This is a genomic window from Pelagirhabdus alkalitolerans, assembly GCF_900096905.1.
GTDB lineage: Bacteria > Bacillota > Bacilli > Bacillales > Amphibacillaceae > Pelagirhabdus > Pelagirhabdus alkalitolerans.
Map to the genome: position 1 here is coordinate 1 of NZ_FMYI01000002.1, position 57,671 is coordinate 57,671.

Genomic DNA, 57,671 nt, shown 5'->3' on the forward strand with positions numbered 1-57,671 from the left:
GCTATGTTGAAGGCATTAACAACCAAACCAAGGTTATTAAGCGTAATGCCTTTGGTTTTGGCCGGTTTGATCGGTTTCGATTAAAAGTTTTATTGTATCATCAATATAAAGATGTGAAGATCCGAATTGCATAAAAAAATAAGGAGTGAGCGTTAGCTCACCCCAACATTTGACTTAGAACCTGAATTCTTTGACCAAGCTATCCTAGCATTATATAATGGTCATATGGGTTCTAGCATCATGTTAGAGAGGAGAATGACCATGAATCCAGCACAATTTGAACAAATGCCATCGTTTATAAAAAAAGAAATGGACGCGATCTCAGAAAAGATTCGACCTATTATGAAAAAGGTATCAACCTATTATATGTTTGGGTTTCCACTCATGATTGTAGGGATCATCAATTTAATTTCTCATTATGTTAGTAATGATTTTAATACAGGTGATTTAGTCGGCCCCGTTGTGTATGCACTCATTGCAGCCCTTGGCATTGCTTTGTTTCAAGAATCTCGCTTATTGCGTAAGCAAATTCATCAAGTTGGAAAGACGTATATGGAAGAACGTATTAAAAAGAGCGATGTTATGAACGAAGCAGAAAAAAATCGTTATATTGCAACGATTAGAAAAATGGTAAAACTTGATTTTCAACCGTTTATTCGTTTTTTAACAGAAGAAAATCAACGTTCTCACGATTATTTTAAATAGACGAAGAGAACAGATCGATTGATGGTCTGTTCTTTCTATTTGTCGTCAACTAACTGTTCAGTATCATTTGAATCAAGGCCACGGCGCAAACGTTCAGTTTCAAGTAGAGAAATAAAGTGATCATCTAGTTCGTGTTTAATCGCTTGGTCGATCGCTTCAGTTAACAAAGTATCGGACAAATGATGCATTTAATCACTTCCTTTTTAAGATAGTGGTTAATCACGATTATGTGTTGTGAAATGATGATAAATCCTTTATTATAGTGCATAGTTATAAAAATGAATCGTGAACATAGAGGTGACCTTATGGAGTTAGTATCACAAGCATTACAAAACCCTTTGAATAATTTATTAGGTATATTTTTACTACTGACATTAATTATTGTAATCACAATAACTGTGTCATTGTTGGCATTAAAATTAATACCGAATCAACTGTCTTGGCGATTAAAAAGTGCCATTACTGGATCTTTAACCTTTATTATTGCAATACTGTGGGTTGTATTTGTCGTGTTAGGACAATTTAATTAACAATTCCTTACTATAATCCCCGGTATTTGGATTTTTAAACTGCTTTTTTAAAATTAATAAAAATGTAAGCGCACACAAAAAGAGGAGGAAGATAGATATGCAACTGGAAGACATTGCCCCAAAGTTAAATCAGATTAAAGAAAATATTCAGAAGGTGATTGTCGGTAAGTCTGAAGAGATCGATTATCTTTTAGTCGCGCTTTTAGCATCAAGACATGTTCTTTTAGAAGATGTACCAGGTACCGGTAAAACGTTATTGGCTAAGTCGCTGGCTGCTTCAATTAATTGTGAGTTTAATCGTGTTCAATTCACACCGGATTTGTTGCCGAGTGATGTAACAGGTGTAAATATTTATAGACAGCAAACAGGACAGTTTGAGTTTAATAGAGGGCCTATTTTCACTCATGTTTTATTAGCAGATGAAATCAATCGAGCTACTCCTAGAACGCAAGCAAGTTTGCTTGAAAGCATGGAAGAAAAACAGGTAACGGTAGATGGAAATACAATTTCCTTAGAACAACCATTTTTAGTTATTGCCACACAAAACCCAATTGAAAGTCAAGGGACGTTTCCGCTTCCCGAAGCACAATTAGACCGGTTCTTCATTAAAATTCATTTAGGTTACCCTAATCGAGAAGAAGGTATTGAGATTCTAAAACGATTTAAAGAAGCGCAACCTCTTGACAAGTTGGAATCTGTGATCAATCGAGATGAATTAATTGAAGCACAAAACCTTTTCACACAAGTTGAAGTGAGTGAAGCCATCTATACATATATGATCGAGCTGACAGAGAAGACGAGAGAACATGAAGAAATCGTGATGGGATTAAGTCCTCGTGGTACACAAGCTCTGCTCCGTTCTGTTCAAGCCTTAGCATCAATTAAGGGGAGAAGTTATGTCATTCCTGACGATGTAAAAGAGATGTTTTCTCCTATTGTGGCTCATCGTCTTGTTTTTTCACCGATGGTTAATCGTTCAAAAGAATCACAACAAGATGTCTTAAAATCTTTGATTGAGAGTGTTACTGTTCCAACTGAATCCAATCGGGTGAGCGATTCATGAATATCGCTTGGTTTATAGTTATTTTGATCCTGTTTATTTATGCAGAGAGCATGATCTATAGTAAATGGGGATTAAATCGATTAATATATTCGAGACGATTTAATACCAAACGAACATTTCCCAATCAAAAAGTAGAAATGATTGATGAGATTACAAACCATAAGCTATTACCCATTCCGTGGGTGCGCCTGGAATCTAAAATTGATCCATCATTGCAAATAGAGGGAGATTATAAACAAGAATCAGAGTCTTTTCACCGCACATTGTTCAGTCTATTACCTTATCAAAAAATTACGCGTCGCCATCAATTAACGTGCACCAAACGCGGTGTGTATCATTTAGATACAGTCGCACTAACGCTAGGAGATATGTTTGGTGTTGTCGATAAATATAGATCGGTTGAAACAAATGCGACGTTAAAAGTGTACCCACAATTATTATCTTATCAAGATCTAACACTACCTGCGCAACAATTTATTGGTGAGCAATCGGTCAAGCGTTGGATTATTGATGATCCTTTTTTGAAAGTCGGAACAAGAGATTATCAAACGACAGATCCTGCTGATCGAATTAACTGGAAAGCGTCTGCTCGAGCACCTAAAATTCAAGTGAATCAACATGACCATACAGCTGATCGGGACATTGTGTTATTGATGAATGCGGATCAAACAGAAGATATTTGGCTTCCGATTGATGATGTCGATGTTTTTGAAAGGTTAATTCAAACAACGGCAACGATTGCTCATTACTTATCGTCTAATGGAGAAGGATTTGGATTTGGGACCAATGCTATCAAACGAAAAGAATCCCATCTCAATCAAAAATCATTTGTCACGTTACCTGCAGATAACGGGGATGCTCACTTTTATCAATTCCTAGATACGACAGCTGAACTGATTGCAAAAAGAAGTCGAAATTTTCATTATTTGCTTGACCATTATTTAGAAGAAGTCCTAGACACAACCGACTTTTTAATCATTACGCCGATCCAAACCCCCGCTATGGATGAACGCATTGATCAGTTAAGAAGTAAAGGACACCGCGTTGATCTATTATTTGTTTACGGGGATCGAAAGGAGCATGCATCATGATGATAAAATCAATGGCTTTTTCGATTTTAGAAAGTTTGATGTTGCTTCCAGTCGTAATCTGGATTTACACCCTTTTACCTACAGATCAATTCTTAGCTGAGTCGCTGCTTATAACTTTCGGTAGTTATGTATTAGGTGTGTTTCTAGGTTGGTTTATACAAAAATGGTTCTTGCGAATATTGTTCACACTTATCGTTATGTTTGGTCTATCTATTTACATGTTTGATTCGTTTGGGATTGAATCCATGATAATAGGCATCGTTATGTTTTCATTTATAATTCGTGCTACTGTCTACGCGAACGAGAACGCTAGATACACATTACCTGTTATGCTAATTTGGGCTATAGGCCTTCCAAGTTATTTTTTAAGCTATTTTTTCTATATGGACAGTGCTTATCAATCTGTGCAAAACGTTTTAAATGTTAGTGCGATCGTACTCGTTTTTTTCTTGCTATTTCTAACGAATGCAGATCATTTAAAGCAAGCAACGTTAGCGAAAGAACAATCACAAACGGTTGATCAATCCATAAAACGTCACAATAAATTTTACATTATCTTGACCTTTATTGTTGTTTTGTTGATCACACGTTTTAATTTCGTTTCAGCAATTATAGTGGGAGCTCTAAGAGGCGTTTTTAATCTGTTGAGCTTGATTTCACCAACAGGTGATGATGAAGGTGTTGGTGAAATGCCCGCACAACCAGAACTAGAATTGGGTGAAGCACAGGAACCTTCAATGTTTGCATCGTTTATCGATAGCTTATTGCGTATAGTAGTGGGGATTGCGATTGTACTTTTCGTCCTATTCCTTGTTTATCTGTTTATTAAAAAGGCACCAAGACTATCGAGACGACTTTTTAATTTCGTGAACTATTGGATAAAGCGTCTATTACGTATAAAAGACGGTGAAAGCTTCCAAGAGACAGAAGGTTATCGAGATGAAATTGAATCGGTCTTTAATTTAGAAGAGTCGATTAAATCCACTAAAGAAAAACTCAAAAAGCGCTTCAGCCGACAAGTGAAGTGGCATGATTTATCAAATCGCCAAAAGGTACGTCGATTATTTATCGAGTATAAAGGAAAAGCAGGAAAACAAGGACAGACGTATCATAATCATGAGACAGCTAATGAATATCTCTTGAGGACTAAGGGCCTTGTTTTAACGGGGGATTTCACCTCAGAACTTCTCAGGCTGTATAATCAAGCTCGCTATTCAAGTCATGATGTAGAATCTGTTGAAGCGATTTACAACCAATTAAAGCAACTTGATTGACGAAGAGGCGAGAAAAACTTTATAATTATTTTGAATTCAAAATAATTGAAAGGTTGATTTTATGAAACATATATTTAAAGAAGGTTTGCCCAATCATCCGACACTTCTTTTGTTACATGGAACAGGAGGATCGGAAAATGATCTACTTCCGATTGCTGAGATGATCGATCCTGATGCAAATGTATTAAGCGTACGCGGTAACATTAATGAAAATGGCTTATCTCGATTCTTTAAACGATTAAGAGAAGGTGTCTTTGATGAAGAAGACTTGGTTAAACAAACAGACAGCCTGAATGATTTTCTAGATCAAGCGAGTCAAGACTATCAATTTGACCGTGAGCAAGTTGTCGCCATCGGTTATTCGAATGGTGCTAATATAGCGGGAAGTTTATTGTTTCATTATGAGAAACCACTAAAAGGGGCAATCCTTCATCATCCCATGGTACCAAGACGAGGTTTAACGTTACCTGATCAAAATCAATTGCCTGTTTTTATTGGTGCAGGTACGAATGATCCATTATGTCCAGTAGATGAAACAAAAGAGCTTGATGAGTTACTCTCAAATGCAAATGCAAAAGTGAAGGTCGAATGGGTGGACCAAGGACACCAACTATCTCGTCAAGAAGTACAATCAGCAAAACAGTGGTATGAAGAAAATTTACTGAACTAAGTAGTCAATGACTACTTAGTTTTTTTATATTTTTTTACAAATAGGTCTTTACACCAATGATTTTTCATAGTAGTATACAAACTGTATTAAAAGTACTAATACAGTTAATACGGAAAGGTCGTAAACTATGTTTGAATTAGACTCGCGTAGCAGAGATCCAATTTATCAACAGTTAATTGATCAATTTAAGACATTGATTATTAAGGGTGTTATCGCTCCACACGAAAAACTCCCATCTGTTAGAAATCTTGCACAAGAAATGAGTATTAATCCTAATACGATACAAAAAGCATATAGAGAGTTGGAAAGACAAGGGTTTATTTATTCAATTAAAGCAAAGGGAAGTTTTGCTTCTGAAGCAACTGATCATGAAAAATCTGCCTTGTATTCGGAAATAGAACAGAAACTAATGGAATTAATAGAGGAAGCGATCTATTTAGGCGTTTCAAGACAAAAATTACACGATCTTATTGATGCTTCTGGTCAGGAGGAGAAGGAATGATAGAAATAAATCAGTTAAACAAAAAATACGAACGCACGGAGGTTCTTAATGATATTGATTTATCTGTATCAGAAGGTGCTATTTATGGATTGTTAGGCTCAAACGGAGCAGGTAAAACAACGCTTTTAAAAATAATTTCTGGATTACTAAAGCAAAATAATGGATCGGTTAAGATTGATAACTCTGATGTATTTGAACAACCAAATATAAAAGAGGAGTTACAATTCATACCGGATACCCCGTTCTTTTTTCCGCATTATACGATTCAACAAATGGGTGACTTTTATCAATCTTGTTATTCTAATTGGAATCAGGATCGGTTTTACCAACTTGAAAAAATTTTTAAAATTGATCGAAAGGAAAAGATACATACACTCTCTAAAGGGATGCAAAGACAGGTATCTTTTTGGTTAGCATTAAGTGCTATGCCAAGTTATCTAATTTTAGATGAACCATTTGATGGCCTAGATGCTGTGATCCGAAAAAAGATTAAACAATTGCTTATTGCTGATGTGGCGGAAAGAAACATGACGATTATGATATCTTCTCATAATTTAAAAGAAGTTGAAGATATTTGTGATCAAATCGGTATTATTCATCAAGGTGAGTTAATTATTGAAAAAAGTTTAGATGATTTAAAATCCGATGTACACAAAATACAAGTGGCATTCTCAAAAGAAATTGACAGTTCATTTTTAGATGAATTCACGTGTCTTCATAAAGAAAAAAGAGGTAGTATCCATCTTTATATTATTAAGGGTCAGACATTTGAGATCGATCAGTATATTAACAAGTATCAACCAATTGTCTATGATCGGTTACCGTTAACACTTGAAGAAGTGTTTGTGTATGAAATGGAGGGTGTGGGTTATGCAATCGAAAACATATTGGTTTAATTTTGAGGTATTTAAGCAACTATTCCGTCAAGTTGGGTGGATTGGACTTGCTTATACAATCGCTTTGCTTTTAAGCATGGTATTTAATATCATCATGTATCTAGATGTTGAAGAAGCTGAACATGCTTACATTCACATTGGATCATTGTTTGGTTTTAGTGGTGCTGTTCAAATCTTCTTGATTATGACAATTCCTATTTTAATGGCTATATTTACATCCAGAGCGATACATGATAAAAAAGCGAATGATTTTATTCATAGTTTACCGATGACACGTTATCAACTGTATGCGCACCGCATTAGTTTTGGTTTATTTTCCTTGATCGTGCCACTGATATTGAATGGCGTGATTGTGTTAATCATTTATTTGACGAATGATATTAGCCATTTATTTGAACTATCTGATATTTTATATTGGTTTATCGTAACGTTTGTATTACTAATCTTTAATTTCGCCATTGGTCAATTTGTAGGCATGTTAACCGGAACATCGATTGTTCAAGGAATATTCAGCTATATTTTCATCTTTTTCCCGGTTGGATTTGCGATGCTAATTGTTTTTAATTTAGATTACGCATTGATTGGTCTTTCAGAGTGGCATCTGTTTGATGAGTATGTTTTTAATTTGTCACCAATGACAGATATGGCATCAGTCATTGAACAACATGATTCATATACCTTGAAATTAGTCATTTACTTCATTATTGCCTGTGTATTTATTGTTTTGTCAGGTTTATTGTATCGTGTTCGACCGACAGAATCTGCAAATCAGACGATTGCGTTTCGAGGACTGAAACCCGTTTTTATTTATAGTTTCACTTTTTGTTTTACCTTAATGGGTGGTTTCTACTTTGCTGTTGTTCAAAATCAAAACAATTGGGTTTTTATAGGTTATGTTATTTTTTCTATTATTGGTTATTTGATTGCTCAAGTTGTCGTGCATAAGACTTGGAGAGTATTTGGATATTGGAAACAATATGTGAAATTCATAATTGGATTTTCGATTTTAGTCTTAATAATTGTATTAGACTTAACGGGTTATCAAAATCGAATCCCTGAAATCGAAGAGATTGATCAAGCATTTACGGTTCAAGGATATATGAACCATGAGTTGATGTATGAAGAAATGGAAGGATTTACTCAAGAGGAAGAATTAAAACGAGTAACGGAGTTACATGAGAATCTGATTGATCAATCAGATCGAAGTGATTTTCATCCAAGGATGAACCAAACGATCATCATTCATTATCAACTTCAAAGTGGCCGTGAAATATATCGTGAATATGCTTTGTCAACTGATCTGTCAGCTATAAGTCATTTTAATGAATTAGCTGAAACAAATACGTATCAGAAATATACGAATCGTGTTTATATGTATGATACAGAAGATATGTTATCACTAAATATGTCTAAATATCAATCTGATCAACAAGTTGTTGTATCTAATGTTAATCAAATTAATCAATTTGTTGAACGATATCGAGAAGATAATCTTGATATTGGTGAAGATTCACATTTGATACTAACACAAATTGAAATTGAAGTTGTAGACGGGGATAATATTTCACTAAAATTAACCGACCAACATGAGCGCACACTAGAATGGTTAGAAGAGGAAGAGCTACTTGATTATATTCGTATAACCACTGAAGATGTTGAACAAATTGTGGTGGTTGAGCAGGATATGTATCATCATGGATTTGAAGTTAATTATCAATCTGAAGATGATCAATATATCGTGGATGAGACAGATGATATAGAAATGATTTTAGACTCGATACCTTTAGAAAGGTCTGATCAAAACTATTTTTATCTTATCTACACAGGTGATCAAACACCAATTGTCTTTAATATCCATAAATCAGATTTACCTAATGATATCCAAGTGCACTTTAATTAAGGGAAGGGAAAAATTATGCAAGTAATAAATTCGTGTTCAGTTGACTTTAATGAGCTATTTGAATTGCATTACACTGAAATGTTTTGGGTTGCTAAGGGTATTGTTCGCCGTTATGATTTAGCTGAAGATGTTGTCCAGGATGCTTACATTAAAGCTTATAAAAATAGTCAAAGTTTAATCGATTTGAAAAAGAAACGCGCATGGCTCAGACAAATTGTCGTCAGAACAGCGATTGATTATTATCGTAAAGAGAAAAAGCAATTGAATGTTATTTTGGATGATCAAGAAACGATTGAAAGAAAACAATGTGATCACCAAGCTTTTGATACTTATAGTTGGAAAATTGAAAAAGACCTCATTGTTCAAGTCATTGAGCATCTTCCAAAAAAATCTAAAGAAATTCTTACTTTAAAATGGTTTTTTGATTATTCTGATCAGAGAATAAGTCATGAATTGAATGTTAATGTAGGAGCTGTTAAAACTAGGCTGCACAGAGCTCGTAAACAATTTAAAGCAGTATATGATCAATATAATTAACAATTATTCCTACTGATAGGCTTTCTGTTAAAAGGACAAGCTATCGGTAGGAGGTGATGAATATGAATAAAGGCAATAAAATGGTTATTCCTTTACTTACATCAATCGGTGTAGGTGCATTTACGTATTATAGTATGCGCCGAAATGGTCAAACAAATCCATTTCAACAGATGACACAAATGTTTAAAAATCCAATGAATATGAATTAATTATAAGAGTGAAGGGGGCTTGAGTTAGCCTGCTTCACTTATTATTGTTTGAAAATTAAATCATTTAAGGTCGCTATTCTAGAGACTTCCTAAAAGGTTTGATATAATGAAAAATGGATCATATTTTAATGAGGAGGTAATACATATGAGTAACGTATTGACTGGCTATATTGGAACGTACACAAAAGCAGAAAGTGAAGGTGTTTACCAATTTTCGCTGGATGTGAACGAACCATTTATTACTGAAGTCAATCCAGTTGCTAAGTTGGACAATCCAACTTATGTAACGGTTTCACAAGACAATAACAATTTATATGCAACATTCAAAGAGGGTGAAGAAGGCGGTGTTGTTGCATTTAAAATCGATCAAAAAACAAAACAATTAACGGAGCTAAATCGTTTAAGTCAAGTAGGTGCACCACCTTGCCATGTGAGTGTGAACCGTGATCGTACGATGGTCGTGACAGCGAACTATCATACGAAACAAATTATCTCTTATGCACTTAATGAGGATGGTTCGTTAAAAGAAGTGGCATCCATTAATGAACATGAAGGCAGTGGTCCTCATGAAAGACAAGAAAAACCACACCTTCATTATGCAGGTTTCACACCAGATGAAAAATATGTGGTGGCGATTGATTTAGGAAGTGATGAAATTTGGACATATGACGTGCTAGAAGGTGGGAAACTAGAGAAAAGAAATGTATTCCATGCACCTGCAGGAAGCGGCCCTAGACACATTGTATTTGCTCCTAATGGTCAATACGCTTATACAATGACTGAACTGACTTCAGAAGTTTTAACATTGTCTTATGACGAAAAAACAGGTGAATTTAAACAAATTCAAGCAATTAAAGCAATTCCACCACAACATAAAACAGTGAATGATGGAAGTGCGATTCATATGACGAGTGATGGTCGATTTGTCTATGTAGCCAATAGAGGTCACAATTCCATTGCTTTATTTGAGGTGGATGAGGACACGCATGAATTGAAGTTGATTGAATGGAAATCAACAGAAGGGGACTGGCCACGTGATTTTGTCTTATCGCCATGTGAGAAGTTTGTTGTGGCTAGTAATCAAAAATCAGGCACGTTAACATTGTTTACGCGTGATGAAAAAACAGGTCAACTCGAGCTTGTACAAGCCGGTATGATTGCACCAGAATCTGTTTGTGTAAAGTTTCTAAACGCATAAAATAGTAAAAGCAGCTCACTGATTCGATTCAGTGAGCTGCTTTTTAAATTGTATGAAAAGGAATTAATAAACGACGTGGTCTTTTTCGAATGCTGTGATTTTATCATCATGTGTGAGTGTTACAGCAATCTCATCCCATCCATTTATGAGCATTTCGCGTGGATACTCAGCGATATCAAATGTTGTTTGAAAACCAGCATTATCATAAACTTCTTTTGCTTCTAAATCAACAGTTAAATAATAATCGTCTTTTTCAGCATTTTTGATTAATTGCTGAGTTTCTTCTTCTTTTAGCACAACAGGTAGAATCCCGTTTTTTGTACAGTTATTAAAAAAGATATCAGCAAAGCTAGAGGCAATAATAATTCGAAAACCAAAGTCTTCTAATGCCCACGGTGCGTGTTCTCGGGATGAACCACATCCAAAGTTCTCACCACCAACTAATATGCTTGCGTCTTGATATTTTGGCTGGTTGAGTGAAAAGTCTTCACGTGGTCGATCCTTTTCATCGAAACGCCAATTATAAAACAAGTATTGACCGAAGCCTTTTCTTGATATGCGTTTTAGAAATTGTTTAGGAATAATTTGATCGGTATCGACATGTGCCCGGTTAAGTGGATATACTAAACCGGTGTGTTGTGTAATAGGCTCCATAGAATTGACCTCCTTTAGGATTATACGAACGTTCTAATATCAACAAAATGACCTGCAATCGCAGCAGCAGTTGCCATTTCAGGGCTTACTAGGTGTGTACGAGCGTCAGCCCCTTGTCTACCTTCGAAGTTACGGTTAGAGGTTGATGCACAACGTTCACCTGGTGGTACGGCATCGCCATTCATCGCTAGACACATACTACATCCTGGCTCACGCCACTCAAATCCGGCTTCAAGAAATTCTTTATCAAGTCCAAGCTCTTCAGCCTTTGCTTTGACGGTTTGCGATCCTGGTACAACAATGGCATTGACTTTGTCACTCACTTTTCGTCCTTTAATGACACTCGCTGCTTGTTTTAAATCTTCGAGTCTTGAGTTCGTACATGATCCAATGAAGACATGTTCAATTGGAACAGAGTTAATCGGAATATCGGGTTCTAAGCCCATGTATTCAAGTGAATGCTTGATTTCTTGCTGAGCATTTGGATCGTCTTTGGAATTTGGGTTTGGAATATAACCATTAACTGGTATACATTGACTAGGGTTGGTTCCCCAAGTGACTTGCGGTTCAACTTCTGATGCATTTAGTGTAACGGTGTGATCATATGTTGCATCTGGGTCTGTCGCAAGTGATAGCCAGTCTTGTTTTGCCTGTTCAAATTCTTCACCACTTGGCACGTGTAGTCGCCCTTCTAGAAAATCAATTGTTGTCTGATCAGGACTGACTAAGCCAGCTCTTGCGCCCGCTTCGATTGACATATTACAAATGGTCATACGACCTTCCATCGATAGTTTTCGGATCGCTTCACCGGTGTATTCGATAACGTAACCTGTACCAAAATCAACGCCATATTTACTAATAAGTGCTAGCACGATATCTTTAGCCGTTACCCCTGTGCCTAATTCTCCATCAATTTTAACATTTAAGGTTTTAGGTTTTGCTTGCCAAATCGTTTGAGTGGATAGAACGTGCTCAACTTCACTCGTTCCAATACCAAAAGCAAGGGCACCAAAGGCACCATGTGTTGATGTATGACTATCACCGCATACAATCGTTTTACCGGGTTGTGTTAATCCAAGTTCTGGTCCAATTACATGGACAATCCCTTGATGTTTATGCCCCATACCCGCTAGAGGAACATCGAATTCCTCACAGTTTTTTCGTAACGTATCCATTTGTAGTTTTGAAATCTCATCTTTAATGACATTTGTATGGACAGTCGGGACGTTATGGTCCATTGTGGCAAAGGTTCGTTTCGGTTGACGCACTTTTCTACCTTTCATTCTTAGTCCTTCGAAAGCTTGTGGTGAAGTCACTTCATGAATTAAATGAAGGTCAATATAAAGCAGTGAGGGACGATTTGGGATCTCGTGCACTACATTTTTATCCCAAATTTTTTCAATAATCGTTTTTGGTTTTGTCATAGCGGACTCACTCCTTTAGTCGTCATCATTGTGTTAATTTTGAAAGAATGGCTTCTGTCATTTCATGTGTTGATACTTTTGTGCCGTTTGTGACATTTAAATCAGCTGTATGAAGACCTTCTAATATTGAAGCTTCAACTGCATTTTCAATCGCATCGGCTTCGTCCTGCATATTAAATGAATGTCTTAGCATCATAGCTGCCGACATAATCATCGCAATTGGATTTGCTATGCCTAAACCTGCAATATCAGGAGCAGATCCGTGTGCGGGCTCAAATAAGCCGACGCCATTTTCTGCTAAACTAGCAGAAGGGAGCATTCCCAATGAACCTGTAAGTACGGACGCTTCATCACTTAAAATGTCACCAAACATATTCTCAGTGACAATACAGTCAAACTGACGAGGATTTGTAATTAGTTTCATCGCTGCAGCATCAACTAATACGTGTTCGACTTCAACATCTGGATAATCTGCCTTTAATGATTCAACAATCTCTCGCCACAGCTTGCTTGACTCTAAAACGTTTGCCTTATCTACTGATGTTAACTTTTTCTTTCTAAGTTGTGCGGTTTCAAATCCTTTTCTTACAATACGCTCAATTTCTTCACGCGTGTAAGTTAATGAATCAATGACGGAACCATCTGGTTTACGTTCGCTCGGCTCTCCAAAATATAAGCCACCCGTCAATTCTCGAACGATTACGAGGTCACTACCTTGGATAACTTCTTCTTTTAAAGGTGAAGCATTGAGTAAAGGTTTAAAACCTTTTACTGGCCTTAAGTTGGCGTATAAATCGAGTGCTTTTCGGATTTGTAGTAAGCCTTTTTCGGGTCTTTTATCACTTGGATTTTGATCCCACTTAGGTCCACCAACAGCGCCTAATAAGACAGCATCAGCTTTTTTTGCTGCTTCAATTGTTTCTTCCGGAAGGGGCAGATTGACTTGGTCGATCGCCGCACCTCCAATAAGTTGTTCATTATAATGAAATTGATGATGAAATGCCTTCCCAATAGCATCTAATACTTGAATGGCACTGTCCATTATTTCAGGGCCAATGCCATCACCAGGAAGGACAACGATCGATTTTTCCAAGATCATTTTCCCCCTTTTAGTTGAGTTTTTTCTTAATAAAGACGCGGTTAACAGCGTTTATAAAGGCTGCACTTGCTGCTTCTAACACATCTTGAGCAGTGCTACGGCCATTAACATGTTCACCATCAACAAGCATACTAATATGAACCTCAGCTAATGCGTCTTTACCTTTACCAATCGAACTTAAATTAAAGTCAGTTAATTCAATATTTTCAGAAATTAAAGATTCAATTGTATTATATAAAGCCTCGACACTACCCGATCCTGTTTTGTTCCCTTTAACTGTTTCATTATCAGGTGTGATTAATTCAACAGTGGCAGAAGGGGAAGTATCTGTTTGATAGTGTACTTGGAATGTTTTAAGTTGATATTGTTTTCTGTGGCTAATATCGGTTTGGATATCGGTTAAGATGACAAATAAATCGTCATCTGTTACTTCTTTTTTACGATCTGTCAGTTGTTTAAAGGCAAGAAACGCTTCACTTAATTTCTCTTCTGATAAATCAAACCCTAGTTGTGCAATTTTATCTTGGAACGCGTGTCGCCCAGAGTGTTTGCCTAAAACAAGATTATTGGATTGAACACCAACCATTTCAGGTGTGATGATTTCGTATGTTTGAGCATTTTTTAGAACCCCATCTTGATGGATACCAGATTCATGACTAAATGCATTACGTCCAACAACAGCTTTGTTACCAGGTACAGCCATGCCTGTTAATTGGCTAATGATATCGCTCGTCCGCTTAATTTCATTTAATGTCATTTCAGTGTAATAGGGATAGAAATCTTTACGAATTTCAAACGCTACAGCAAGTTCTTCTAAAGCAACATTTCCTGCACGTTCACCGATCCCATTAATCGTTCCTTCTACTTGAGTCGCACCATTTTGAACACCTGCAACGGAGTTGGCCATTGCCATTCCTAAGTCATCGTGACAGTGGGTGGATAGGTCTACTTGATCAATGTTTTTTACATTTTCTTTCATGTAACGAAACATTTCGCCGTACTCTTTCGGTGTCGTGTATCCGACGGTGTCTGGAAGATTCACAACTGTTGCACCAGCTTCAATGACTTTTTCAATGACTGTTGCCATAAACTCAAGATCAGAACGGGATGCGTCTTCTGCTGAAAATTCAACATCTTCACATTTTGATTTTGCATAGCTCACCATTTCAACGGCCGTTTTTGTGACTTCTTCTGGTGTTTTCTTTAGTTTATCTTGCATATGAATAGGTGATGTTGCAATAAAAACATGTATCCGTTTTTTATTTGCGTTTTTAATCGCATCATATGCGCGGTCAATATCATGTTTGTTCGCTCTTGCGAGTGCGGCAACGGTGGAGTTTTTCACAGTATCGGCTATTTTCTTCACGGCATCAAAATCACCTTGTGAAGAAGCGGGGAATCCCGCTTCCATCACATCAACCCCTAATCGTTCAAGTTGTTTGGCAATTTCTAATTTTTCGAGTTGATTAAGATTGACGCCTGGTGACTGTTCACCATCTCGAAGTGTTGTATCAAAAATCTTAATTTGAGTCATCAGAGACCACTTCCTTGTTAGCTTTTTGTTTATGTTTAACAAAAGGCATTAAGTCGCGTAGCTCTTTACCCACCTTTTCAATTAAATGATCGTTTTCTTTAGCATTAATGGCATTAAATTGTGGACGATTCGCTTGATTTTCAAGGATCCAATCTTTCGCAAATTTACCTGTTTGAATATCGGTTAGGACATCTTTCATGCGTGCTTTTGTTTCTTCATTGACAACACGTGGACCGCTGACAAAGTCACCCCATTGAGCTGTATCAGAAATAGAGTATCTCATGCCCTCAAGGCCACCTTCATACATAAGGTCAACAATTAATTTCAGTTCGTGTAGACACTCAAAGTAGGCAACTTCAGGTTGATAGCCTGCTTCTGTCAATGTTTCAAAACCAGCTTTCACAAGGCTTGTTGCACCACCACATAGAACAGCTTGTTCACCGAATAGGTCTGTTTCTGTTTCCTCTTGGAAACTTGTTTCTAAGATTCCAGCACGACCTGCACCAATTCCTTTTGCATAGGCAAGTGCCACATCTTTTGCTTTACCTGTGTAATCTTGATAAATACCATATAGAGCTGGAACACCAGCACCTTCTTCAAATGTACGTCTAACGAGGTGACCAGGGCCTTTAGGTGCCACTAGGAAAACATCAACATCTTCAGGTGGTTGGATTTGGCTGAAATGAATGTTAAAACCATGTGCAAATACGAGTGCATTACCTGATTCAAGGTTATCTTTAATATGTTCTTCATAAATAGTGGGTTGATATTCATCAGGAAGTAAAATCATGATTACATCAGCTGCTTTTGACGCTTCGCTAACTGTTTTCACTTCTACACCATCTTCAACAGCTTTATCCCACGATTTACCTTTTCTCAAACCAACAACAACATCAAAACCACTTTCTTTTAAGTTAAGTGCATGGGCATGTCCTTGTGAACCATATCCAATAATCGCAACTTTCTTTTCTTTTAATACATCCTCATTAATTTGTTTGTTATATACGACTTCTGCCATTTTAATCTTCCTTTCGATTTTAAATTATATAGTAAAATGAATTTTACTTACGTTTTTTTAGTACTTCTTAGTGTAATAATGAAAAAGGTGATTGATCTTGACCACTTTGAGGTTGTTGACCTCTTAAGAAGGCCGTCAAGCCAGTACGAGCAATATCTTTAATGCCATATGGGCGTAATAAATCAATCAACGCTTCAACTTTTTCTGATTTTCCAGTGACTTGAATTGAGATTGTATCTTTGCTGACATCGATCACAGATGCTCTAAATGGTTCAATAATACCTTGAATCTCTGAACGAAGCTGAGAATTGCTTGTAATCTTGATCAAGGCAAGTTCTCTTGCTACAATCGCCTTATCTGTAATGTCAGATACTTTAATCACATCAATTTGTTTATTTAATTGCTTAGTCACTTGTTCTAATTTTTGATAGTCTTCAACATCAACAACAAAGGTTATTTTTGACTCACCCTCTTGTTCGGTGCGTCCAACACTAATGCTTTCAATGTTGAATTGTCTTTTTTGTAAGAGGCCTGTAATTCTGTTTAATACACCACTTCGGTTTCTCACTTTAGCTGTAATTATACGTTTCATGGTTTCACTCCTATCATTTCATGAATCCCTTTGCCCGGCGCGATCATCGGATAAACATTTTCTTGTTGAAGAACGCGTGCATCAATTAAAACCGGACCATCATGGGCTAGAAGTTCGGGTAGTTGCTGGTCGAAATCTTCAGGATTTTCAATTTTAACCCCTTTAATTTCATAAGACTCAGCTAATTTAACGAAATCAGGTTGAATACTGAAAATAGATTCTGAGTAGCGTTCTGAATAAAATTTCTCTTGCCACTGGCGAACCATACCAAGCGCTTCATTGTTCACGATGATGACTTTAACCGGTAATCTGCGCTCTTGTAAGATGGATAGTTCTTGTAGTGTCATCTGGAATCCACCATCTCCAACAATTGCAACAACAAGTTCATCCGGTGCCGCCAATTGAGCGCCAATGGAAGAAGGGAAGCCAAAGCCCATTGTGCCAAGTCCACCTGAAGTCACCCAGCGGTTAGGACGATTGAATTTATAATATTGTGCTGACCACATTTGATGTTGACCAACATCAGTCGTCACAATTGCTTCACCGTTTGTTTCCTTAAAGACTTTGTCAATAACAGACTGACCAATCATAAATTCATCTGGCTCGTTGTACCAAAGTGGGTACTCTTTCTTGTTAGCAAATAGTGTCTGACGCCACTCACTAAAATCGGGTGTCTCTGTGATGAATTTCTTCATTAAACCTAGTGCATGTTTTGCATCGCCAACAACTGGAATGTGCGTATTCACATTTTTACCGATTTCTGCAGGATCGATGTCAATATGGGCAACAATAGCAGATGGTGCGAAATGGTCTAAGTTTCCAGTCAAGCGATCATCAAAACGTGCACCAATGTTAATTAACATATCTGTTTCGTACATGGCTTGGTTCGCTGTATAAGTGCCGTGCATACCACCCATTCCAAGGAACAATTCATGTTCGCCAGGGAATGTTCCTAGGCCAAGCAATGTGTTAACTACAGGAATTTGATGTGTTTCAGCAAATTCAATTAATTCTTCACTTGCTTCTGCGAATTGAACCCCGGCACCAGCTAATATGACTGGTTTATTTGCGCTTAATAATGCTTCTTTAAGCTTTTTAACTTGAACTGGATTCGGTTTGATTGTTGGTTGATAGCCGGGTAGGTCAAACTCTGAATCGTAAGAATCAGCACAAGGATTTGCTGCAATATCTTTCGGGATATCAATTAATACAGGGCCTTTCCGTCCAGTTGTTGCAATATGAAAAGCCTCTTTAATGACTCTTGGTAGATCACTGATATCTCTAACTTGATAATTATGCTTTGTAATTGGTGTTGTAATACCCATCACATCTGCTTCTTGAAACGCATCTGTTCCGATTACCCCTTGATTAACTTGGCCTGTAAATATGACAAGAGGTAATGAATCAATCATGGCATCTGCAATACCCGTTACAAGGTTTGTTGCACCAGGACCTGATGTTGCAATAACAACGCCGGGTTTTCCAGAAACACGTGCATAACCTTCAGCTGCGTGAATGGAACCTTGTTCGTGTCTTGCTAATACTTGATTGAAATGCTGTTTCTTTTTAAATAAGGCATCAAATATGGGAAGAACAGCACCTCCAGGATAGCCGAAAAGCGTGTCGACATTAGCATCAATTAGTGATTCAATTAATAGTTCTGCTCCTGTTTTGGGTGCGTGGGTAACGGTTTTGTGTTCATGTCTTGTTTTTGCCAATTTAATCCCTCCTAAATTTTTAAAACGATGTGAAGTGTCTTAATCATATGTGATGCCTTCTATTAAATATAACTTGAACAAATCGACTGAATGGATTGTTTCAAGTCTTTTTAGATGATTAAAAAAGACCTTCTCTCTCTACGTAATCTGCACTTTAGCAGAATTACAAGGGAGAAAAGGTCTTTACTTTTCACGGTACCACCCTGATTCATTGTATTTTCACAAATACAATCTCATGAGCTAGTCTACACTAGCTCTCTTTTAATAACGAGTCCATTGCACAAGACCCGGTTGAATCTAAAGAGGAATTTGATTCCTGTTCAACTCAACACTCCAAGACGACGTCAGAATAAGGTGTATTTCCGGGCTTCCAGCAACCCCGGCTCTCTGTAAATACGCATCACTTATACTTTTTATCTCATCATCGATTTAATTTATTGTGTTTTAGTAGAATGATAATTCTGAAAATTGACCAGCTAAAAGTGCTAATCAATATTTAATATGTTGGTTGACGATAATAATACAATCATTTTCAGAAATGGTCAACAGGTTTAGTGAAAATTTTCTGATTTTTTGTATTTCTTTTAAAAATCAAATGATTAAGAAAAGAAATAGGTATCATGTTATGATCTTTAGTAGATGAATCTACATCAAATGTTTATTAAAGAAAGGTGGCTGAAAGTGAAGACACTAGCGATTTTGCCTTGTGGTAAACGTAAAATTTGGGACAAATATCCGTATCATGGCTCAGCGAAAGTGAAAGATGTTTACATTGGCAACCTGCATCGATTGACGAGGGGCTATGCAGAACAATTTGCCACAGACTGGGTTATTTTATCAGCAAAACACGGATTTCGTTCTCGAAATGAGATCATAAAAGAAAATTACGATCTCACATTTGGAATGAAAAATGATGGGATCATATCAAATGAAGCTTTAAAAAAACAGATTAAAGAAAAGCAACTCGATCAATATGACAAGTGGATTGTGCTCACAGGTCAAAAACATTTGAATGTACTCAGACAAATCGTCGACCTAAAAAAGCTAAACACACCGTTGCTTGGGACGCGAGGAATAGGGGATATGCAAAAACGATTAAAATGCGCTATAGATAACAAACGGCCGTTGCCTAATCAATATTTAGAGAAATAAGTTGGTTTTTATTTGTGTTTGAACAGCTTCTTTAAAGTGTTTTGGGTTTTCGTAAGTGTTAAAGGTGAGGACACCACTTGCTGTGTAAAGGTAAAACAAATAAAGAGAAGATGATAGATGTCTATAGCTAATGTCATAAATTTGAGTCAATGGGTAATGTTTATCTCGAACAATCAATTCATTTGGTTTCAATATAATAGAATAGTATGTGGTGTTTTGTTTAATCTGACCATGTTGAATCACACGTTCAGTTTGGCTATAATTTAATTGCATAATCGTATCTGAAGACATAGATTTCATCCTTTCTACAATTTATTATGGATGAAACACATTTAATCTTCAATAGATAACGAAAGGAGAATGAAGATGAAGGCTTACGTGCATAAAGGCGAGTCATACATGTTCGATCAAATCGAGCAGCCTCGTGTTCGAGAAAATCAAGTGTTAGTGAAAATGAAAAGTGTTGGTTTAAACCGACGTGATCTAATGATAAAAAATAAAAGAGGCAAGCATCCAGAACCACTTGTTTTAGGATCAGATGGATCTGGTATTGTCGAAGCTGTTGGTGATGACGTCACTCGATTTAAAAAAGGTGACGCCGTGATGGTGAATCCTGGTATGGGATGGCTTGAGAATAGTATCACTTCACCAGACACTCTACAAATTGTTGGTCTTCCGGATCATGGAACATTTAGCGAGTATTACTGTGTAGACAGTGATTATTTAGAGCTAAAGCCCGATCATTTAAGTTTTGAGGAAGCATCTGTATTTAGTTTGGCTGGTTTAACAGCATATCGGGCGATGTTTACAAAAGGTGAATTAAAAAAAGATGAGACCGTGTTTATACCAGGTGCAGGAAGCGGCGTTGCTACGTATTTAATTCAATTTGCTAAAGCACTTGGTGCACGAGTCATTGTCACCTCAAGGTCAGAAGATAAATGTTCAAAAGCTGAAAAAATTGGTGCTGATTTATGTATTGATACAAACACTGATTGGAAGGAAGTTTTAAAGAATGAAACCGTTGATTTAGTTATTGATAGTGTAGGGGAAGCAACATTTAATCGGTCATTAGCTGTTTTAAAAAAAGGAGGGCGCCTTGTTACATTTGGTGCCACAACTGACGATGTCGTCTCATTTAATGTGAGAACCTTCTTTTATCAACAACAACAAATTCTCGGTTCGACTTTAGGTAGTGTTGAAGAGCTAAAAGAAATGATCGAATTTGTTAACGTGCATCAAATTCATCCGGTTATTGATCAAGTTTTCTCATTTGATGAGATGGACCAAGCTTTTAATTACTTAGACCAAGGTAAGCAATTCGGAAAAATTGCTGTCAAATTTTAAAATAGCTTAAAGGGTGAGCGACTTTTTCGGGTGGCTCACCCTTTTGGTTTAAATAAGATAGCTCCAATCATACCGAAAATAATGGCAGCAGATATACCCGCACTTGTTACCTCAAACATACCAGTCACGACACCAATAAGGCCGTTTTTTTCAACCTCAGTCCAGGCCCCGTGCACAAGCGCATTACCGAAACTTGTGATGGGAACAGTTGCACCGGCTCCTGCAAAATCAATTAATGGCTCATAAAGGCCAACGCCATCTAACACAGCACCGAGTACAACGAGTATGCTTAATGTTGCACCAGGGGTTTGTTTAAAGATATCCATAATGAGTTGTCCAATGACACAAATGAGACCACCCACGATAAAAGCCCATAAAAATACCATCACAAACTCGCTCCTTTTATTGAAACTGCATGTGCAATCGCTGGGATTGTCTGCTTTTGTAAAGCAGAAAGTGGAGAGAGAAGTGCACCTGTACCGATCATTAAGCATTGAGAAATTTCATTTGATCGGATCATATCGAGTAAATGACTGTATAAATAGAGACTCGAACAACCACTTCCACTTCCTCCTGCGAATACGTTTTGATCGTCGTTATATATTGAAAGTCCACAATCAATAAAGGTTGATCGATCAATAGCAAAACCGTTATCTTCTAACATATCAAATAATATAGCTTGACCGATTTGACCAAGGTCGCCGGTTACTATGACATCATAATCGGTTAAACTTAAACCGAAGTCTTTAAGATGGGTGGTAATCGTATCATATGCAGCTGGTGCCATTGCAGCACCCATATTAAAAGGATCTGTCTGCTTGTAATCAGCAATCTTGCCGATCGTCGCCCGATTTATGATTGCATCTCCTTTTTGATGTGAGATTAAACCAAAACCAGCACCCGTTACCGTCCATTGACTAGTAGGCGGTTTTTGAGCACCGTATTCATTGGGATAGCGAAATTGTTTTTCAACAGCAGCATAGTGACTAGACCCACCTGTGATAATACTTTCTGCTAGTTGAGCATTGATAAGAGCTGCACTAAGTGCAAGTGAACCTACAGTTGTAGCACAGGCGTTAAACAGACCAATAAACGGAATCGAGTGTTTAGTTGCTGCAAAATTCGTAGGTGTCATTTGATTAATTAAGTCTCCACTAATAAATAAGTCAATTGCATCTTTTGTTTGTTTTTCCTTTCGTAATAGGATGTTAACGGCATCTTCAATCATACGTTGATGTCCTTTTTCATAACTGGATTGCTCCATATAAAGATCTCGATATAATAAATCAATTTTGTGTGCGATTTTACTTTTTGCTTCAAAAGGGCCAGCGGTTGTAGCGGATGAGCGGATTGATGGTGTGTTCTCAAATTGCCAGCTTTGACGACTTACTTTCATCCGATCACCCCTAGTTCAAGTAGTAGTGTTTTTATGATTGTAATTAAAAAGGCAGAAAATACACCGAAAAGAATAACAGATCCTGCTAATTTAAACATATTCCCACCAACGCCTTGTACGAATCCTTCGCTTTTATGTTCAATGGCAGCTGATATAACCGCGTTTCCAAATCCGGTTACAGGGACTGCCGTTCCTGCTCCAGCAAATTGAGCAATTTTGTCATAATGACCGAATCCTGTCACGATCATTGTAAGAAAAATCAAAGTACTAACTGTTGGATCACCGGCAGTTTGTTCAGTAAAGTCAAAAAAGTACATGTAAAAAAAACTAATACCTTGACCGAATAGACAAATGCTTCCTCCAACAAAAAATGCACGTAAGCAGTTAAAGAGAAGGGGACGTTTCGGAGAGTGATTATAAACTTTATCGTTGTATGATTTAGACATCGTTCGAACTCCATTCTTAAGAATTAAATTGTTCACTCAATTGTTTGAATAATTGATCGAATGTTTGTTTATCCGTAATATCTTCTTCTAATTTGGCTTTAAGTCGATCAATCTCTAAAAACATTTTGTAATCAGATGATACAGAGGGCTGGATGTCTGGAAATTGTGTTTTAAGATAAGAGGTAATATCAGCTTCAATCGCTTGTTCAGTAAATTGGTAAAAGGGAGATACTTGAATAGCGATTAATTGTTCATTATTATTTGTAATACTCGTTAATTTTTCAACTTCGCTAAACTCCTTGGTGAGTAAATCATTTAATTCCATCTGAAGTGGATGTGAATAGTTAATTTGCTTAACAGACTGAATATTTTCGTTATTCGCCTCAGCTTGCTCTTGTGATTGACATCCTGCCGTCATCATGACACCCATCATCATTATAAAAAGACATCGATATATTTTATGTTTTTGCAATAGTCTCACCTCTTTTTAGGTAGTATTTCTAGAAAATGTGAGACTATACAAAAAAACGATCAAACATGGATAACTAATGTTTGATCGTTTTAATGATTAATCGACTTCTAAAGTAATAGTAGATAAGTTTTGATTATCGTCTTCGAACCATTCAGTTAATAACGGTATAGTTGGGTTTTCAACATCCGGAATTGTTAATTCAATTTGATTATTTTCGACCCAATGAACTTCTTGAATAGGCCATCTAAAGGATGAGAAGTTGAATTGTTGATCGTCTAATGGCTCAACAGTTAATAATGCCCAATCTGATAAATCAAAGACCATAAGTTTATTCGGATTCCAAGGCGATTCAGCTAGTGTTCTTTCAAAAACCATTAATACCTTAGCTCCATCAGAAGAGGTTTCCCAAATGGACATTGCAGCATTGTCAGCTAATAATAATGATTCTTCCGTCTCGGTATTTAATAAAAGATAAGAACAAGTGCCATTTTCACAAGCAAATTTAAGAATAAAGGCTGAATCAAATGATTCACCACCAACATCAATTAACTCCATTTGTTCAATGGCTTCGTCTCTTTTGTCATGAGTGGCTAAGTAATTTGATAAGATCGGAATTTGATCGATATGAACTGTTATGTGACGGTCGACTAGTGTGAACTCAATAAATTGCTGAATTTCTTCTTCTGAATCGGACTCGACAGTTTCTTCAATTAATTCGATTGATTCTTCTTCTGCTTCGTCTTCCATCTCTTCTTGGACAATTATGGGTGGTTCATCATTACAACCCATCAAAATTAGACTCATTATTGCAAACGGTATAAATAGAACAGAAAGTTTCATATGATCTCCTTATTCACCTAAATTTAATGTTGATCGTAATCCAATATTCGTAACTGGTCATTTTCATATCCAACTGTAAACGTGTAATCAACTACTTCTGTTTGATTTGTTTCATTTGTTTTATTTAATTCAATTGAAGCGTTAATTGTTACGGTATGGCTAGATGTCTCGTCTTCAGTGAGCTCGATAATATCAAAGGTTAAAATGTCTAAATAGCGTGATCTAAAACTTGGATAATCTGTATTGTTTTGTTTATCACTACCTAACAGTGCATATGCATTTAAATAATCATTCATCGTAATGCTTTCCGCAAAATACTCGATTAAATATTGAGCATCTTCTACTAAGGCTTCTTGATTTGTTGTTGTGGGTCTGATCTCAGAAGGAAAGGTCAGTTCATCATTGGATGTAGTAGATGACCAATTTTTCACATCTTCAATAATAGCAGGAATTGGGATACTAAAGCCAATATCACTTTCTTCTATTCCAGCAGAATTCACACCAATGACACGTCCTGTTCGACGATCAATTAAAGGCCCGCCACTGTTACCGTGTGTAATATTGGCTGAAATTTGATAAACATTTTCATAATTAAATTCATCAATTTCAAAAGAGCGATCAATACCGGAAATAATTCCCAATGTTACTGTGTTTTGAAAACCTAAAGGACTTCCAACTGCAATTATTTCTTCACCTGGTACGAGGTGTTCATTTTCTTCTAATTGAATCGGTTGATGATTCATAAGTTGTGGAACACGTATGACAGCAATATCTTTTTCCTCTCCAACTTTAACAATAGCCGCTGGATAGGTTTCAGTATTGGTTAACGTGACATTAATTGATTCAGCATCTTCAATGACATGAGCATTTGTAATAATATCACCACGTGAATTGTATATGAATCCTGATCCTACACGATCGGTATAGGGGGTTGATACATTTAATTGAACAACACTTTTTTGAACCTCATGAATAATATGTTGTAAATCATCGGTTGATGAGCGCTCTTCTTCAATCTCTAAAATTTGATATTCAGCATTTAACGTTTGATTAAACAATCCGTTATACAGGCTAAAATTGAGACTTATTCCTATTAATAAAACCACGAGTGTGAAAAGAGTTATAGAGATAGATTTTTTATTTTTCATAGAGACCCCCTTCTGTATTTAATCGAGTAGCCATGTAATGGATTCAATTTGATAGTCAGTTGTCTGATTAGCAAGTTCTTCATCAAAATGTGTGTGATCAAAATGTCCGATCTCATTAGGATAAAGTGTTTCAGGGTACACATAAAGTTCAAAAGTATCAACTGATGATTCATCATCATCTAACAGTGAATAGTTAATTTTGACCGCATGAATAGGAATGGTAGCAGAACTTTCAACTTCTCCAGCAATTTCAACTCGACTGTTTTCAATATTGATCTCTAGGTCATTAATTTGTACCGCATGATTTTCATTAATATCCATTTCATCTTCGTACTCGGAGTATGCTTGTTTCATACGATCGTCTTGTGCATCTTCAAAAAGGGTCTGTTCTCTGTCCACAGTTGCTAATAAACTTTCTAATTTATCGTCATTTGGTAAGTAATACAATCCACTTTGAATCGTATCTCTTGCTTCACTAAATTGATTTTGTTGTAGATACTCGTTAGCGTTGTCAATCGTATATGCAGATATTTGATCACGAATTTCTTGTGCCAAATCATACGCTTCGGGATCATCAATTGCTTCTGTTTCCCATAATATAACAGGTAATTCATCCATAGATGGGTCATTTTCTAGTTGATCCTTAACATGACTGATTTGTCTATCAATGATCATCGATTGAATATCTTCTAAAAATAAATCATAGGCTTCACCAGAAAAGCGTTCAAGTTCTCGTTTAGCTTGTTGAAGAAACTGCAACTGAGCCTGCTGTGCATTAATATTATCCATTTCATTTAAGACATCAGTTGTAAATTGTGTGAATTCGTATAAATCTTCTGCTTGTGGAAAATCATCATAACGAGATAGTGCGTGTTCTAAAGCCTGATCAGCTTCTTGATACTCCTTATTAAGGATGTGTTCTTCTGCATGTTGATAATAGGTGAGGGCTTCAGTTTGTTGGTGATGATTAAAAAATACAATGATAATACTTGTAATAATCATGATACCACTGAGTAAAAGAGGTATCATAAATGATCGTATGGACCATTTCTTGGTGTGAAGTCGATCTTCTAGTTGGTCTGGAAGCTTTTCCCCGCAATGAATGCAAAACGTTTCATCGGGGTACACTTCAGATCCGCAATGTGGACAGTAGCCCATTACAATCACCTTCTTTTAATAGATAAATTTCCACTCGTTAAACGGGTAGATTACCATTTGAGCTTTTCCTAAAATGTCTGATTCGTGAATAAAACCTAATGAAGTATAGCTATCGCGACTATCACGACTTAACTTCCGGTTGTCACCGAGCACATAGTAATGTTCACTCGGTACGTGCGTTTGTTCAATGTCATGTGTCCAAAAGCGCTGATCATCAGTCATGAAATTTTGTTGGTATGGAAGACCATCAATGAATAGTTGTTGATCTTGAATTCTTATTGTTTCATTCGGTAATGCAATAACACGTTTAATGTAGATTTGATCACTCAAATCAATAACAACCACATCTCCACGATTTGGTTTGTCTTTAGAGAATGATAATTGATTCATAAGGATCCATTGATCATCTTCTATTGTAGGAGCCATGCTGTGCCCTACAACTTGTGCGGGTTCGAAAATGAATAACCGAATACTGACTAAAACGAATAAGATCGTAAGTAAAAGGATTGTCTTAGAAATCTTTGCTTTTCGTAATGATTTTAACATGCGAAATCCCTTCCTAAATAACACGACAAAAAAGACGCGTTAAGTGTATTTTACCATATTTTTCACAATTAAAGTGTAAAAAAGATTTTATTATGATTGGTTATTGTTAATTTCAACATAAGTCGCGAGACGATCAAGGCCTGTTTTTAGTGTTTCCATACTATATGCATACGAAAGTCTTAATAGGCCTTCACCTGCTTGACCAAACGCATCTCCCGGCACAAGCGCGAGTTGAGCAGATTCCACAAGATCAAGCGCTAAGTCAAATGTAGATTTTTCAGTTGAAAGAGCGAACATGACATAAAAAGCACCATCAGGATAGACAGTTTTTATACCCATTTGATGCAGGCGTTCCAATACGTAATCACGTCTCTTACGGTAGCTTTCTTTCATAACATCCGGCTGATTTTTTGCTTTTGTTACAGCAGAAAGGGCAGCGTATTGACTAATTGAACTTGCACAAGACACATTATACTGCAAGACTTTCGTAAAATGCGTGGCTAAATGCTCAGGAGCGAGTAGGAAACCAATTCGCCAACCTGTCATAGCGTGTGATTTTGACAAACCATTAATGACAATAACTCGATCTTTAATGGAATCAATTTGAGCAATTGAAAAATGTTCATCTTCATATGTTAAGGCAGAATATATTTCATCCGTTATTAAATAAATATCATATTTCTGAATCAGATTAGCAATTTCTCTTAATTCATCTTCAGATAGAGAAACACCAGTAGGATTTGAGGGATAAGGTAAAATGACACATTTTGTCTTATCATTAATATGAGATTCAATTAGTGAAGCAGTCAATTTATAGTTTGTGTTCGTCGTATCAACATGAATTGGTGTTGCACCAGCTAATTCAATCAATGGTTGATAGCCTGGGTATACAGGATCGGGTAAAATCACTTCATCACCGCTTGATAGAATTGTTCGACAAGCGATGTCAATTGCTTGAGAAGCACCGACTGTAATTAAAATGTGTTCTTTGTCATAATTGATTTTGTATTTTTCGTTCATATAGTCAGAAACAGCTTGTCTAAGCTCAGGTAATCCTGCATTACTTGTGTACGTTGTTTTGTTTTGTTCAATCGCTTGTATTGCATCCTGTTTAACGATACTAGGGGTAGTGAAATCAGGTTGACCAATTGTTAATGAAAGAATACCGTCTTTTTCGTTAACAAGATTAAAGAATTTTCGTATACCTGATAGTTTTATATTGTTTACTGTTGAATTTATAAGTTCGTCCATAATCTATTGAAACCTCCGCGTATAAATTTTTTTGAGTTGGGCACCTTGTATTTAGGAGGTGCGATCCATGTTTGATAAGCTCTACCAGCAATTATTGATTTTAGGAATAGATCCGTTTCTTTTAGACTTAATTTACTTAAGTTGCTTATGGCTTGTTATTTTTATAGTCATTTATGTTGTTCAAATGTGGTTAATAAAAAAACGCTTATTCCTGCTATTGTCTTTGTCACTTTGTATTCCGATTGCTTATATAGTGATGGTTATTTTATTCGAGCGAGACATTGTAAAAGATGTTTTGTTTTATAGCATTAGTTTGTCTTTTTTTGTACTAATGATTTCCATTCTTTATCGCAAAGTATTCTTACGCATTCAAGCAAAACAAAAGGCATAGATCATCTATGCCTTTTATGATTATAATATGAATAATTCCATTTACCAAGAGATGATGGTGTATAATTTGAATGCGTATGTGGTTTATGTTTTTTGTTGTTGTAGGGGATGCCTAAATACTGACAAATAACACGTTTGGCTTGGTTAAGTGACATTTTTGTCTTAGGATTTCTAAACGTTTGATCAAGCTCCCCTAAGTGTTGAACCGTTTTGAAATCTTGTTTACTAGGTGGGACGTGAAAATAGTAATCAGCGACTTGTACAAGCACTGTTGAGTGTTGTTTGCTGAATTTCGGTTTTTGTGAGTAATGCAACCCAATTTTTTTAGCTTGTTGTTCTGTAAGTAATTTATCAATTGCTTGTTTCTTCATATTATATAGTTCTTTCGGATTTAGAGCCGTCTTGGCATGCCGGTTTATGATAAATATAGCCCTTGCAATTTCGCTTACTTGATACTCCACGAAATAAAACCCTCCTCATAAGCGCATGTCTATGTTTACACGTTTATTTTAGCATGAATCTTTATTTAAAACTATTTAATTTGTATTTTTCCCCGTCAAAACTCAAACTAATTTTTTACTCGTATTAAATAATTTCGTTTATTTACTAAAATATGATAAAATAATAGTTGGTAAATGAACGTGAATATCTTCCTTCAATTGATTTTTAAGGGGAGTGTCAAATGGAACATATTAAAGATTTACCTTTGTTGCAAATGACAGCAGAGTCATTAATGGTGTCGTCTGAAAAGGTAGCGCACGTACAATTGAATAACCCACTAGAGCATGCATTGCTTATTCTAGTAACATCAGGATATTCTGCTATACCTGTATTAGATACCCGTTATAAGTTTAAAGGTATTATCGGGAAGAACGCTATTTTAAATGAGATTTTAGGCTTAGAACGTTTCGAAATGGAACGGTTATCTGAAGTGACAGTTGAAGATGTTCTGATGAGGGATATACCTAGTGTCAACAAATCGGATCATTTTTTAACGTGTTTAAAAAATGTACTAGACCATCCGTTTTTATGTGTAGTAGACCAAGAAGGTAATTTTGATGGTATTGTAACAAGACGAGAAATACTAAAACAGTTGAATAAATACATTCACGTTAATAAAGAGTTATTTACCGAACTGAGTGAAGGTGAAAAGTAATACTTGTCAATTTTAAGATTGATTTGATAAAGTATAAAACAGTACAAATGAAGGGGGACTATTAAAATGGAAATGATGGATGCAAAAGAAATTATTTCGTTTATTTCAAACAGTGAAAAATCAACACCTGTAAAAGTGCATATTAAAGGCCGTCTCTTAAATGAGATTGATTTTGGTGGAGATGTACAATCATTTGTTGAAGAAACAACAGGTGTTTTATTTGGGGAATGGAAAGTTATAGAAGAGGTGTTATCTACATACAGTCATCAAATCGATGATTATGTGATAGAAAATGATCGTCGTCATTCAGCGATTCCGTTACTTGACTTAAAAGATGTGAATGCACGTATTGAACCTGGTGCTGTCATTCGTGACCAAGTCAGCATTGGTGATCAAGCCGTGATCATGATGGGTGCCATGATTAATATTGGTTCTGTTATTGGTGAAGGTACAATGATCGATATGAATGCAACACTAGGAGGCCGTGCCACTGTAGGGAAGAACTGTCACGTTGGTGCAGGTGCTGTTCTAGCAGGCGTTATTGAACCACCTTCAGCTAAACCAGTCGTTGTTGAAGACGGAGTTGTCATTGGTGCGAATGCAGTTGTTTTAGAAGGCGTGACAATTGGTGCAGGTGCTGTTGTGGCAGCTGGTGCGATTGTGACACAAGATGTGCCAGCAAACACTGTTGTAGCAGGTACACCAGCGCGTGTGTTAAAAGAAATTGATGACCAAACGAAAACCAAAACAGAAGTCATGCAAGCATTACGTAAATTAGATAATTAATAAAGAAAACAGGGGAGAGTGTCTCTCCTGTTTTTTTAAATTAATTGACTATAGATTAATTTAAAGTGAGTGTGATAAAGATGGATCAAGATCAACTAGTAACAATAAGAAGAGATCTACATAAGATACCAGAGATTGGTTTTAAAGAAACGAAGACTCAAGCCTATTTGTTATCAAAGATTGCTGAAATGGATCAAACGCATTTAACTGTTTATAAGTGGGAGACAGGCCTTTTAGTCAAGGTGAATGGAAAAGAGCCAAAGGGTACGATTGGTTATCGTGCAGATATAGATGGTTTGCCGATTACTGAAGATACAGACTTTCCATTTCAATCTGAACATGAGGGTTATATGCATGCATGTGGCCATGACTTTCACATGACGATTGCTTTAGGTGCATTAAATCGTCTGAGTAAAGAACCAGTCAATGATCATGTCTTATTTATCTTTCAACCAGCTGAAGAAGGGCCTGGTGGTGCCCAACCTCTTTTAGAATCTACGATTTTTAAAGAACTTAAACCTGATTGTATCTTTGCCCTTCATGTGGCACCTGAGATGCCAGTGGGGCACGTATCAAGTAAACCGGGGATGTTGTTTGCCAATACGAGCGAGTTGTTCATTGATTTTAAAGGAAAAGGGGGACATGCTGCGTATCCTCATTTAACACATGACATGGTTCTAGCTGCTAGTGGATTTGTGACACAACTCCAGCATATTGTCAGTCGTCAATTGGATCCGATTGAACAAGCCGTTGTCACGATCGGTAAGATCAATGGAGGAACTGTTCAAAATATTATTAGTGAAACAGCTAGAATTGAAGGAACGATTCGAACGGGTGATGCGAATTCGATTGCAACGATAAAACAGGCAATTGAACGATTTGCAAAAGGGTTTGAACAAAGCCATCATTGTAAGATTGATATTGATTACGGTTCAAATTATTATCAAGTCTTTAATGATGCCTCTTTTATTGAACAATTTAAATCAATTGTCGATCAATCAACGTTAAATTGGCATGATGCAAGTGAAGCAATGACTGGAGAAGATTTTGGCTATTTCCTTAAAGAAATACCAGGTTTTATGTTTTGGCTAGGTGTCGATTCAGAATATGGTCTACATCAAAGTCGGCTCAATCCTGATGAAGAAGCATTATCTGTAGGAGTAGATATTGTAGAAAGAACAATAAGACATATAGAAATAAACTAATATGATGATTGATCTATGTATAAGTATAAAAGCATGTGACATAAAAAATTAAGCGGCTTAAGCCGCTTAATTTTTTATCATCTTTACTATCAACTTAGTGGAACAAAGTACAAACTTGAATGGCGAAACCTATTATTAAGATTCTTCTTTTTTCAAATGCGTCACTTGTTGAGGGAATGGGATTTCAATACCATTTTCATCAAATGCTAACTTAATCGCTCTTCTCATGTCACGCTCTGCGCCCCATTGTTCCATGTTTTGAGTTTGTCCAATAACACGGAGGACAACATCAGAATCCCCAAGTGCTTGTACCCCTAACACATCTGGTCCTTCTGTAAATCGTTCGTCTTGGCTAAATTGTTCACAAACAGATTGAACCACACGCATTGCTGTATCAATATCATCATCATAGCTAATGCCGATATCGACTAAGGCACGCATTGTACCTCTTGAGTGGTTACTGACTCCCTCCATATAACGGTTAGGAACAAAGTTTAATGTTCCATCGAAGCTTCTGATTTTTGTTGTTCTTAAACCAACTTCTTCAACAATACCGTTATAACCAGCTGTCGTAACATATTCGCCAACTTCAATTTGTTTCTCAAGTAAAATGAAGAAACCTGTTACGATATCACTTACTAATCCTTGAGCACCAAAACCGATTGCAAGTCCTAATACACCTGCAGATGCAATGAGCGGCCCGATCGATAAGTTGAATACTCCAAACACCATCGTAATGAAGACGAAAATCAACACGTAAGAGAAGAGATTAAGGAGTAGTTTCTCAAGTGTTAAGACCCTCGCTTCTGAAATGTTTTGTTTTTGAGTTGATTTGTGTAACAAACTTGAAATGAGTTTTTTACCAATTGAATTTGCAATTCCATATGCAATGATGAGCAGTACGAGTTGTAACCCCACACCAAGTGCAAATTCAATGATTGAATTAAAATCGAGTTCCATAGTATGTATACCTCTCTTTCTATTATGTGTGTACGATAGATTATATACCCATAGAGGCTATTTGTTAAACGTTTAATCAATTTTTGTCTTCACAACAAAGAAAATTTAAGAAAATAAAAGAAAATGATGCAAAAGGGTAGTAATTTATTTCGGAACTCGATATATTATTAAGAGATAAGCATAATTCAGAAAGGGGAGGCACATGAACACATTTAAAAAACTAAAAGAATTCTATTGGCCTCATAAACGTTATTTTTTTACAGCGATACTTTTCACGTTAATTGTCACCGCAATTACAGTGATCTATCCAATGGTGTTACAAATCACAATTGATGAAGTGATTATGAATGAAAACTTTGAGCTTATACCTGTATTATCAATCGGATTTATTTTGATTATGGCAGTGAAAGGGATCGCGAATTTTTCTCAGCAGTATTTGGGAGATAAATTCGGGGTTACTGCAGTTTATAATTTACGTGATGCATTGTATAAAAAATTACAACGTTTATCATTTAGCTACTATGATAATGCACGAACTGGTGACTTAATGTCACGTTTAACAATGGATGTAGAAGGGTTCAAGTTCTTTTTAGCTGCAGGATTTAAAGAACTGATCCGCGTTGTCTTTTTAATGTTATGTAGTTTAGCTGTTATGTTTTATTATTCTGTGCCATTAGCGATTGTAACGATGGCGATTATGCCTTTATTAATCGTCGTTGTTAAACGGTTTGATAAAGAAGTTCACCCTGCCTTTCGATCAATACGTAAATCGTTAGGTAGCTTGAATACACGAATTCAAGAAAATGTAAGTGGTATGAACACTGTTAAATCATTATCTAAAGAAGATTTTGAAATTGAACGTTTCACTACAGACAATACGCAATATCGAGATGTCAATATTAACACATCAAAAATTTGGTCAAAGTATTTTCCATTCATGGAGTTTATTGGAAACATTGCGATGATCGCTTTGCTTATTTTTGGTGGATGGTTAGTCATTAACGAGCATATGCGTTTAGGTGAGCTCGTCGCCTTCTTTAGTTTAATCAACTATATAGTGGGTCCACTTATGCATTTAGGTTTTATTGTCAATCAATTTTCACAGGCTAAAGCGGCAGGTGAGCGACTACTTGATATATTAGAAGCTGAAGAAGACATCGTTGAGTCTAATGATGCCATTTCAGCAGATGATATTAAAGGGCATGTTGAGTTTGATCATGTCACACTAAAATATACAGATGATGATGATCCGGCATTAAAAGATATTAGCTTTGATGCTAAAGCAGGATCAGTGATTGGTTTAATTGGTGCGACAGGTGCCGGTAAGTCGAGCATCACACAATTAATGACACGTTTTTATGAGCCGGCTTCTGGAGAGGTCTATATAGATGGTAGAAAAACATCAGACTATAACTTAAAAGAAATACGAAAACAGATTGGATTCGTTTTACAAGAATCATTTTTATTTTCAACGACAATTAAAGAAAATATTGCTTATGGGAATCCAGATGCGTCAATGGCTGATATTATTGATGCGAGTAAGCGTGCTCAAGCACATGACTTTATTATGGAAATGCCTGATGGTTACGATACGATGCTTGGTGAACGTGGCATGGGGCTCTCAGGCGGCCAAAGACAACGTGTAGCAATTGCTAGAGCATTGTTGATTGATCCAAGTATACTTATCTTGGATGATGCAACATCAGCTGTTGATATGGAAACTGAATTTAAAATTCAACGTGCCCTAAAAGAAGTTATGGAAGATCGAACAACATTTATTATCGCACACCGTATTTCATCACTTAAACATGCAGATGAAATTTTAGTGTTAGAAGATGGTGCGATTGTTGAAAGAGGGACACACGATCAATTACTCGAAAACAATGGTCCTTATCAACGTATTTATGATATTCAATACCAAGATAAAAAAGCGATTATGGGTACGTATTAGGAAAGGAGGCGCTTCATTTGACAAAACAAACAGAAGAAAAATACGTCAGTCCTCATGTGAAACGTTTTTATTATCCGCAAGAGACGGCTGTAGAGAAGCCTTTTAACTGGAGGCAGATGGCGCGGTTATTAAATTATTTAAAGCCGTATGCGAAAACCATTTTACCAAAAGCATTGTTTGCAATGTTCATTAATATGATTGTACGTTTGTTTGTACCGATCATGATCGGCCAATATGTAATTGAACAGGCGATAGCCCAGAGCGATGTGACGCTCTTGACTCAATTTATTATTTTAATTGGTGTTTTGTACTTAGCAAACTATATTGCCAATCGGTATCGTATAAAACTCGTTAACATATTAGGTCAGCGGATTATTTATGATTTAAGAATGCAATTATTTTCACATGTCCAGCGTTTGAGTCACAGTTTTTTTGACAAACGTTCAGCGGGCTCGATTCTTGTGCGAATATTAAATGATGTTAATTCGCTACAAGAACTTTTCACAAATGGGATTATAAACTTACTAATGGATGTTGCGATGTTGACAGGGATTGTCGTTATATTATTAATTTTGAGTCCTCAGTTAGCACTTGCGATCTTAGTTATTTTACCGATCATGTTTTATATTTCGACAAAACTACGAAGAAGAATTCGGAGATCTTGGCAACAAGTGCGCATTCAAAAATCAAAGTTGAATTCACACTTGAATGAGAGTATTCAAGGGATTCGGATTACGCAATCATTTTCTCAGGAGAAAGAGAATACGGAATACTTTAATGGTGTGAACACAGACAACTATGAAAAAGAACGTATAGCAATGAAAAAAAGTGCCTTTTTCGGTCCGTTTGTTGAGATGAGTAATGCCATTGGAACCGTTATCCTTATATCATTTGGTTCAACACTTATTATAAATGAACAAGTTGGAATTGGTACGTTTGTGACATTTGCCTTTTATTTAGGAATGTTTTGGGAACCCATCTCTCGACTTGGTCAAATTTATAATCAATTACTAGTTGCAATGGCATCTTCTGAGCGAATCTTCGAATTTTTAGATGAACAACCGAATGTTTATGAGAAACCAGATGCAAAGTCATTTGAAGATATGCAAGGGGACATTAAATTTGATCACGTGAAATTTTCATATGACGATGATCGAGTGGCCTTACATGAAATTGATATCAACATTCATGCGGGCCAGACTGTTGCACTTGTTGGTCATACGGGGTCAGGTAAATCAACCATTGCTAACTTAATTAGCCGCTTTTATGATCCGACCAATGGATCTGTTCGAATTGATGGCCATGACTTACGTGACATGCGATTAGATAGCTTACGTCAAAATATTAGTGTTGTCTTGCAAGATACCTTTATCTTTTCTGGCTCGATTATGGAAAATATCAGATTCGGCCGTCCAGATGCAACGGATGAAGAAGTAAAAGATGCTGCTAAAGTCGTTGGGGCACATGAGTTCATTTTACGGCTAGGAGAAGGTTATCAAACAGAAGTTGAAGAAAGAGGGAATATTTTATCTGCAGGCGAACGACAATTACTATCTTTTGCTAGAGCATTACTTGCCAACCCAAGAATTCTTATTTTAGATGAGGCGACTGCAAGTATTGATACAGAAGCTGAGATGAAAATTCAAGAAGCGTTACGTAAATTATTAAAAGGTCGAACGGCTATTATGATTGCTCACCGACTGTCTACAATACGTGAAGCGGATAATATTATCGTTCTTGAACATGGCCGCATATTGGAGCAAGGAAATCATGATGAATTAATCGAACAAGAAGGGGAATACTACCATTTAGTTCGGTCACAATTTGAAATGTTAGAAGCGCTTTAATCAGTGGTCTCTTTAGACAAAGAACCCTAACTTTTTTATTAATTAAAAGGTTAGGGTTTGCTTTTTAATACATATGATTATTTTTTAGTAGGAACCTTTTTGAAAATATGCTAGACTAAGCAATGTAGGATTTGTAGGGAGGAATCGGTGTGAAAAGAGAGTTTGCTGTTATTGGCTTAGGCCGATTTGGAGGTAGTGTTTGTCGTGAATTAAGTTCTGAAGGTATGGATGTTTTAGCGATTGATACAATCGAAAGTAAAATTAATGAATATCGACATATAGCATCACATGCTGTCATAGCCGATGCAACGGATGAGAAAGTTTTAAAAGAATTAGGCATTCGTAATATTGATCATGTCATTGTAGCTATTGGTGAAGATATTCAAGCTAGTATTTTAACAACTTTAATGCTAAAAGAGTTGGGAATTAAAAAGATTACAGTGAAAGCCCAAAATGATTATCATGAGAAAGTTCTAAATAAAATAGGTGCTGATCAGGTGATTCACCCTGAGCGTGATATGGGTAGAAAAATAGCGCACAGTATCATTTCAAATAACATTTTGGATCACTTAGAATTATCGGATGACCATAGTATTGTTGAAATCAAAGCAGGAACTAAGCTCGTTGGTAAGTCACTTACAGAACTTGATATTCGTGCTCGATTTGGTTGTAATGTTGTAGCTATAAAATCGGGAGAGGCCAACGAAATTAATGTGTCTCCACTTGCAACAGAAGTGATAGAAGATGAAGATGTTTTAGTTATCATTGGCGCGGATAAAGATATTTCAAGGTTTGAAAAACAACTCGTTATTGATGATTAGAGTTTCTATATTAAAAGTGTTTGGTGTCACTCCGTCAAAATATAGTTTAGATGTAAATAGAAAGAGCCGAGCGATTGATCGCTCGGCTCTTTCTGTTACTGTTTGTCTTATACTTCCATAATGATCGGTAAAACCATTGGACGACGTTTTGTTTTTTCAAATAAGAAAGGTGCAATTGTGTCAGTGATTTCATTTTTGATCTCTGACCACTGCGTTGTTTTACGTTCCATCACTTTATTTAAGTGTTTAGAAACTAACTTTTGCGCTTCATTTATCAAGTCTTCTGATTCACGCATGTAAACGAAACCTCTAGAAATAATGTCTGGACCGGATGCGATTCTGAATTCTTTCATGTCGATACTGACAACAACAACAACAAGACCTTCTTCTGAAAGAATACGACGATCTCTAAGGACAATATTACCAATATCGCCTATACCGCTACCATCAACATAGACAGAGCCAGATGGGATTTTACCAGCAACAGAAGCGTGTTCTTTACCTAAAGCTAATACATCCCCGTTATCCATAATAAAGGAGTGACCCTTTTCAACATCACATGCTTCAGCTAATTTTATGTGTTCATTAAGCATACGGTATTCACCGTGAATTGGCATGAAATATTTAGGATTCAATAATCTTAACATTAATTTCTGTTCTTCTTGTCCACCATGTCCCGACGTATGAATATCGTTTAGAGGTCCATGAATCACTTCAGCACCAGCACGATACAACATGTTAATCATTCTGCTAACACTGACGGTATTGCCTGGAATTGGCGATGATGAAAAGACAACAGTGTCATTTGGAATGATAGAAATTTGACGGTGCGTACCATTGGCGATTCGTGATAGTGCAGCCATCGGTTCACCTTGTGATCCTGTACATAAGATCGTGACTTCATTAGCTGGTAAACGATTAATTTGGTGATGGTCTATAAATGTATCATCAGGTGCTTTAATATAGCCTAATTCTCTACCAATTGCTATTGAGCCTTCCATACTTCGCCCGAATACAGCAACTTTACGATTATGTTTTACAGCCCCTTCAACCATTTGTTGAAGGCGATAAATGTTCGATGCAAATGTTGCGAATATAACGCGACCATCTACACGACTGTAAATATCATTAATACTATCTCCAACGACACGCTCAGACATCGTAAAGCCAGGAACTTCACTGTTTGTACTGTCTGATAATAGACAAAGAACGCCTTCTTTACCGATTTCAGCCATTTTTGCAATGTTAGCTGGTTCGCCTACAGGCGTAAAATCGAATTTGAAATCGCCAGTGTGCACGATGTTACCGGGAGGTGTTTTAACCACAATCCCGTAAGAATCTGGAATACTATGAGTGGTTCTGAAAAACGTGACTGACGTCTTTCTGAACTTAATTAAATCATCTTCGTTAAATGTGTGTAGCTTAGCTTGGCGCAGTAAGCCATGTTCTTCTAGTTTGTTTTTAATTAACCCGAGCGCGAGTTTACCTGCATATATAGGTATGTTGATTTCTCTTAATAAATAAGGAATACCACCAATGTGATCTTCGTGACCATGTGTGATAAAAAGTCCTTTTATTTTATCTTGGTTTTGGACGAGGTATGTGTAATCCGGAATAACATAATCAATTCCTAACAATTCATCTTCAGGGAATTTGATACCGGCATCAACTAAAATAATTTCATCTTGGAATTGGATGCCATACGTGTTTTTTCCGATTTCACCTAGTCCACCAAGTGCGAATACAGCTGTCTGATCATTTTTAACAAATTTCATAACTATGCATTCTCCACTTTGAAATCTTCAGATGCTTGTTCATATGCAAGGTGATTACCTTCAAGTGGTTGGATGTATTCAATATTAATATCGCGATCATCCAAATCTTTACGTACTTGGCGCTCGTTTTCTGCTTCGTAATACAGTTTATCCGTATTTTCTCTTACGGGTACTTCTTTTCCTTTTTGTTGGTATAAAACTTTAAAAATCATTCAATCTCTCCTTAAATATGAGCTTATACTCATGCGTAATTTCTCAGTCATTGTGTTACTTCTCATTAGTAAACCAGATCATTCATTAGGCGTTCGGCACACGTTGCTTATTAAATAGACGTTTCCATTTTTTGCGAAGCTTTTCTCTTAGTCGTTTTAACATAAGTAAACAGCTCCTTTATAAACATAATCGTTCATCCGGTCAAACCTGTTACTTATAGTATAGTATGGAATTCGTTGTTTGGAAATAGTAACCGATAAAATAAATCCGTGTTATCATACATTTAATTTTAGTGTAGCCTTTAGAGCGTGTGCTTATTCACCTTATTCGAGGTCACAAGCTTTTGCATTCTCAGGTGCTTTAAATGGATCAGCTTCATTTATGTGATCGTAAAACATAACACCATTTAAGTGATCGAATTCATGTTGAAAGACGATCGCAGCATAATCTTTCAGGCGGAATTTAACCTCGTCTCCTTCAAGGTTAGTTGCCTTTAATGTGATGCGACGGTACCTTGGAACAATACCAGGTACGTCTCGGTCGACAGATAGACAGCCTTCACCTGATGGAAGGTAAGTCATCTCAACTGAGTGACTTGCAATTTTAGGGTTGAAGAATCCACCGCTATACAATCGACCTTTAGGGTCTTCAAAATGCACAGCAAACATTCTTTTTTCAACACCAAGCTGAGGTGCTGCAATTCCAACACCTGGTCTTAAATCATACTCTTCTGCCATATCGATATCTTGGCTGTTCTTAACGAACTCTAACATATCATGTAATAATTTTTTATCTTCATCTGTTGCCGGAAGTTTTACTTCTTTTGCAACTTTAGTTAAAGAAGGATGACCTTCTCTAACAACATCTTTCATCGTTAGCAATCCAAAGACACACTCCTTCTATTATGAAATGATCATCGCCGTATAAATAGATAAACAATTATCTATTCTCCATCACTATTTATGAGTGTAACACAAATTTTTAAAAAGGGCTATTCATAGAAATAGGAACAATACGCAAGAAACTTTTTTATTTTTTCTATATAAGTTTTGATAGTAATTATGTTATACTGTTTAAAAATATGCCCAAAATGCATCATAGATAAAAGAGAGAATGGAGGATCTTGTTTTGCGTTTAAAATTAATCGGTTTATTAGTGTTAAGTACTCTAGTAATGGTGGCTTGTTCTGGTGATTCACCTGAAGAGTCAATGTATGAACACATGGAAGAATCCGTGCAACTTGAAAGTGATTTTGTTGATCAACAACAACCGTTAAGTGAATTGGAACAAGAAGAACAAGAAATATATAATGAAATAAGTGAGTTAGACATGGACGAATTTGAAGAAATTGAAGCACTCGCACAAGAGGCTATTGAATCTATTGATACACGTCGTGATTTAACTGAAACAGAGAGAGAAAGTATTGAAGCTTCAAAAGAAGAGTTTGATCAAATCGAGCAATATATTGAAGATTTAGATGAAGACTTGCAACCATTAGCTGAAGATATGTTGGATCGAATGGAAGAACGTTATCAAGCATTTCTTGATTTACATGAAGCGTATCAAACGTCATTAGATTTAGATGAAGAATTATATGAGTTACTGTTAGATGAAGATTTAGAAGAAGATCAATTGTCTGACCAAGTTGACGAGGTTAATCAGCAGTATGAAGAAGTAATTGAAGCAAATGATGTATTCAACCAAGCTACAGATGACTTTAATCAGTCTAAGCGTGAATTTTATGAGCAATCAGATTTAAATGTCACATATGAATAATAAAATTGTAGAGATGATTAAGTTCATCTCTATTTTTTTGCTTAATATTGAGAAAGAGCGTAAGAAGAGATGAATTCGTTGTCATAAACGCGTTTAAACGAACCGCGATAATGATACAGTTCACAACAGAAAGTGAAACAGTTCACATTATAACAGTTTTAAAACTTTTTGGTAAATAAATTCGCATCTTATTCAAACAAAGTAATTGACCGGCATTTAATAATAAGATAAACTGAGAACAGAAAATAAATTGTACTAGTTTTTAACGTTATTCCATGTATAACAGATATTTTTTTGCCCAAATCATGGTTAGAAAAAGTTATCAAAGGGTAATGTACCAATAAGTGCAATTTATGTTTCATATCTGTCTAAAGATTTGAGGCAAAATACTTAAAAAATAAGCGAGAAAGAAAGGAAGAGGTGAGTTTTTTGAAACGTACAACAGACAAAGTTGCAGAACAATTTGAAACGTTTCAAATTCTGGATGAAGAAGGTAAAATCGTAAATGAAGAAGCGATGCCAGAACTTTCAGATGATGAATTAAAAGAATTAATGACAAGAATGGTGTATACGAGAATTTTGGATCAACGATCAATTGCTCTTAATCGCCAAGGGCGTTTAGGGTTCTACGCACCAACAGCAGGTCAGGAAGCATCTCAACTAGGAAGTCAGTATGCATTAGAGCAAGACGACTTTATCCTACCTGGGTATCGTGACGTTCCACAGCTAATTTGGCAAGGTCTTCCATTATATAAAGCGTTTTTATTCTCAAGAGGACATTTCAAAGGAAATCAAATGCCTGAAGATGTAAATGCATTTAGCCCGCAGATTATTATTGGTGCACAATATGTTCAAACAGCTGGTGTTGCATTAGGACTTCAAAAACGTAATAAAGATGCAGTTGCGATTACGTACACAGGTGATGGTGGTACATCTCAAGGTGATTTCTATGAAGGGATGAACTTTGCTGGTGCATTTAATTCACCTGCGATTTTTGTTGTGCAAAATAACCAATTTGCTATTTCAACACCTGTTGAAAAACAAACAGCTGCCGATACTTTAGCGCAAAAAGCGGTAGCGGCTGGTATTGAAGGTATTCAAGTAGATGGTATGGATGTTCTAGCTGTCTATGCAGCGACTAAGGATGCAAGAGATCGTGCTGTAAACGGCGAAGGTCCTACATTAATTGAAGCTCTTACGTACCGCTATGGACCACATACAATGGCTGGTGACGATCCAACACGTTACCGTACAGAGGAAATGGATAACGAGTGGGAGAAACGTGACCCATTAGTGCGTTTCCGTAAGTTCTTAGAAGACAAAGGTCTATGGTCTGAAGATGAAGAAAACGAAATCATTGAAAAAGCAAAAGAAGAAATTAAAGCAGCTGTAAAAGAAGCTGATAATACACCTAAACAAAAAGTGACTGACTTAATTGGAAATATGTACGAAACACTTCCACAACATTTAGAAGAGCAAATGGAAGAATATAAAGCAAAGGAGTCGAAGTAAATCATGGCTCAAATGACAATGATTCAAGCAATCACTGATGGATTGCGCACAGAGTTAAAAAATGATGAAAATGTATTAGTTTTTGGTGAAGATGTTGGTCAAAACGGCGGTGTTTTCCGTGCGACTGAAGGTCTTCAAGATGAATTTGGTGAAGATCGTGTATTTGACACGCCGCTAGCTGAATCAGGTATTGGTGGTCTATCAATTGGTTTAAGTACTCAAGGTTTCCGTCCAGTTCCCGAAATTCAATTCTTCGGCTTCGTTTATGAAGTAATGGATTCAATTTCTGGTCAAATGGCTCGTATGCGTTATCGTTCAGGTAATACAGTAAATATGCCAATTACGATCCGTTCTCCATTTGGTGGGGGTGTGCATACACCAGAATTGCATGCTGACTCACTTGAAGGTCTTATGGCACAACAACCGGGTCTTAAAGTTGTGATCCCATCGAACCCATATGATGCAAAAGGTTTAATTATTTCTTCAATCCGAGATAACGATCCGGTGATTTTCTTAGAGCACATGAAACTTTATCGTTCATTCCGTGATGAAGTACCTGAAGAAGCTTATGAAGTTGAATTGGGTAAAGCTAAAGTAACAAGAGAAGGTACTGATGTGACCTTGGTTGCGTATGGTGCGATGGTTCAAGCATCAGTTAAAGCAGCAGAAGCTTTAGAAGAACAAGGAATTAGTGCAGAAGTAATTGACCTTAGAACGATTGCGCCAATGGATGTTGAAACAGTTGTTGAGTCTGTTAAGAAAACAAATCGTGCTGTTGTCGTTCAAGAAGCGCAGCGTCAAGCAGGTATTGCATCTCAAGTTGTAGCTGAAATCCAAGAAAGAGCGATTTTACACTTAGAAGCACCTGTATTACGTGTAGCAGCACCAGATACAGTATATGCATTTACACAAGCAGAAGAGATTTGGTTACCAAATCATAACGATATTGTTGAGAAAGTAAACGACGTTATTAACTATTAAGGTTAGTGCAAGTTAAAAACAGGGAGGTAAATGAACATGGCATTTGAATTTAAATTGCCTGATATTGGTGAAGGCATCCATGAAGGTGAAATCGCTAAATGGTTCGTAAAAGCAGGCGATGAAATAAAAGAAGACGACGTGCTTTGTGAAGTGCAAAATGATAAAGCAGTTGTTGAGATTCCGTCTCCAGTAGAAGGTACGATTAAAGAAGTACACTTTGATGAGGGATCAGTAGCAACAGTTGGTGAAACAATCGTAACAATTGATGCTGAAGGCTATGAAGGAGAAGAAGATTCAGGCGACACTGGTTCAGAAAAAGCATCTGAATCGAAAGAATCGACTTCGTCTGAAGAGTCAAGTCAAGGCGTGTTTTCTTTCAAACTACCTGACATTGGTGAAGGTATCCATGAAGGTGAAATCGCTAAATGGTTCGTAAAAGCAGGCGATGAAATAAAAGAAGACGACGTGCTTTGTGAAGTGCAAAATGATAAAGCAGTTGTTGAGATTCCGTCTCCAGTAGAAGGTACGATTAAAGAAGTACACTTTGATGAGGGATCGGTTGCAACAGTTGGTGAGACGATTGTATCGATTTTTGCTGAAGGTTATGAATCTGAAGAGAGTGACGAAAAAGCTACTAAAGAAGAGTCAAAACCAAGTGAATCTCAATCAACTAAGAAAGAATCAACAGCTTCGGATAAACGTGTTATTGCGATGCCTTCTGTACGTAAGTTCGCACGTGACAATGATGTTGCAATTGAAGAAGTAAACGGTTCAGGTAAAAATGGACGTATTTTGAAAGAAGACGTTCAAGCATTTATGGATGGTGATCAATCACCAGCTTCTGAATCTGCTGAGCAACAAGAAGCGAAAACAGAAGAAAAATCAGCAGCCAAAGAAGAAAAATCAGCTGCTAAGACAACACAAGTTTCTGCTGGTGAGTTACCAGAAACACGCGAGAAAATGTCTAGTATCCGTAAATCAATTGCGAATGCAATGGTTAACTCTAAACAAAAAGCACCACACGTTACATTACATGACGAAATTGATGTAACTGAGTTGGTAGCACATCGTAAGAAATTCAAACCAGTTGCTCAAGAAAAAGACATTAAATTAACGTATCTTCCATACGTTGTAAAAGCACTTGTTTCAGCTTTAAAACAATATCCTGTAATTAATGCGTCAATTGATGATGCATCAGATGAAATTGTTTATAAGCATTACTATAACGTTGGTATTGCTGCTGACACAGATAAAGGTCTATTAGTACCTGTTGTCCGTGATGCAGACAAAAAATCAATCTTTGATATTTCAAAAGAAATTAACGAATTAGCATCAAAAGCACAGGAAGGTAAATTAAGTCCTGACGAAATGAAAGATGCTTCTTCAACAATTACAAACATTGGTTCAGCTGGTGGACAGTGGTTCACACCTGTTCTAAATTACCCAGAAGCTGCAATTCTAGGTATCGGCCGTATTGCTGAAAAACCAGTTGTAAAAGATGGTGAGATTGTTGTAGCACCAGTGCTTGCGCTATCACTCAGCTTTGATCACCGTATTGTAGACGGTGCAACAGCTCAATTTGCATTAAATCAAGTGAAGCGTTTATTGAACGATCCACAATTAATTATGATGGAGGCGTAATCTGATATGGTAGTAGGAGATTTTCCAATTGAGGTAGATACACTTGTAGTAGGAGCGGGACCTGGTGGCTATGTAGCTGCCATCCGCGCTGCTCAAACAGGTCAAAAAGTAACAATTGCTGATAAAGGTGCAATTGGTGGCGTTTGTTTGAACGTCGGTTGTATTCCTTCAAAAGCCCTTATTCAAGCTGGTCATCGCTATGAAGAAGCGCATGGTGCAAGTGAGATGGGTATTGAAAGTGAAAATGTATCCATCGATTTTAGTAAGGTTCAATCATGGAAAGAAAGCGTTGTTGAAAAGCTAACAAGCGGTGTCGAAGGTTTATTAAAAGGTAATAAGGTCGACATTGTAAGTGGTGAAGTATTCTTTGTTGATGATCATACAGCTCGTATCATGGATGAAAAAAGTTCACAAACTTATACATTTAAAGATTGTATTATTGCAACAGGGTCAACACCGATTGAAATTCCAACGTTTAAGTACTCTAAGCGTATCATTGATTCAACGGGCGCACTTAACTTAAGTGAAATCCCAGAAAAAATGATTGTCATTGGTGGCGGATATATCGGTACTGAGCTAGGTACATCTTATGCTAATTTCGGAACAGAAGTAACGATTTTAGAAGGTATGGATGAGATCTTAGGCGGTTTCGAAAAAGATATGTCTGCTCTTGTGAAGAAACGTTTGAAGAAAAATAATGTTAACATCGTGACGAATGCTATGGCTAAAAGTTCTGAAGAAACAGAGGACGGTGTTAAAGTCACATATGAAGCAAATGGTAAAGAAGAAACCATTGAAGCTGATTATGTGTTAGTAACTGTTGGTCGTAAGCCAAACACAGAAGAAATTGGCTTAGAACAAGTAGGTGTTGAAGTGGACGACAAAGGTCTAATTAAAATTGATAAACAATGTCGTACAAATGTTTCAAACATTTATGCGATCGGTGATATCGTAGCTGGACCTCCACTTGCTCATAAAGCTTCTTATGAAGGTAAAATTGCTGCTGAAGCGATTGCTGGTGAGAAATCTGAAATTGATTACCATGGCATTCCTGCTGTTGTATTTTCTGATCCTGAATTAGCATCAGTTGGTTACACAGAAGCACAAGCAAAAGAAGACGGTTATGATGTTACATCATCTAAATTCCCGTTTGCTGCAAATGGTCGTGCTCTATCATTAGGAAGTGGAGATGGTTTTGTCCGTCTTGTTACTCGTAAAGATGATGGTCTTGTACTAGGTGCTCAAATTGCTGGTGCGAATGCTAGTGATATGATCTCTGAACTTGGTCTAGCAATCGAAACAGGTATGACAGCTGAAGATTTAGCGTTAACGATTCATGCTCACCCAACATTAGGTGAAATTACAATGGAAGCTGCAGAAGTAGCGATGGGTACTCCAATCCATATTGTAAAATAATTAAATGACAAAATACCGATAATTCGATCGAATTATCGGTATTTTTTTATGAAGAGATGATTTATACTAGTTATAAACATCAAAGAGATAAGGGGTTAAAAAGATGAAAAAATGGTATTTATTATTTATAATGCTAATCACAGCGCTTATAGTGGTTGCTTGTCAGACAGATGATGAAACACAAGAACAAGAAGAAAATAATGATGAGGAAGTCGTGAATAACGACGATGAAGATGAAATAGAAGAGAATGAAGAGGACACTGATTTAGAAGATGAGAAAGATGAAGAAGAGTCTGAAGAAGATGATGAAGCGGATGAGGAGGTTGAAACGATGTATCAAATAAATTCAGCCAATTGGCAAGTAGAACCTCTTGATGAGGAGTATAATTCAGATGTTGCTCTTGTAACGATTGATGATGCACCGGATGGTCAAGCTCTAGAGATGGCACATACTTTGAAAGAGAACGATGTACCGGCCATCTTTTTTGTAAATGGACACTTTTTACAAACAGAAGAAGAAAAAAACATTTTAACGGAAATTTATGAGATGGGCTTTCATATTGGCAACCATACATATAATCATCCTAATTTAAGCAATATATCTGAAGAAGAACAACGCCAAGAAATTGTTGAATTAAATGATTTGGTTGAAGACATTATTGGTGAGCGTCCTGTCTTTTTCCGTGCCCCCTTTGGTGTGAATACAGATACTAGTGACCAAATCGTCGAAGATGAAGGTATGGTTAAGATGAACTGGACGTATGGTTATGACTGGAATGAAGACTATACAAATAAAGAGGCGTTAGAAGAAATTATGGTTGAAGAAGTGCATCCTGGAGCTAATTTATTAATGCACGATCGTGAATGGACATCTGAAGCACTTCCTGGCATTATTGAAGGTATAAAGGAAAAGGGTTATGATTTTGTTGATCCGAGCACGATTAAAGTACCTTAATAATTAATACGGCAAGGAGTTTTGAACATGAATTATCGTTTTCCAATTGACCCGGATTGGTCAACAGACGAAATGGTAGACGTTGTTGAATTTTTAGATTTAGTTGAACGAGCATATTATCAATCTGTGGACTCAAATCAATTGCTAAGTCACTATAAAAAATTTAAACAAGTCGTACCGAGTAAAAGTGAAGAAAAAAAGTTATCACAAGCATTTGAACGTGATTCAGGTTGTTCTGTCTATCGAACAGTCAAAAAAGCTCAAGAAAACGAGTCAGTTAAGATGAAATAAAAAAGTAGTCACTAGTGGCTACTTTTTTAGCATGTAATATAATTTCTTTGAAAGGATGACAACCATGACTCAATTTGATCAAGAATCAATTTATCAACAAGCGAAAGAATGGGTTTTAGAAGCTGGTGCCATTATTCGTTCTTCTATTGATCAACCAAGGGAAGTTGATACAAAAGAAAATGCTAATGATTTAGTAACAGAAATGGATAAACAAACAGAAGAATATTTTGCTAAAGCTATTCGCTCGACTTATCAAGAGCACCGTATCTTATCAGAAGAAGGATTTGGTGATGATGTACAAGACTTGGACGGTGTCGTCTGGATTATTGATCCAATTGATGGCACAATGAACTTTGTCCATCAAAAACAAACATTTGCCATTTCATTAGCTGTGTTTTGTGACGGTGTTGGTGAGATTGGTTTCGTTTATGATGTGATGGCTGATTGCCTATATCATGCCAAAAAAGGACAAGGGGCTTATAAAAATGAAAAAAAACTCGATCCTTTACCGGAGTCGAAGACACTAGAAGAATCTCTATTAATGTTAAATACAATATGGTGTACACCGAACAAGAAGGTGGCCGATGAACCCATTCGAGATTTAGTGCAAACAGTAAGAGGAACAAGATCATACGGATCTGCTGCGCTAGAGTTTTGCTATTTAGCTGAAGGAATTGTCGATAGTTACATATCGTTTAAGTTACAGCCGTGGGACATAGCTGCCGGAGTTGTTATTTTTAAAGAAGTAGGTGGTGTGACGTCTCAGACAACTGGGGAACGTCTTACATTTCTACATCAAGATCCGATTGTTTCCGCACATCCAAACTTAATTAATGCTATTAGTGATTATATTGAGCTCAAATACCTAATATAGTACTTGAATAGGTTGAATCCGAGAGTCAGATAATTATCTAACCTCAAACTCAACCTATATAAGGATCTTCTTCTTTCTTTTCTTTAAATAAATGAAAGTTACCGGTAGCGTGTCGCTTTCGTGTGTTTTCACCAATACGATTCGAACAATCCGAACATAAGTAAAGGTGTTTACGACGATTTCTAAGTCGTTTAGCTAGCGGAGAATCTGTATTAATTTGTTCAACTTTATCACAAATAGGGCACTTGACATCCATAATGTCACCTCATTTTATCTTTTATCTTTATTTTAGCATAAATAAACAAAAGTCGAAAACGTTTCTCGGCTTTTGTTTAACTGTCTAAAAAAAGGGAAAGATTTTTATATACTAAAAAAAGAGGTGTCAATTTATGAGTAAAAAAGTAGTAATGGGTTTAGTAGGTATTAGTGCATCTGTAGTCGGTTTTGTTCTTGCTGATCGTAAAACAAGAGCCAACCTAAAAGAAAAAGGACACGATTTAAAAATGCGTTTGCTATTGAAAAATAAACCCAATTTTCCAATTGATGAAGCGGGAGATCCGTTAGAAGATCAAATCGAAAACGCTGATATGGTAAGTGAAGGCTCTCAATATGGAGTGGAATATTACAACCGCATCAGACAATAATGTTACATGTGAATTAAATGATTCTGTTATTTCGACTTTATTTTGACGTGAGCATTGGTTCAACAAAACGAACGCATCAAGGGGATAGGCTTGCATTTTAAATCAAATAGCTTTAATATTAATAGGAGAAAGATCTTTAAATGGGGGGATTAATCGATGCAGGAAGCGGTTATAAAAAATGCGAATGAAGCCTATGCCCTTCTTAAGGCGGATGCGGATAAAATCTTGAAGCTCATTCAAGTACAAATGGATAATTTAACAATGCCCCAATGCCCTTTATATGAAGAGGTTTTAGATACGCAAATGTTCGGCTTATCAAGAGAAATTGATTTTGCTGTTCGATTAAATTTAATTAAAGAAGAAGAAGGAAAAGAATTATTAGACAGTCTTGAAAGACACCTTAATGTTCTACATGAAAAAGCGCAACAATCTTAAATTAAATTTAATAAAAGATCTTATACTATAAATAAACGCCATATCAATTTGATATGGCGTTTTGTTATGGTGTTATATTTTAAAATTCCATTTTATAATGCCTGCTTCTTTAGCGGAGTTAAAGGCAATGACAACAATGGGTCCTGCAATAAAGCCAAGAATACCGATAAGCTGTAGCCCTACATACATGGCTATTAATGTAGCTAAAGGAGATAAGCCGATGTGCTGTCCCATTACTTTCGGTTCGACTGTTCGCCTGATCGTAAGCAAAACAATGGCTAATACGCCTAGTTGTATACCCATCAAGTAGTGATTAGCAATCAGCATATAAATAGCCCAAGGGCCTAAAACGGCTATAGATCCTACAATCGGAATTAAATCAACAAGCCATATGATCGTAGCCATAATCACTGCATATTCTGGGATAATAATCAATAAGCCAATCATGCTGACGAATAAAATAATAATACTGACTAAAAATTGTGCTTTTAAAAATCCAACAATCACATATTTTAACCGTGAGAACATAAATTGAATTTTCTCAGATGTTTCGTCTGTGAAATTTTGATACATTTTTGTTTTCAAATGTGGTAATTCAAGCATGAACAAAAACAAAGCAATTAAATAGACGATAAAGCTAACGATGTAATTTGGAATAACAGCAACAAGTGTTGCGAAACGTTCGACACGTATATTAGTTCTAAGTAAGTCAGTTAATGAATCGACGCTTGAATTAATACTACTATTGACTTCTTGGACGAATTCATCTGGTAGATCAGCCATCGCATACTCAAGGTCACTACTCCATTCAAGTAATAGCCTGTTGACTTGTAATATGTAGTCAGGCGCATTTTCGACTAAATCAACCAATTGTCTAATGATCGTTGTAATGGCAATACTTCCAAGACCGAAGAGTAAAAATAGAAAAACAAGATATACAATAATAACGCTAAACTTACGATTTAACTGAAATCGCATTTTCACAAACCGTACAATTGGATTTATAAAAAGAGCTGTTAAGAACGCGATAAGTAACGGTACGGAAACCGGTAATATTATAATTGAGAAAATAATTAAAATGATGAGTAAAAAAATAAGTCGCCAATGATTTTTCGTTAAACCTTTAAACAAACAAAACGCCTTCTTCCTAAAAGTTCTAAAGTGTTGGATTATCTATGATGCTGTTAAATAAAATGTATAGCCTTACATATATTGATCATACTATACATTATAATCGATTGAAAAGTCGAATAAACAGATTTAAAAGGAGTTTTTTTATGAAAACAGTTCGTGATGTGATGAGTCAAGATGTTATTTGTCAGACTCCAAATGATACCATTCAAGATGCGGCCATTCACATGAAGGAACATGATATTGGCTCTGTACCCATTTGTGATGATGAAAAACACGTTTTAGGGATTGTGACAGATCGTGATCTTGTTATTCGTGGCTATGCGAAAGGATTTGGTTCAGAACATGTACTCGAGGAAATCATGACGACAGACATCGTTACGTGTGATGAACATTGTGAACTTAAAGATGCAACTGACATCATGGCGAAACATCAAATTCGCAGGTTATTAGTCGTAAAAAACCATAAATTAATCGGTGTTGTTGCGGTTCGTGATTTGATCTTGGACGAGTCATCTGATTTATCTGCCAAAGAAGCTGTTGAGCGCATTTCTAAAACAATATAATGTTGAGTGTAAGGTGAGGAAATGGCTAATAAACCATTTTCTTGTCTTTTTTTTTGTGTTGTTTCTTGGTATGATAAGGATAGTGGAGGTGAGGTCGTGTTAGCGACAACTGAAATAGTTGATGTACTCGATTTAACGGAAGAATTGGCAGAAATGATTGTTAATTCTGAAGAAATGATAAATTATATAGAGAAAAAGAATCATCTGAAGCAGGATACACATGCACAAACTGTGATCAAACAGTTTGAATCTTTAAAAGAAAAGTATGAAGATGTTCAGCGATTTGGCAGGTATCATCCAGATTATAACAAGATCATGAAAGAAACACGTTTAAAAAAACGTGAAGTTGATATGTTGGAGTCGGTTGCTCAATTTAAAATTGCAGAACGATCGTTGCAAACACTACTCGAGCAAGTGACTGAATCAATCGCTCATAGTATAAGCCCGCAAATTATGGTACCTAAAGACGGCGCTATTATGACTGATTCAAGTTGCGGCTGTGGTTCAGGCGGAAGTTGTGGTTGTTAAAGGTTGAGTGTTGTATGGAAGAAAGTGAGGTAAACAGTATGCGAACAAAACGTCAAGGATTGATCGTTTGGTTTCAACATATGAAAAACATAAAACAATTAAAGCGATATGGTCATTTAATTGCTATTTCGCGTCAATCTAAATACGCAGTTATTTATGTTGATCAAGATGATGTTGAAGATAAAGTGACAAAGTTAGAGTCGTTACCTTTCATTTCGAAAGTGGAACCGTCATTTAAGCCGTTTATACGTCAAGAGTTTGAAAGTAAAACGGCCGTCAAAGATAAAGAATATGAGTATAAGATGGGGATTTAATGATCCATCTACTAAATGTGATAGAAAAAGCCTGCAGAACAATTATTCTGCAGGCCCTTTTTGATTTTATAGCTAATCAAAAAGGTAAAGGGAGAGGAGAAACCGGAAATAGTTAATGGGGAAAATCAGCTATTTCCGTTTTCATGAAGGATATAGCGTTTATACGCGCCTTCACGTTTATAAGTATTACCTCTAGAAGTTATTCTTATACCTGTTGTCATTAGTAAACTTAAATAGCATTCTATACGCTTTTATGATAGGATAAAAAGCGACTCGTAACTTGACTGTTTTAAATGAGGTGAAATAATGTGAGAGTAATTGCAGGTGAATTTAAAGGACGCCCGATCAAATCAGTGTCAAACCGATTGACCCGTCCAACTTCTGATAAGGTGAAAGAATCATTATTTAATCGAATAGGTCCATTTTTTCATCAAGGTATTGGGTTGGATTTATTTGCAGGAAGTGGCGGCTTAGGTATTGAAGCATTAAGTAGAGGGTTAGATCATGTTATATTCGTTGACCAACAAAAGCAAGCTTGTGATTCAATCAAACAAAATATTCAAACACTAAAATTAACGGATCGATCTGAGGTGTATCGTAACGATGCATTTAGAGCTTTAAAGCCATTGTCTAAACGAGATATCCAGTTTGATTTTATCTTTTTAGATCCACCTTATAAAAAGAATGTTTATGAAAAATTACTGAATCAATTATATGATTATCAATTAACACACAAGCAGACATTAGTGATCTGTGAACATGATGCAAATTTGTCTTTACCTAAAGCTGTTGGAGAATGGCAACAAGTCCGCTCTGAAACTTATGGTAGTCAGATTGCGATATCATTATATGAAAGAAAGGATGTCTAATATGACTAAACTTGCTATTTGTCCAGGGAGCTTTGATCCAGTTACAAATGGTCACTTAGATATTATTGAGCGTGCATCTAAAGTGTTTGACCATGTCATTGTAGCTGTTTTCCATAATGAATCAAAAGCGCCTCTTTTTACTGTGGAAGAAAGAATGAAGTTGCTCAGTGAGGCGACAGAGCACATCGAAAATGTTTCTGTTGATTCACATGATGGTTTATTGATGGATTATGCGCGTGAGAAAGAGGCGCAAGCCATTGTGAGAGGGTTAAGAGCGATTAGTGATTTTGAATATGAATTACAAATTACATCTATGAACCGTAAGTTGAATGAGGATGTTGAAACCTTTTTTGTGATGACAAACAATAAATATTCGTTCCTAAGCTCAAGTATGGTAAAAGAAGTCGCTAAATATGATGCCAATGTATCGGATTTGGTGCCATTATGCGTTGAACAAGCTTTAAAAAATAAATTTGAATAATACGAATAAATACATAAAAAAAGTTAAGTTTTTTGAGAACTTAACTTTTTTGTTTATTGAATAAAAGATAAAAGATCATGTAAACCCAAATTAATACAAGTATCATAAGCGTTAATACTTGAAAGTGATGATGGATATGAAAAACCGATTGTTGTATTAATCGACTTGACGTGGCAACATGTTCAACAAGTTGAATAGGTAAAAATGAATGAATGAGAACAACGATCCCAATTGAATAAATGATTTGTAATAACCGTCCTAAAAAATAAGGTTTGATTGAAAGGTTCGCTTTTTTAAGTAATGTTATGATTTGTGCCTGAATGCACAATCCGTTAAAAGCAAGAAGGATCGCGATTAATAAAATTTGCAAAATAAGGGGTGCATGATCTACAGAAGCAATGCTGTTAGCGCCTAAAGTTACTTCTAATAATCCGTTTATAAATGGTGAAGCTAAAAAAGGGGGTGCGTTCAATTTTTCAAGCAAGTGTATTAAAGGGATGCTGAGCCAATCAATAATAGACAAAGTCATTAATAAATGAGATAGAATAGAAAAACTGATAATGAACCCACCGATCATCATCAAAGTTTGGATGGATTGGAAGATGGCATCAGATAAAATTTCGAAAAAGGATTTACTATGTTGTAGTCTTACAGTATGCATTTTTCTAAAAGCATCTAACGGACTGAGTTTTTTTGCATTCTTATGTGATACATTACAAGTACTTCGTTTATAGGAGCGCATTGAGATTGCGACAAGTATATTCGATCCATAGTGTGTAAACGCTAAGACCCACCCTACCATTTGATTATGAAAGAGCCCAATGGCAATTGCCGACAAAATAAATAATGGGTTAGAAGCATTGGAATATGCTGATAGTCGTTCAGCTTCTTCTAAACTAATGATATTTCGTTTCTTCATTTGAGCGATAAATTTTGCGCCAGTCGGATAGCCACTAATCATTCCAATTAATAGAATGAACGCGCCTTCGCCTGAAACATTAAAGATCTTGCGCATGAAAGGCTCAAATAAGGTACCTATAAAAGTGACGATACCTAATTGCAACAATAAATCACCTAAGATAAAAAAAGGTAAAAGAGAAGGTAACACGATTTGTATCCATAAGGTGAGACCATTTCGTGTCGCTGTTAAAACATCAAGTGGCATGATGATAAATAATAAAGTAAGTATGCTCATCAAAAAAAGATACCAAAAGGTCAGTGTAATATGCTTCAATTTTTACTTCCTTTCAAGTTTAGTGCAAATTTGCTATACAGTGTTTTTAAAACGTAGTAAACTAAGGATAATTATGATTTCAATTAACTATACGCTAGATGTGAGCTAACTTATGCATGCTATTAACGTATAGGTGAGGAGAGAGTTTGATTGACAGACAAAGTAAAAAAACTCGTAAAATACAGTTTAATCATTTTCGCCATTGTGGCATTTGTAACCGTTCCACTCCCATTTTATGTGTATCAACCAGGAACAGTCGATTCTTTACATGAAGTTGTTAATATTGAAAATAGTTACACTGGTGAAGGAGAGCTTAATTTGGTTACAGTTAGAGGGGGAAGAGCTACTCCACTTTTAGCGATGACGACATTTTTCTCAAGTTATCGAGATCTTTTACCAATTGGTGATGTTTTTCCTGATGGTTATGACAGAGATCAATATATGCAAGCGCAGCTTCAGATGATGGAAAGTTCTCAAGAAGCGGCTATTGTAGTTGCCTATCAAGAAGCGAATGAAGCGATTGACGTTTATTATGAAGGCGTTTATGTTGTTTCAACAATGGATGATTTACCTGCCTCTGAAAAATTAGAGATTGCAGATAAGATTATGGAAGTTGAGGGCCAAAGAATTGATGATGCTGATCATTTGATTGAGATAGTTAGTCAATATGATATTGGTGATCACTTAACATTTGTTATAGAAAGAGATGAACAAATGTTTGAGGAGACGATTGAACTTGTCCCGCTCCCAGATGAACCTCAAAGACCAGGTATTGGCATTCAACTTGTAACGAATCGTGAAATATCCATTGAGCGTGATGTTCAATTTGATAGTGGTGAAATCGGAGGCCCGAGTGCGGGGATTGTTTTATCACTTGAAATATATAATCAATTAACAGAAACAGATCTAACGAACGGCTTAAAGATAGCTGGTACAGGTGAGATTGATTATGAAGGTAACGTACACCGCATAGGTGGTGTTGATAAGAAAGTGGTGGCTAGTGATCGTGAAGATGTTGATATCTTTTTTGTACCGAATGATGGTGGCACAAATGAGTCCAATTATGAATTAGCAATGGCTACAAAAGCATCAATAGATTCTGATATGGAAATTGTTCCAATCGATACAGTTTCAGATGCCATTGAATTTTTGCTTAACTATGAGGCATAATAAAAATCATGCGTATTAAAATGAATAACTCTGCTATAAAAATGTGAATCTGATCGCCACCTGAAACACACTCACTTTCCGCGGACATGGTCACACTTAACTTTAGCAGCAAAGTTCGCTTCTAAAGTGGATCTTTGGACTCATGCTTTCCCGCAAGAGTTTCGTTTATTTCAGATTGTCGATTAATTATTGGGATAATAAACCACTTACTCTTCTATTATTATGCCATTCGAATCTTCAAGTTTTTATATCGATAATGAAACTCAATATTTAATTTAACAAAGCTATATACATTACGCTATATAATCTCAATATATAACGGTACTTTCGATAAAACAAAAATATATTTTTTCTAAAAGTTTACGTACTTTTGAGTTAAACGTGTGATGATGTCGAGACGCCTGCGGGAAGAGCGCGAGCTGAAGATCCACTGAGGAGAGTGCATTTCTTTCCTCAGTTAGCTGAAGCCGTGCCCGCGGCAAGCGAGGCATCATTCACACGTCATTTTACTCTAAGAGTAGCATGTCTTATTGGTCTTCCATTATATATTCTTTTATTCAGTCTGACTTAGACCCTTTCCTATATGGAGGTCTGAACTGTTGTTTGAACAGTTGTGACTGAATCGAATCATCAAGCGGCAAATAATATAAGCGTGATGCCCTTTCGTCGATTTCCAGTATAGGTGACATTTTCTTTTTAAGTTGCGTAATTGTTTTGATTGTTGAACGGTTTTTCTGTTCGTTTAAATAATGCTGTCCTTGACTCGAATAACCTAGTAATCGCGCTTCACTTAAATGAGGAAGCGCGTCAAGTGCTTTTTTGACCTCTTGATGCTCTAATTGTAGAAGTATATGGATGAATAATCTTTGCAAGCGTGTTCTTGTATAGCGTTTTGTTTTAACTGACGCTATGAATTGTTCAAAGTTATCAGCATGTTTTATTTGTTTTTTAAGACGATGCTCAATCCCTTCAGTCATCCCGTGTATACGTCTCAAGTTGGCAAGTGAATCACTAAGTAGTCTATATTTTAAAAACGGGAAGTAATCCTCCCATTGATGAAAGTGCTCGGAGAGATGAACATAGTCTGTTAAATAGTCTCGAGTAGCTTCTGGAATCGATTGTTCAATAGTATTTAAATCCTGGTTTTTTTCTAGTAAATGACGGCGGATACTTGTTGCACTTGTGATTGGAGTTGACATGTATTCTTGGTGATAGTCGGCTTGTAATCGTTTGATCGTGTCTATTTTAATGGTCGGGTTGACTTCAGATACAGCGCTCATATAACTAAATCCAAGTATGTTATTGGGTTTAGATAAGTCGATGCTTAGACTAGGGTGCTGCTTTTCAGTTGCCAACTGGTAAGCTTTTGGATAGCTAAACCC

At 36.4% G+C, this 57,671-nt stretch carries 65 protein-coding genes (1 of these 65 running past the window's edge); 38 read left to right on the plus strand and 27 right to left on the minus strand.

Annotation, left to right across the window (positions count from 1 at the left end; translation table 11 throughout):
• Together BLR62_RS02160 and BLR62_RS02165 are read left to right on the plus strand one after the other, a co-directional pair.
• A partial coding sequence (locus tag BLR62_RS02160; protein WP_143008341.1) for a transposase occupies positions 1-134 on the plus strand: 134 nt, incomplete at its 5' end.
• Positions 135-261: 127 nt separating this feature from the next.
• Positions 262-705 (plus strand): DUF5392 family protein, encoded by a 444-nt coding sequence (locus tag BLR62_RS02165; protein WP_090792598.1) that lies wholly within the window; start codon positions 262-264, stop codon positions 703-705.
• Positions 706-740: 35 nt separating this feature from the next.
• Here the strand turns inward: BLR62_RS02165 and sda are convergent, their stop codons facing one another.
• Positions 741-893 carry a sporulation histidine kinase inhibitor Sda gene (gene sda / locus BLR62_RS02170; protein WP_090792600.1) on the minus strand — a complete coding sequence of 51 codons (153 nt, stop codon included), beginning with the start codon at positions 891-893 and terminating at the stop codon, positions 741-743.
• Between the two features lie 117 nt (positions 894-1,010).
• Here sda and BLR62_RS02175 point away from each other — a divergent pair, with 117 nt between their 5' ends.
• The 11 genes from BLR62_RS02175 (at position 1,011) to BLR62_RS02220 (ending at position 10,575) form a co-directional block, all read left to right on the plus strand.
• A complete protein-coding gene (locus BLR62_RS02175; protein ID WP_090792602.1) occupies positions 1,011-1,235 on the plus strand; it encodes a hypothetical protein in 225 nt (74 codons plus the stop codon).
• A gap of 97 nt (positions 1,236-1,332) precedes the next feature.
• The gene (locus tag BLR62_RS02180; protein ID WP_090792605.1) at positions 1,333-2,298 is read left to right on the plus strand and encodes an AAA family ATPase; all 966 of its coding nucleotides are present in this window, start codon (positions 1,333-1,335) and stop codon (positions 2,296-2,298) included.
• A complete protein-coding gene (locus BLR62_RS02185; RefSeq protein ID WP_090792607.1) occupies positions 2,295-3,389 on the plus strand; it encodes a DUF58 domain-containing protein in 1,095 nt (364 codons plus the stop codon). Before BLR62_RS02180 ends, BLR62_RS02185 begins: the two co-directional genes overlap by 4 nt.
• On the plus strand, positions 3,386-4,663 hold the full coding sequence (locus tag BLR62_RS02190; RefSeq protein WP_090792609.1) for a hypothetical protein: 1,278 nt from the start codon (positions 3,386-3,388) through the stop codon (positions 4,661-4,663). The genes BLR62_RS02185 and BLR62_RS02190 overlap by 4 nt, the downstream gene beginning before the upstream one ends.
• Positions 4,664-4,724: 61 nt before the next feature.
• Positions 4,725-5,333 (plus strand): alpha/beta hydrolase, encoded by a 609-nt coding sequence (locus tag BLR62_RS02195; protein ID WP_090792611.1) that lies wholly within the window; start codon positions 4,725-4,727, stop codon positions 5,331-5,333.
• A 127-nt stretch (positions 5,334-5,460) separates the two neighbouring features.
• Entirely contained in the window at positions 5,461-5,835 is a 375-nt protein-coding gene (locus BLR62_RS02200) for a GntR family transcriptional regulator (RefSeq protein ID WP_090792613.1), read from the plus strand.
• The gene (locus BLR62_RS02205) at positions 5,832-6,731 is read left to right on the plus strand and encodes an ABC transporter ATP-binding protein (RefSeq protein WP_090792615.1); all 900 of its coding nucleotides are present in this window, start codon (positions 5,832-5,834) and stop codon (positions 6,729-6,731) included. Before BLR62_RS02200 ends, BLR62_RS02205 begins: the two co-directional genes overlap by 4 nt.
• The gene (locus tag BLR62_RS02210) at positions 6,706-8,631 is read left to right on the plus strand and encodes a hypothetical protein (protein WP_090792617.1); all 1,926 of its coding nucleotides are present in this window, start codon (positions 6,706-6,708) and stop codon (positions 8,629-8,631) included. Before BLR62_RS02205 ends, BLR62_RS02210 begins: the two co-directional genes overlap by 26 nt.
• Positions 8,632-8,646: 15 nt before the next feature.
• Positions 8,647-9,168, plus strand: a complete 522-nt coding sequence (locus BLR62_RS02215; protein ID WP_090792619.1) for an RNA polymerase sigma factor — start codon at positions 8,647-8,649, stop codon at positions 9,166-9,168.
• A 62-nt stretch (positions 9,169-9,230) separates the two neighbouring features.
• On the plus strand, positions 9,231-9,377 hold the full coding sequence (locus BLR62_RS12435) for a hypothetical protein (RefSeq protein ID WP_176759192.1): 147 nt from the start codon (positions 9,231-9,233) through the stop codon (positions 9,375-9,377).
• 145 nt (positions 9,378-9,522) lie between these two features.
• Positions 9,523-10,575, plus strand: coding sequence for a lactonase family protein (locus BLR62_RS02220; RefSeq protein ID WP_090792621.1), 1,053 nt, complete (start codon positions 9,523-9,525; stop codon positions 10,573-10,575).
• 63 nt (positions 10,576-10,638) lie between these two features.
• Here BLR62_RS02220 and leuD read toward each other — a convergent pair whose 3' ends face one another.
• From leuD to ilvB, 7 genes are all read right to left on the minus strand, one after another.
• Positions 10,639-11,229, minus strand: coding sequence for a 3-isopropylmalate dehydratase small subunit (gene leuD / locus BLR62_RS02225; protein WP_090792623.1), 591 nt, complete (start codon positions 11,227-11,229; stop codon positions 10,639-10,641).
• A 20-nt stretch (positions 11,230-11,249) separates the two neighbouring features.
• Positions 11,250-12,653: a 3-isopropylmalate dehydratase large subunit gene (gene leuC / locus BLR62_RS02230; protein ID WP_090792625.1), complete on the minus strand. Its 1,404-nt coding sequence runs from the start codon at positions 12,651-12,653 to the stop codon at positions 11,250-11,252.
• A 25-nt stretch (positions 12,654-12,678) separates the two neighbouring features.
• Positions 12,679-13,746, minus strand: a complete 1,068-nt coding sequence (leuB, locus tag BLR62_RS02235; RefSeq protein WP_090792627.1) for a 3-isopropylmalate dehydrogenase — start codon at positions 13,744-13,746, stop codon at positions 12,679-12,681.
• A gap of 16 nt (positions 13,747-13,762) precedes the next feature.
• The gene (locus BLR62_RS02240) at positions 13,763-15,286 is read right to left on the minus strand and encodes a 2-isopropylmalate synthase (RefSeq protein ID WP_090792629.1); all 1,524 of its coding nucleotides are present in this window, start codon (positions 15,284-15,286) and stop codon (positions 13,763-13,765) included.
• Positions 15,273-16,304: a ketol-acid reductoisomerase gene (ilvC, locus tag BLR62_RS02245; protein ID WP_090792631.1), complete on the minus strand. Its 1,032-nt coding sequence runs from the start codon at positions 16,302-16,304 to the stop codon at positions 15,273-15,275. Before ilvC ends, BLR62_RS02240 begins: the two co-directional genes overlap by 14 nt.
• 67 nt (positions 16,305-16,371) lie before the next feature.
• Positions 16,372-16,896: an acetolactate synthase small subunit gene (gene ilvN / locus BLR62_RS02250; RefSeq protein WP_090792633.1), complete on the minus strand. Its 525-nt coding sequence runs from the start codon at positions 16,894-16,896 to the stop codon at positions 16,372-16,374.
• Positions 16,893-18,620, minus strand: a complete 1,728-nt coding sequence (gene ilvB, locus BLR62_RS02255) for a biosynthetic-type acetolactate synthase large subunit (RefSeq protein ID WP_425438859.1) — start codon at positions 18,618-18,620, stop codon at positions 16,893-16,895. Before ilvB ends, ilvN begins: the two co-directional genes overlap by 4 nt.
• A gap of 633 nt (positions 18,621-19,253) precedes the next feature.
• Here ilvB and BLR62_RS02260 point away from each other — a divergent pair.
• Positions 19,254-19,766, plus strand: a complete 513-nt coding sequence (locus tag BLR62_RS02260; protein WP_245719378.1) for a DUF6884 domain-containing protein — start codon at positions 19,254-19,256, stop codon at positions 19,764-19,766.
• Here BLR62_RS02260 and BLR62_RS02265 read toward each other — a convergent pair.
• Positions 19,755-20,057: a hypothetical protein gene (locus BLR62_RS02265; protein ID WP_090792640.1), complete on the minus strand. Its 303-nt coding sequence runs from the start codon at positions 20,055-20,057 to the stop codon at positions 19,755-19,757. The genes BLR62_RS02260 and BLR62_RS02265 overlap by 12 nt on opposite strands.
• A gap of 75 nt (positions 20,058-20,132) precedes the next feature.
• Between BLR62_RS02265 and BLR62_RS02270 the strand changes: the two genes are divergently transcribed.
• Entirely contained in the window at positions 20,133-21,110 is a 978-nt protein-coding gene (locus tag BLR62_RS02270) for a quinone oxidoreductase family protein (RefSeq protein WP_090792642.1), read from the plus strand.
• A 35-nt stretch (positions 21,111-21,145) separates the two neighbouring features.
• Here the strand turns inward: BLR62_RS02270 and spoVAE are convergent, their stop codons facing one another.
• From spoVAE to BLR62_RS02315, 9 genes are all read right to left on the minus strand, one after another.
• Positions 21,146-21,496 carry a stage V sporulation protein AE gene (gene spoVAE, locus BLR62_RS02275; protein ID WP_090792644.1) on the minus strand — a complete coding sequence of 117 codons (351 nt, stop codon included), beginning with the start codon at positions 21,494-21,496 and terminating at the stop codon, positions 21,146-21,148.
• The gene (gene spoVAD / locus BLR62_RS02280) at positions 21,496-22,506 is read right to left on the minus strand and encodes a stage V sporulation protein AD (RefSeq protein WP_090792646.1); all 1,011 of its coding nucleotides are present in this window, start codon (positions 22,504-22,506) and stop codon (positions 21,496-21,498) included. The genes spoVAE and spoVAD overlap by 1 nt, the downstream gene beginning before the upstream one ends.
• A complete protein-coding gene (gene spoVAC / locus BLR62_RS02285) occupies positions 22,503-22,952 on the minus strand; it encodes a stage V sporulation protein AC (protein WP_090792648.1) in 450 nt (149 codons plus the stop codon). Before spoVAC ends, spoVAD begins: the two co-directional genes overlap by 4 nt.
• Before the next feature lie 16 nt (positions 22,953-22,968).
• Positions 22,969-23,424, minus strand: coding sequence for a hypothetical protein (locus BLR62_RS02290; protein ID WP_090792650.1), 456 nt, complete (start codon positions 23,422-23,424; stop codon positions 22,969-22,971).
• A 96-nt stretch (positions 23,425-23,520) separates the two neighbouring features.
• Positions 23,521-24,213 carry a hypothetical protein gene (locus BLR62_RS02295; protein ID WP_090792652.1) on the minus strand — a complete coding sequence of 231 codons (693 nt, stop codon included), beginning with the start codon at positions 24,211-24,213 and terminating at the stop codon, positions 23,521-23,523.
• Between the two features lie 74 nt (positions 24,214-24,287).
• Positions 24,288-25,412 (minus strand): S1C family serine protease, encoded by a 1,125-nt coding sequence (locus BLR62_RS02300; RefSeq protein ID WP_090792653.1) that lies wholly within the window; start codon positions 25,410-25,412, stop codon positions 24,288-24,290.
• 18 nt (positions 25,413-25,430) lie between these two features.
• Positions 25,431-26,570, minus strand: coding sequence for a zinc ribbon domain-containing protein (locus BLR62_RS02305; protein WP_090792655.1), 1,140 nt, complete (start codon positions 26,568-26,570; stop codon positions 25,431-25,433).
• A 15-nt stretch (positions 26,571-26,585) separates the two neighbouring features.
• Complete coding sequence (gene lepB / locus BLR62_RS02310) at positions 26,586-27,116, minus strand: signal peptidase I (RefSeq protein ID WP_090792656.1); 531 nt, start codon at positions 27,114-27,116, stop codon at positions 26,586-26,588.
• Positions 27,117-27,206: 90 nt separating this feature from the next.
• A complete protein-coding gene (locus tag BLR62_RS02315) occupies positions 27,207-28,367 on the minus strand; it encodes an aminotransferase A (RefSeq protein WP_090792658.1) in 1,161 nt (386 codons plus the stop codon).
• 67 nt (positions 28,368-28,434) lie between these two features.
• Between BLR62_RS02315 and BLR62_RS02320 the strand changes: the two genes are divergently transcribed.
• Complete coding sequence (locus BLR62_RS02320; RefSeq protein ID WP_090792660.1) at positions 28,435-28,758, plus strand: hypothetical protein; 324 nt, start codon at positions 28,435-28,437, stop codon at positions 28,756-28,758.
• A gap of 1 nt (position 28,759) precedes the next feature.
• On the opposite strand, the gene BLR62_RS02325 is transcribed toward BLR62_RS02320, so the two are convergent.
• Positions 28,760-29,218: a YkyB family protein gene (locus BLR62_RS02325; protein ID WP_090792662.1), complete on the minus strand. Its 459-nt coding sequence runs from the start codon at positions 29,216-29,218 to the stop codon at positions 28,760-28,762.
• Positions 29,219-29,439: 221 nt separating this feature from the next.
• On the opposite strand from BLR62_RS02325, the gene cbpB reads away from it, so the two are divergent.
• From cbpB to BLR62_RS02340, 3 genes are all read left to right on the plus strand, one after another.
• A complete protein-coding gene (cbpB, locus tag BLR62_RS02330; protein WP_090792665.1) occupies positions 29,440-29,913 on the plus strand; it encodes a cyclic-di-AMP-binding protein CbpB in 474 nt (157 codons plus the stop codon).
• Positions 29,914-29,979: 66 nt separating this feature from the next.
• A complete protein-coding gene (gene dapD / locus BLR62_RS02335) occupies positions 29,980-30,699 on the plus strand; it encodes a 2,3,4,5-tetrahydropyridine-2,6-dicarboxylate N-acetyltransferase (RefSeq protein ID WP_090792667.1) in 720 nt (239 codons plus the stop codon).
• 80 nt (positions 30,700-30,779) lie between these two features.
• Positions 30,780-31,904: an N-acetyldiaminopimelate deacetylase gene (locus BLR62_RS02340; protein WP_090792670.1), complete on the plus strand. Its 1,125-nt coding sequence runs from the start codon at positions 30,780-30,782 to the stop codon at positions 31,902-31,904.
• Positions 31,905-32,039: 135 nt separating this feature from the next.
• On the opposite strand, the gene BLR62_RS02345 is transcribed toward BLR62_RS02340, so the two are convergent.
• On the minus strand, positions 32,040-32,864 hold the full coding sequence (locus BLR62_RS02345) for a mechanosensitive ion channel family protein (RefSeq protein WP_090792672.1): 825 nt from the start codon (positions 32,862-32,864) through the stop codon (positions 32,040-32,042).
• A 202-nt stretch (positions 32,865-33,066) separates the two neighbouring features.
• Here BLR62_RS02345 and BLR62_RS02350 point away from each other — a divergent pair, with 202 nt between their 5' ends.
• The 3 genes from BLR62_RS02350 to BLR62_RS02360 all read left to right on the plus strand — a co-directional run bounded on the left by BLR62_RS02350 (position 33,067) and on the right by BLR62_RS02360 (position 37,483).
• Positions 33,067-34,815: an ABC transporter ATP-binding protein gene (locus BLR62_RS02350; RefSeq protein WP_090792675.1), complete on the plus strand. Its 1,749-nt coding sequence runs from the start codon at positions 33,067-33,069 to the stop codon at positions 34,813-34,815.
• A 17-nt stretch (positions 34,816-34,832) separates the two neighbouring features.
• Positions 34,833-36,662 (plus strand): ABC transporter ATP-binding protein, encoded by a 1,830-nt coding sequence (locus BLR62_RS02355; RefSeq protein ID WP_090792676.1) that lies wholly within the window; start codon positions 34,833-34,835, stop codon positions 36,660-36,662.
• 149 nt (positions 36,663-36,811) lie between these two features.
• Entirely contained in the window at positions 36,812-37,483 is a 672-nt protein-coding gene (locus BLR62_RS02360; protein ID WP_090792679.1) for a potassium channel family protein, read from the plus strand.
• A 107-nt stretch (positions 37,484-37,590) separates the two neighbouring features.
• On the opposite strand, the gene rnjA is transcribed toward BLR62_RS02360, so the two are convergent.
• From rnjA to def, 3 genes are all read right to left on the minus strand, one after another.
• Entirely contained in the window at positions 37,591-39,258 is a 1,668-nt protein-coding gene (rnjA, locus tag BLR62_RS02365) for a ribonuclease J1 (protein WP_090792682.1), read from the minus strand.
• Positions 39,259-39,260: 2 nt separating this feature from the next.
• The gene (locus BLR62_RS02370) at positions 39,261-39,470 is read right to left on the minus strand and encodes a DNA-dependent RNA polymerase subunit epsilon (protein ID WP_090792685.1); all 210 of its coding nucleotides are present in this window, start codon (positions 39,468-39,470) and stop codon (positions 39,261-39,263) included.
• 324 nt (positions 39,471-39,794) lie between these two features.
• The gene (gene def, locus BLR62_RS02375) at positions 39,795-40,343 is read right to left on the minus strand and encodes a peptide deformylase (RefSeq protein ID WP_425438860.1); all 549 of its coding nucleotides are present in this window, start codon (positions 40,341-40,343) and stop codon (positions 39,795-39,797) included.
• A 256-nt stretch (positions 40,344-40,599) separates the two neighbouring features.
• Between def and BLR62_RS02380 the strand changes: the two genes are divergently transcribed.
• The 8 genes from BLR62_RS02380 to BLR62_RS02415 all read left to right on the plus strand — a co-directional run bounded on the left by BLR62_RS02380 (position 40,600) and on the right by BLR62_RS02415 (position 48,917).
• A complete protein-coding gene (locus BLR62_RS02380) occupies positions 40,600-41,247 on the plus strand; it encodes a YkyA family protein (RefSeq protein WP_090792691.1) in 648 nt (215 codons plus the stop codon).
• 429 nt (positions 41,248-41,676) lie between these two features.
• Positions 41,677-42,759 carry a pyruvate dehydrogenase (acetyl-transferring) E1 component subunit alpha gene (gene pdhA, locus BLR62_RS02385; RefSeq protein ID WP_090792693.1) on the plus strand — a complete coding sequence of 361 codons (1,083 nt, stop codon included), beginning with the start codon at positions 41,677-41,679 and terminating at the stop codon, positions 42,757-42,759.
• Positions 42,760-42,762: 3 nt separating this feature from the next.
• Complete coding sequence (locus BLR62_RS02390) at positions 42,763-43,740, plus strand: alpha-ketoacid dehydrogenase subunit beta (protein WP_090792695.1); 978 nt, start codon at positions 42,763-42,765, stop codon at positions 43,738-43,740.
• A gap of 36 nt (positions 43,741-43,776) precedes the next feature.
• Positions 43,777-45,381: a dihydrolipoyllysine-residue acetyltransferase gene (locus BLR62_RS02395; protein ID WP_090792697.1), complete on the plus strand. Its 1,605-nt coding sequence runs from the start codon at positions 43,777-43,779 to the stop codon at positions 45,379-45,381.
• A 6-nt stretch (positions 45,382-45,387) separates the two neighbouring features.
• Complete coding sequence (gene lpdA, locus BLR62_RS02400) at positions 45,388-46,797, plus strand: dihydrolipoyl dehydrogenase (protein ID WP_090792700.1); 1,410 nt, start codon at positions 45,388-45,390, stop codon at positions 46,795-46,797.
• 103 nt (positions 46,798-46,900) lie between these two features.
• Positions 46,901-47,752, plus strand: a complete 852-nt coding sequence (locus BLR62_RS02405) for a polysaccharide deacetylase family protein (protein WP_090792702.1) — start codon at positions 46,901-46,903, stop codon at positions 47,750-47,752.
• A 27-nt stretch (positions 47,753-47,779) separates the two neighbouring features.
• Positions 47,780-48,043, plus strand: a complete 264-nt coding sequence (locus tag BLR62_RS02410) for a UPF0223 family protein (RefSeq protein WP_090792704.1) — start codon at positions 47,780-47,782, stop codon at positions 48,041-48,043.
• Positions 48,044-48,107: 64 nt separating this feature from the next.
• Entirely contained in the window at positions 48,108-48,917 is an 810-nt protein-coding gene (locus BLR62_RS02415; protein WP_090792706.1) for an inositol monophosphatase family protein, read from the plus strand.
• A 49-nt stretch (positions 48,918-48,966) separates the two neighbouring features.
• Here BLR62_RS02415 and BLR62_RS02420 read toward each other — a convergent pair whose 3' ends face one another.
• A complete protein-coding gene (locus tag BLR62_RS02420) occupies positions 48,967-49,173 on the minus strand; it encodes a YlaI family protein (RefSeq protein ID WP_090792709.1) in 207 nt (68 codons plus the stop codon).
• 133 nt (positions 49,174-49,306) lie between these two features.
• Between BLR62_RS02420 and BLR62_RS02425 the strand changes: the two genes are divergently transcribed.
• A complete protein-coding gene (locus BLR62_RS02425) occupies positions 49,307-49,561 on the plus strand; it encodes a hypothetical protein (protein WP_090792711.1) in 255 nt (84 codons plus the stop codon).
• Positions 49,562-49,717: 156 nt separating this feature from the next.
• A complete protein-coding gene (locus BLR62_RS02430) occupies positions 49,718-49,996 on the plus strand; it encodes an Fpa/YlaN family protein (RefSeq protein ID WP_090792714.1) in 279 nt (92 codons plus the stop codon).
• A 72-nt stretch (positions 49,997-50,068) separates the two neighbouring features.
• On the opposite strand, the gene ytvI is transcribed toward BLR62_RS02430, so the two are convergent.
• Positions 50,069-51,127: a sporulation integral membrane protein YtvI gene (ytvI, locus tag BLR62_RS02435; protein ID WP_090792716.1), complete on the minus strand. Its 1,059-nt coding sequence runs from the start codon at positions 51,125-51,127 to the stop codon at positions 50,069-50,071.
• Positions 51,128-51,273: 146 nt separating this feature from the next.
• Here ytvI and BLR62_RS02440 point away from each other — a divergent pair, with 146 nt between their 5' ends.
• The 5 genes from BLR62_RS02440 (at position 51,274) to coaD (ending at position 53,885) form a co-directional block, all read left to right on the plus strand.
• Positions 51,274-51,693, plus strand: coding sequence for a CBS domain-containing protein (locus BLR62_RS02440; protein ID WP_090792718.1), 420 nt, complete (start codon positions 51,274-51,276; stop codon positions 51,691-51,693).
• 96 nt (positions 51,694-51,789) lie between these two features.
• Positions 51,790-52,221 carry a YlbF/YmcA family competence regulator gene (locus BLR62_RS02445; RefSeq protein ID WP_090792721.1) on the plus strand — a complete coding sequence of 144 codons (432 nt, stop codon included), beginning with the start codon at positions 51,790-51,792 and terminating at the stop codon, positions 52,219-52,221.
• Positions 52,222-52,235: 14 nt separating this feature from the next.
• Positions 52,236-52,535 (plus strand): YlbG family protein, encoded by a 300-nt coding sequence (locus tag BLR62_RS02450; protein WP_245719379.1) that lies wholly within the window; start codon positions 52,236-52,238, stop codon positions 52,533-52,535.
• A 308-nt stretch (positions 52,536-52,843) separates the two neighbouring features.
• Positions 52,844-53,404, plus strand: coding sequence for a 16S rRNA (guanine(966)-N(2))-methyltransferase RsmD (rsmD, locus tag BLR62_RS02455; protein WP_090792724.1), 561 nt, complete (start codon positions 52,844-52,846; stop codon positions 53,402-53,404).
• A gap of 1 nt (position 53,405) precedes the next feature.
• Positions 53,406-53,885: a pantetheine-phosphate adenylyltransferase gene (coaD, locus tag BLR62_RS02460; RefSeq protein WP_090792727.1), complete on the plus strand. Its 480-nt coding sequence runs from the start codon at positions 53,406-53,408 to the stop codon at positions 53,883-53,885.
• Positions 53,886-53,925: 40 nt separating this feature from the next.
• Here the strand turns inward: coaD and BLR62_RS02465 are convergent, their stop codons facing one another.
• Complete coding sequence (locus BLR62_RS02465) at positions 53,926-55,080, minus strand: nucleoside recognition domain-containing protein (RefSeq protein WP_176759193.1); 1,155 nt, start codon at positions 55,078-55,080, stop codon at positions 53,926-53,928.
• A 189-nt stretch (positions 55,081-55,269) separates the two neighbouring features.
• Between BLR62_RS02465 and BLR62_RS02470 the strand changes: the two genes are divergently transcribed.
• Complete coding sequence (locus BLR62_RS02470) at positions 55,270-56,289, plus strand: SepM family pheromone-processing serine protease (RefSeq protein WP_090792733.1); 1,020 nt, start codon at positions 55,270-55,272, stop codon at positions 56,287-56,289.
• Positions 56,290-56,846: 557 nt separating this feature from the next.
• On the opposite strand, the gene BLR62_RS02475 is transcribed toward BLR62_RS02470, so the two are convergent.
• Positions 56,847-57,671, minus strand: the 3' portion of a protein-coding gene (locus tag BLR62_RS02475) for a nucleotidyltransferase (RefSeq protein WP_090792735.1). The gene runs 399 nt beyond the window's last position; the window shows 825 of its 1,224 coding nt (coding positions 400-1,224); the start codon falls outside the window, past its right edge; its stop codon occupies positions 56,847-56,849.

What these genes read in the sequence shown, in the direction of transcription:
- BLR62_RS02165 (WP_090792598.1), top strand. Translation starts at nt 262, where the DNA reads ATGAATCCAGCACAATTTGAACAAATGCCATCGTTTATAAAAAAAGAA.
- sda (WP_090792600.1), bottom strand. Translation starts at nt 893, where the DNA reads ATGCATCATTTGTCCGATACTTTGTTAACTGAAGCGATCGACCAAGCG.
- BLR62_RS02175 (WP_090792602.1), top strand. Translation starts at nt 1,011, where the DNA reads ATGGAGTTAGTATCACAAGCATTACAAAACCCTTTGAATAATTTATTA.
- BLR62_RS02180 (WP_090792605.1), top strand. Translation starts at nt 1,333, where the DNA reads ATGCAACTGGAAGACATTGCCCCAAAGTTAAATCAGATTAAAGAAAAT.
- BLR62_RS02185 (WP_090792607.1), top strand. Translation starts at nt 2,295, where the DNA reads ATGAATATCGCTTGGTTTATAGTTATTTTGATCCTGTTTATTTATGCA.
- BLR62_RS02190 (WP_090792609.1), top strand. Translation starts at nt 3,386, where the DNA reads ATGATGATAAAATCAATGGCTTTTTCGATTTTAGAAAGTTTGATGTTG.
- BLR62_RS02195 (WP_090792611.1), top strand. Translation starts at nt 4,725, where the DNA reads ATGAAACATATATTTAAAGAAGGTTTGCCCAATCATCCGACACTTCTT.
- BLR62_RS02200 (WP_090792613.1), top strand. Translation starts at nt 5,461, where the DNA reads ATGTTTGAATTAGACTCGCGTAGCAGAGATCCAATTTATCAACAGTTA.
- BLR62_RS02205 (WP_090792615.1), top strand. Translation starts at nt 5,832, where the DNA reads ATGATAGAAATAAATCAGTTAAACAAAAAATACGAACGCACGGAGGTT.
- BLR62_RS02210 (WP_090792617.1), top strand. Translation starts at nt 6,706, where the DNA reads ATGCAATCGAAAACATATTGGTTTAATTTTGAGGTATTTAAGCAACTA.
- BLR62_RS02215 (WP_090792619.1), top strand. Translation starts at nt 8,647, where the DNA reads ATGCAAGTAATAAATTCGTGTTCAGTTGACTTTAATGAGCTATTTGAA.
- BLR62_RS12435 (WP_176759192.1), top strand. Translation starts at nt 9,231, where the DNA reads ATGAATAAAGGCAATAAAATGGTTATTCCTTTACTTACATCAATCGGT.
- BLR62_RS02220 (WP_090792621.1), top strand. Translation starts at nt 9,523, where the DNA reads ATGAGTAACGTATTGACTGGCTATATTGGAACGTACACAAAAGCAGAA.
- leuD (WP_090792623.1), bottom strand. Translation starts at nt 11,229, where the DNA reads ATGGAGCCTATTACACAACACACCGGTTTAGTATATCCACTTAACCGG.
- leuC (WP_090792625.1), bottom strand. Translation starts at nt 12,653, where the DNA reads ATGACAAAACCAAAAACGATTATTGAAAAAATTTGGGATAAAAATGTA.
- BLR62_RS02240 (WP_090792629.1), bottom strand. Translation starts at nt 15,286, where the DNA reads ATGACTCAAATTAAGATTTTTGATACAACACTTCGAGATGGTGAACAG.
- ilvC (WP_090792631.1), bottom strand. Translation starts at nt 16,304, where the DNA reads ATGGCAGAAGTCGTATATAACAAACAAATTAATGAGGATGTATTAAAA.
- ilvN (WP_090792633.1), bottom strand. Translation starts at nt 16,896, where the DNA reads ATGAAACGTATAATTACAGCTAAAGTGAGAAACCGAAGTGGTGTATTA.
- BLR62_RS02260 (WP_245719378.1), top strand. Translation starts at nt 19,254, where the DNA reads ATGAATCTACATCAAATGTTTATTAAAGAAAGGTGGCTGAAAGTGAAG.
- BLR62_RS02265 (WP_090792640.1), bottom strand. Translation starts at nt 20,057, where the DNA reads ATGTCTTCAGATACGATTATGCAATTAAATTATAGCCAAACTGAACGT.
- BLR62_RS02270 (WP_090792642.1), top strand. Translation starts at nt 20,133, where the DNA reads ATGAAGGCTTACGTGCATAAAGGCGAGTCATACATGTTCGATCAAATC.
- spoVAE (WP_090792644.1), bottom strand. Translation starts at nt 21,496, where the DNA reads ATGGTATTTTTATGGGCTTTTATCGTGGGTGGTCTCATTTGTGTCATT.
- spoVAD (WP_090792646.1), bottom strand. Translation starts at nt 22,506, where the DNA reads ATGAAAGTAAGTCGTCAAAGCTGGCAATTTGAGAACACACCATCAATC.
- spoVAC (WP_090792648.1), bottom strand. Translation starts at nt 22,952, where the DNA reads ATGTCTAAATCATACAACGATAAAGTTTATAATCACTCTCCGAAACGT.
- BLR62_RS02295 (WP_090792652.1), bottom strand. Translation starts at nt 24,213, where the DNA reads ATGGGTTGTAATGATGAACCACCCATAATTGTCCAAGAAGAGATGGAA.
- BLR62_RS02300 (WP_090792653.1), bottom strand. Translation starts at nt 25,412, where the DNA reads ATGAAAAATAAAAAATCTATCTCTATAACTCTTTTCACACTCGTGGTT.
- BLR62_RS02305 (WP_090792655.1), bottom strand. Translation starts at nt 26,570, where the DNA reads ATGGGCTACTGTCCACATTGCGGATCTGAAGTGTACCCCGATGAAACG.
- lepB (WP_090792656.1), bottom strand. Translation starts at nt 27,116, where the DNA reads ATGTTAAAATCATTACGAAAAGCAAAGATTTCTAAGACAATCCTTTTA.
- BLR62_RS02315 (WP_090792658.1), bottom strand. Translation starts at nt 28,367, where the DNA reads ATGGACGAACTTATAAATTCAACAGTAAACAATATAAAACTATCAGGT.
- BLR62_RS02320 (WP_090792660.1), top strand. Translation starts at nt 28,435, where the DNA reads ATGTTTGATAAGCTCTACCAGCAATTATTGATTTTAGGAATAGATCCG.
- cbpB (WP_090792665.1), top strand. Translation starts at nt 29,440, where the DNA reads ATGGAACATATTAAAGATTTACCTTTGTTGCAAATGACAGCAGAGTCA.
- dapD (WP_090792667.1), top strand. Translation starts at nt 29,980, where the DNA reads ATGGAAATGATGGATGCAAAAGAAATTATTTCGTTTATTTCAAACAGT.
- BLR62_RS02340 (WP_090792670.1), top strand. Translation starts at nt 30,780, where the DNA reads ATGGATCAAGATCAACTAGTAACAATAAGAAGAGATCTACATAAGATA.
- BLR62_RS02345 (WP_090792672.1), bottom strand. Translation starts at nt 32,864, where the DNA reads ATGGAACTCGATTTTAATTCAATCATTGAATTTGCACTTGGTGTGGGG.
- BLR62_RS02350 (WP_090792675.1), top strand. Translation starts at nt 33,067, where the DNA reads ATGAACACATTTAAAAAACTAAAAGAATTCTATTGGCCTCATAAACGT.
- rnjA (WP_090792682.1), bottom strand. Translation starts at nt 39,258, where the DNA reads ATGAAATTTGTTAAAAATGATCAGACAGCTGTATTCGCACTTGGTGGA.
- BLR62_RS02370 (WP_090792685.1), bottom strand. Translation starts at nt 39,470, where the DNA reads ATGATTTTTAAAGTTTTATACCAACAAAAAGGAAAAGAAGTACCCGTA.
- def (WP_425438860.1), bottom strand. Translation starts at nt 40,343, where the DNA reads ATGAAAGATGTTGTTAGAGAAGGTCATCCTTCTTTAACTAAAGTTGCA.
- BLR62_RS02390 (WP_090792695.1), top strand. Translation starts at nt 42,763, where the DNA reads ATGGCTCAAATGACAATGATTCAAGCAATCACTGATGGATTGCGCACA.
- BLR62_RS02395 (WP_090792697.1), top strand. Translation starts at nt 43,777, where the DNA reads ATGGCATTTGAATTTAAATTGCCTGATATTGGTGAAGGCATCCATGAA.
- lpdA (WP_090792700.1), top strand. Translation starts at nt 45,388, where the DNA reads ATGGTAGTAGGAGATTTTCCAATTGAGGTAGATACACTTGTAGTAGGA.
- BLR62_RS02405 (WP_090792702.1), top strand. Translation starts at nt 46,901, where the DNA reads ATGAAAAAATGGTATTTATTATTTATAATGCTAATCACAGCGCTTATA.
- BLR62_RS02410 (WP_090792704.1), top strand. Translation starts at nt 47,780, where the DNA reads ATGAATTATCGTTTTCCAATTGACCCGGATTGGTCAACAGACGAAATG.
- BLR62_RS02415 (WP_090792706.1), top strand. Translation starts at nt 48,108, where the DNA reads ATGACTCAATTTGATCAAGAATCAATTTATCAACAAGCGAAAGAATGG.
- BLR62_RS02420 (WP_090792709.1), bottom strand. Translation starts at nt 49,173, where the DNA reads ATGGATGTCAAGTGCCCTATTTGTGATAAAGTTGAACAAATTAATACA.
- BLR62_RS02425 (WP_090792711.1), top strand. Translation starts at nt 49,307, where the DNA reads ATGAGTAAAAAAGTAGTAATGGGTTTAGTAGGTATTAGTGCATCTGTA.
- BLR62_RS02430 (WP_090792714.1), top strand. Translation starts at nt 49,718, where the DNA reads ATGCAGGAAGCGGTTATAAAAAATGCGAATGAAGCCTATGCCCTTCTT.
- BLR62_RS02440 (WP_090792718.1), top strand. Translation starts at nt 51,274, where the DNA reads ATGAAAACAGTTCGTGATGTGATGAGTCAAGATGTTATTTGTCAGACT.
- BLR62_RS02450 (WP_245719379.1), top strand. Translation starts at nt 52,236, where the DNA reads ATGGAAGAAAGTGAGGTAAACAGTATGCGAACAAAACGTCAAGGATTG.
- coaD (WP_090792727.1), top strand. Translation starts at nt 53,406, where the DNA reads ATGACTAAACTTGCTATTTGTCCAGGGAGCTTTGATCCAGTTACAAAT.
- BLR62_RS02465 (WP_176759193.1), bottom strand. Translation starts at nt 55,080, where the DNA reads ATGAGCATACTTACTTTATTATTTATCATCATGCCACTTGATGTTTTA.